The organism is Curtobacterium sp. MCPF17_051, from assembly GCF_003234595.1.
Taxonomy (GTDB): Bacteria; Actinomycetota; Actinomycetes; order Actinomycetales; family Microbacteriaceae; genus Curtobacterium; species Curtobacterium flaccumfaciens.
Genome location: NZ_QKSE01000002.1, coordinates 110,828 through 167,649, shown reverse-complemented (window position 1 = coordinate 167,649; position 56,822 = coordinate 110,828). Strand labels below are relative to the sequence as shown.

The 56,822-nt window shown below is 72.2% G+C and carries 51 protein-coding genes and 1 tRNA gene (2 of these 52 running past the window's edge); 31 read left to right on the top strand and 21 right to left on the bottom strand.

All coding sequences use genetic code 11. The annotated features are described in order from the left end of the window. The 11 genes from DEJ35_RS02225 to DEJ35_RS02175 form a co-directional block, all read left to right on the top strand. Positions 1-517, top strand: the final stretch of a protein-coding gene (locus tag DEJ35_RS02225) for a glutamate-5-semialdehyde dehydrogenase (RefSeq protein ID WP_111191960.1). The gene continues 749 nt to the left of window position 1, outside the view; only the last 517 of its 1,266 coding nucleotides appear in the window; the start codon falls outside the window, past its left edge; its stop codon occupies positions 515-517. 40 nt (positions 518-557) lie between these two features. Continuing rightward, positions 558-758, top strand: coding sequence for a hypothetical protein (locus DEJ35_RS02220; RefSeq protein ID WP_110859232.1), 201 nt, complete (start codon positions 558-560; stop codon positions 756-758). Positions 759-769: 11 nt separating this feature from the next. Next, the gene (gene nadD / locus DEJ35_RS02215) at positions 770-1,369 is read left to right on the top strand and encodes a nicotinate-nucleotide adenylyltransferase (protein WP_110859233.1); all 600 of its coding nucleotides are present in this window, start codon (positions 770-772) and stop codon (positions 1,367-1,369) included. Beyond that, positions 1,366-2,823 (top strand): hypothetical protein, encoded by a 1,458-nt coding sequence (locus DEJ35_RS02210; RefSeq protein WP_111191959.1) that lies wholly within the window; start codon positions 1,366-1,368, stop codon positions 2,821-2,823. The genes nadD and DEJ35_RS02210 overlap by 4 nt, the downstream gene beginning before the upstream one ends. 132 nt (positions 2,824-2,955) lie before the next feature. After that, on the top strand, positions 2,956-3,330 hold the full coding sequence (gene rsfS / locus DEJ35_RS02205; RefSeq protein WP_027464721.1) for a ribosome silencing factor: 375 nt from the start codon (positions 2,956-2,958) through the stop codon (positions 3,328-3,330). 108 nt (positions 3,331-3,438) lie between these two features. Next, positions 3,439-3,511 (top strand) — tRNA-Ala (locus DEJ35_RS02200). A 103-nt stretch (positions 3,512-3,614) separates the two neighbouring features. Next, positions 3,615-4,538: an aldose 1-epimerase family protein gene (locus DEJ35_RS02195; protein ID WP_111191958.1), complete on the top strand. Its 924-nt coding sequence runs from the start codon at positions 3,615-3,617 to the stop codon at positions 4,536-4,538. Beyond that, entirely contained in the window at positions 4,517-6,034 is a 1,518-nt protein-coding gene (locus tag DEJ35_RS02190) for an anthranilate synthase component I family protein (RefSeq protein WP_111191957.1), read from the top strand. Before DEJ35_RS02195 ends, DEJ35_RS02190 begins: the two co-directional genes overlap by 22 nt. 46 nt (positions 6,035-6,080) lie before the next feature. Further along, entirely contained in the window at positions 6,081-6,947 is an 867-nt protein-coding gene (locus tag DEJ35_RS02185) for a hypothetical protein (protein WP_181435473.1), read from the top strand. Beyond that, complete coding sequence (locus DEJ35_RS02180; protein WP_081827190.1) at positions 6,944-8,572, top strand: DNA polymerase Y family protein; 1,629 nt, start codon at positions 6,944-6,946, stop codon at positions 8,570-8,572. The genes DEJ35_RS02185 and DEJ35_RS02180 overlap by 4 nt, the downstream gene beginning before the upstream one ends. 34 nt (positions 8,573-8,606) lie before the next feature. Continuing rightward, positions 8,607-12,017 carry an error-prone DNA polymerase gene (locus DEJ35_RS02175; RefSeq protein WP_111123100.1) on the top strand — a complete coding sequence of 1,137 codons (3,411 nt, stop codon included), beginning with the start codon at positions 8,607-8,609 and terminating at the stop codon, positions 12,015-12,017. Positions 12,018-12,081: 64 nt separating this feature from the next. On the opposite strand, the gene DEJ35_RS02170 is transcribed toward DEJ35_RS02175, so the two are convergent. Next, complete coding sequence (locus DEJ35_RS02170; RefSeq protein WP_111123101.1) at positions 12,082-13,593, bottom strand: cell wall metabolism sensor histidine kinase WalK; 1,512 nt, start codon at positions 13,591-13,593, stop codon at positions 12,082-12,084. After that, complete coding sequence (locus DEJ35_RS02165) at positions 13,590-14,267, bottom strand: response regulator transcription factor (protein WP_017885962.1); 678 nt, start codon at positions 14,265-14,267, stop codon at positions 13,590-13,592. Before DEJ35_RS02165 ends, DEJ35_RS02170 begins: the two co-directional genes overlap by 4 nt. 195 nt (positions 14,268-14,462) lie before the next feature. On the opposite strand from DEJ35_RS02165, the gene DEJ35_RS02160 reads away from it, so the two are divergent. Beyond that, complete coding sequence (locus tag DEJ35_RS02160; RefSeq protein WP_111191956.1) at positions 14,463-14,777, top strand: hypothetical protein; 315 nt, start codon at positions 14,463-14,465, stop codon at positions 14,775-14,777. Positions 14,778-14,787: 10 nt separating this feature from the next. Here DEJ35_RS02160 and DEJ35_RS02155 read toward each other — a convergent pair whose 3' ends face one another. Then, entirely contained in the window at positions 14,788-15,882 is a 1,095-nt protein-coding gene (locus tag DEJ35_RS02155; RefSeq protein WP_111123166.1) for an aromatic acid exporter family protein, read from the bottom strand. Between the two features lie 80 nt (positions 15,883-15,962). On the opposite strand from DEJ35_RS02155, the gene DEJ35_RS02150 reads away from it, so the two are divergent. Then, positions 15,963-17,207 (top strand): phosphotransferase enzyme family protein, encoded by a 1,245-nt coding sequence (locus DEJ35_RS02150; RefSeq protein ID WP_111123102.1) that lies wholly within the window; start codon positions 15,963-15,965, stop codon positions 17,205-17,207. A 452-nt stretch (positions 17,208-17,659) separates the two neighbouring features. Then, a complete protein-coding gene (locus DEJ35_RS02145; protein WP_071245021.1) occupies positions 17,660-19,786 on the top strand; it encodes a DEAD/DEAH box helicase in 2,127 nt (708 codons plus the stop codon). A gap of 121 nt (positions 19,787-19,907) precedes the next feature. Here the strand turns inward: DEJ35_RS02145 and DEJ35_RS02140 are convergent, their stop codons facing one another. Next, positions 19,908-20,180: a mycoredoxin gene (locus tag DEJ35_RS02140; RefSeq protein ID WP_110859243.1), complete on the bottom strand. Its 273-nt coding sequence runs from the start codon at positions 20,178-20,180 to the stop codon at positions 19,908-19,910. Between the two features lie 58 nt (positions 20,181-20,238). On the opposite strand from DEJ35_RS02140, the gene DEJ35_RS02135 reads away from it, so the two are divergent. Next, on the top strand, positions 20,239-21,768 hold the full coding sequence (locus DEJ35_RS02135) for a CYTH domain-containing protein (RefSeq protein ID WP_071405572.1): 1,530 nt from the start codon (positions 20,239-20,241) through the stop codon (positions 21,766-21,768). 124 nt (positions 21,769-21,892) lie between these two features. Here DEJ35_RS02135 and DEJ35_RS02130 read toward each other — a convergent pair whose 3' ends face one another. Both DEJ35_RS02130 and DEJ35_RS02125 read right to left on the bottom strand, forming a co-directional pair. Continuing rightward, entirely contained in the window at positions 21,893-24,064 is a 2,172-nt protein-coding gene (locus DEJ35_RS02130; protein ID WP_111191955.1) for a S9 family peptidase, read from the bottom strand. A gap of 29 nt (positions 24,065-24,093) precedes the next feature. Continuing rightward, positions 24,094-25,203: a Fic family protein gene (locus DEJ35_RS02125; RefSeq protein WP_181435472.1), complete on the bottom strand. Its 1,110-nt coding sequence runs from the start codon at positions 25,201-25,203 to the stop codon at positions 24,094-24,096. A gap of 215 nt (positions 25,204-25,418) precedes the next feature. Between DEJ35_RS02125 and DEJ35_RS02120 the strand changes: the two genes are divergently transcribed. Further along, positions 25,419-26,618 (top strand): amidohydrolase, encoded by a 1,200-nt coding sequence (locus DEJ35_RS02120; protein ID WP_111123105.1) that lies wholly within the window; start codon positions 25,419-25,421, stop codon positions 26,616-26,618. Positions 26,619-26,786: 168 nt separating this feature from the next. Here DEJ35_RS02120 and DEJ35_RS02115 read toward each other — a convergent pair whose 3' ends face one another. Then, the gene (locus tag DEJ35_RS02115) at positions 26,787-27,677 is read right to left on the bottom strand and encodes an aminodeoxychorismate lyase (RefSeq protein ID WP_111123106.1); all 891 of its coding nucleotides are present in this window, start codon (positions 27,675-27,677) and stop codon (positions 26,787-26,789) included. A 76-nt stretch (positions 27,678-27,753) separates the two neighbouring features. Next, positions 27,754-28,104 (bottom strand): tryptophan synthase subunit alpha, encoded by a 351-nt coding sequence (locus tag DEJ35_RS02110; protein WP_027464736.1) that lies wholly within the window; start codon positions 28,102-28,104, stop codon positions 27,754-27,756. 64 nt (positions 28,105-28,168) lie between these two features. On the opposite strand from DEJ35_RS02110, the gene DEJ35_RS02105 reads away from it, so the two are divergent. Next, a complete protein-coding gene (locus DEJ35_RS02105) occupies positions 28,169-28,693 on the top strand; it encodes an 8-oxo-dGTP diphosphatase (RefSeq protein WP_181420004.1) in 525 nt (174 codons plus the stop codon). A gap of 38 nt (positions 28,694-28,731) precedes the next feature. On the opposite strand, the gene DEJ35_RS02100 is transcribed toward DEJ35_RS02105, so the two are convergent. The 3 genes from DEJ35_RS02100 to DEJ35_RS02090 all read right to left on the bottom strand — a co-directional run bounded on the left by DEJ35_RS02100 (position 28,732) and on the right by DEJ35_RS02090 (position 32,484). After that, positions 28,732-29,019, bottom strand: coding sequence for a hypothetical protein (locus DEJ35_RS02100; RefSeq protein ID WP_027464737.1), 288 nt, complete (start codon positions 29,017-29,019; stop codon positions 28,732-28,734). Positions 29,020-29,177: 158 nt separating this feature from the next. Then, complete coding sequence (locus DEJ35_RS02095; RefSeq protein WP_110859249.1) at positions 29,178-30,566, bottom strand: ABC transporter permease; 1,389 nt, start codon at positions 30,564-30,566, stop codon at positions 29,178-29,180. Between the two features lie 229 nt (positions 30,567-30,795). After that, positions 30,796-32,484 (bottom strand): sodium:proton antiporter, encoded by a 1,689-nt coding sequence (locus DEJ35_RS02090; RefSeq protein ID WP_111191954.1) that lies wholly within the window; start codon positions 32,482-32,484, stop codon positions 30,796-30,798. Between the two features lie 115 nt (positions 32,485-32,599). Here DEJ35_RS02090 and DEJ35_RS02085 point away from each other — a divergent pair, with 115 nt between their 5' ends. The 3 genes from DEJ35_RS02085 (at position 32,600) to DEJ35_RS02075 (ending at position 36,557) form a co-directional block, all read left to right on the top strand. Further along, complete coding sequence (locus DEJ35_RS02085) at positions 32,600-33,856, top strand: inorganic phosphate transporter (RefSeq protein ID WP_035807670.1); 1,257 nt, start codon at positions 32,600-32,602, stop codon at positions 33,854-33,856. Then, positions 33,856-34,152 carry a hypothetical protein gene (locus tag DEJ35_RS02080; RefSeq protein ID WP_110859251.1) on the top strand — a complete coding sequence of 99 codons (297 nt, stop codon included), beginning with the start codon at positions 33,856-33,858 and terminating at the stop codon, positions 34,150-34,152. The genes DEJ35_RS02085 and DEJ35_RS02080 overlap by 1 nt, the downstream gene beginning before the upstream one ends. A 944-nt stretch (positions 34,153-35,096) precedes the next feature. Then, on the top strand, positions 35,097-36,557 hold the full coding sequence (locus DEJ35_RS02075) for an aspartate ammonia-lyase (RefSeq protein ID WP_258378409.1): 1,461 nt from the start codon (positions 35,097-35,099) through the stop codon (positions 36,555-36,557). A 33-nt stretch (positions 36,558-36,590) separates the two neighbouring features. Here DEJ35_RS02075 and DEJ35_RS02070 read toward each other — a convergent pair whose 3' ends face one another. Continuing rightward, the gene (locus DEJ35_RS02070) at positions 36,591-37,676 is read right to left on the bottom strand and encodes a YihY/virulence factor BrkB family protein (RefSeq protein ID WP_110859253.1); all 1,086 of its coding nucleotides are present in this window, start codon (positions 37,674-37,676) and stop codon (positions 36,591-36,593) included. Between the two features lie 232 nt (positions 37,677-37,908). Further along, entirely contained in the window at positions 37,909-39,228 is a 1,320-nt protein-coding gene (locus DEJ35_RS02065; protein ID WP_111191952.1) for an MFS transporter, read from the bottom strand. Positions 39,229-39,297: 69 nt separating this feature from the next. On the opposite strand from DEJ35_RS02065, the gene DEJ35_RS02060 reads away from it, so the two are divergent. The 3 genes from DEJ35_RS02060 (at position 39,298) to DEJ35_RS02050 (ending at position 42,827) form a co-directional block, all read left to right on the top strand. Beyond that, a complete protein-coding gene (locus tag DEJ35_RS02060) occupies positions 39,298-39,669 on the top strand; it encodes an FKBP-type peptidyl-prolyl cis-trans isomerase (RefSeq protein ID WP_110859255.1) in 372 nt (123 codons plus the stop codon). Continuing rightward, positions 39,669-40,505, top strand: a complete 837-nt coding sequence (locus tag DEJ35_RS02055; RefSeq protein ID WP_110859256.1) for an aldo/keto reductase — start codon at positions 39,669-39,671, stop codon at positions 40,503-40,505. The genes DEJ35_RS02060 and DEJ35_RS02055 overlap by 1 nt, the downstream gene beginning before the upstream one ends. Before the next feature lie 78 nt (positions 40,506-40,583). Beyond that, on the top strand, positions 40,584-42,827 hold the full coding sequence (locus DEJ35_RS02050) for an ATP-binding domain-containing protein (RefSeq protein WP_258378408.1): 2,244 nt from the start codon (positions 40,584-40,586) through the stop codon (positions 42,825-42,827). A 149-nt stretch (positions 42,828-42,976) separates the two neighbouring features. Here DEJ35_RS02050 and DEJ35_RS02045 read toward each other — a convergent pair whose 3' ends face one another. From DEJ35_RS02045 to DEJ35_RS02035, 3 genes are read right to left on the bottom strand one after another with little or no spacing between them, the layout of a single operon-like run. Continuing rightward, positions 42,977-43,246 carry a protealysin inhibitor emfourin gene (locus DEJ35_RS02045; RefSeq protein WP_110859258.1) on the bottom strand — a complete coding sequence of 90 codons (270 nt, stop codon included), beginning with the start codon at positions 43,244-43,246 and terminating at the stop codon, positions 42,977-42,979. Between the two features lie 29 nt (positions 43,247-43,275). Further along, positions 43,276-44,325 carry a M4 family metallopeptidase gene (locus DEJ35_RS02040; RefSeq protein ID WP_111191950.1) on the bottom strand — a complete coding sequence of 350 codons (1,050 nt, stop codon included), beginning with the start codon at positions 44,323-44,325 and terminating at the stop codon, positions 43,276-43,278. Positions 44,326-44,384: 59 nt separating this feature from the next. After that, positions 44,385-45,461, bottom strand: a complete 1,077-nt coding sequence (locus tag DEJ35_RS02035; RefSeq protein ID WP_181435471.1) for a glycoside hydrolase family 6 protein — start codon at positions 45,459-45,461, stop codon at positions 44,385-44,387. 182 nt (positions 45,462-45,643) lie between these two features. Here DEJ35_RS02035 and DEJ35_RS02030 point away from each other — a divergent pair, with 182 nt between their 5' ends. The 3 genes from DEJ35_RS02030 to DEJ35_RS02020 all read left to right on the top strand — a co-directional run bounded on the left by DEJ35_RS02030 (position 45,644) and on the right by DEJ35_RS02020 (position 47,392). Next, complete coding sequence (locus DEJ35_RS02030; protein WP_110859261.1) at positions 45,644-46,093, top strand: VanZ family protein; 450 nt, start codon at positions 45,644-45,646, stop codon at positions 46,091-46,093. 100 nt (positions 46,094-46,193) lie between these two features. Further along, entirely contained in the window at positions 46,194-46,463 is a 270-nt protein-coding gene (gene rpsO, locus DEJ35_RS02025; protein WP_017885935.1) for a 30S ribosomal protein S15, read from the top strand. Between the two features lie 311 nt (positions 46,464-46,774). After that, positions 46,775-47,392 (top strand): CE1759 family FMN reductase, encoded by a 618-nt coding sequence (locus DEJ35_RS02020; RefSeq protein ID WP_111191948.1) that lies wholly within the window; start codon positions 46,775-46,777, stop codon positions 47,390-47,392. 20 nt (positions 47,393-47,412) lie between these two features. On the opposite strand, the gene DEJ35_RS02015 is transcribed toward DEJ35_RS02020, so the two are convergent. Further along, a complete protein-coding gene (locus tag DEJ35_RS02015) occupies positions 47,413-48,618 on the bottom strand; it encodes a hypothetical protein (RefSeq protein ID WP_111191947.1) in 1,206 nt (401 codons plus the stop codon). A 281-nt stretch (positions 48,619-48,899) separates the two neighbouring features. On the opposite strand from DEJ35_RS02015, the gene DEJ35_RS02010 reads away from it, so the two are divergent. Then, the gene (locus DEJ35_RS02010) at positions 48,900-51,179 is read left to right on the top strand and encodes a polyribonucleotide nucleotidyltransferase (RefSeq protein ID WP_110859264.1); all 2,280 of its coding nucleotides are present in this window, start codon (positions 48,900-48,902) and stop codon (positions 51,177-51,179) included. 199 nt (positions 51,180-51,378) lie between these two features. On the opposite strand, the gene DEJ35_RS02005 is transcribed toward DEJ35_RS02010, so the two are convergent. Together DEJ35_RS02005 and DEJ35_RS02000 are read right to left on the bottom strand one after the other, a co-directional pair. After that, the gene (locus DEJ35_RS02005) at positions 51,379-51,906 is read right to left on the bottom strand and encodes a YbhB/YbcL family Raf kinase inhibitor-like protein (RefSeq protein WP_110859265.1); all 528 of its coding nucleotides are present in this window, start codon (positions 51,904-51,906) and stop codon (positions 51,379-51,381) included. Positions 51,907-52,076: 170 nt separating this feature from the next. Next, complete coding sequence (locus DEJ35_RS02000; RefSeq protein WP_110859266.1) at positions 52,077-52,724, bottom strand: TetR/AcrR family transcriptional regulator; 648 nt, start codon at positions 52,722-52,724, stop codon at positions 52,077-52,079. A 251-nt stretch (positions 52,725-52,975) separates the two neighbouring features. Between DEJ35_RS02000 and DEJ35_RS01995 the strand changes: the two genes are divergently transcribed. Both DEJ35_RS01995 and DEJ35_RS01990 read left to right on the top strand, forming a co-directional pair. Continuing rightward, a complete protein-coding gene (locus DEJ35_RS01995; RefSeq protein ID WP_110859267.1) occupies positions 52,976-54,310 on the top strand; it encodes a pitrilysin family protein in 1,335 nt (444 codons plus the stop codon). An 8-nt stretch (positions 54,311-54,318) separates the two neighbouring features. Next, positions 54,319-54,921 carry a histidine phosphatase family protein gene (locus tag DEJ35_RS01990; RefSeq protein WP_027464756.1) on the top strand — a complete coding sequence of 201 codons (603 nt, stop codon included), beginning with the start codon at positions 54,319-54,321 and terminating at the stop codon, positions 54,919-54,921. Between the two features lie 49 nt (positions 54,922-54,970). Here DEJ35_RS01990 and DEJ35_RS01985 read toward each other — a convergent pair whose 3' ends face one another. Further along, a complete protein-coding gene (locus DEJ35_RS01985; RefSeq protein WP_110859268.1) occupies positions 54,971-55,492 on the bottom strand; it encodes a GNAT family N-acetyltransferase in 522 nt (173 codons plus the stop codon). A gap of 23 nt (positions 55,493-55,515) precedes the next feature. Between DEJ35_RS01985 and DEJ35_RS01980 the strand changes: the two genes are divergently transcribed. Next, the gene (locus DEJ35_RS01980; RefSeq protein WP_258369817.1) at positions 55,516-56,262 is read left to right on the top strand and encodes a 4-hydroxy-tetrahydrodipicolinate reductase; all 747 of its coding nucleotides are present in this window, start codon (positions 55,516-55,518) and stop codon (positions 56,260-56,262) included. Positions 56,263-56,277: 15 nt separating this feature from the next. After that, entirely contained in the window at positions 56,278-56,742 is a 465-nt protein-coding gene (locus DEJ35_RS01975; protein ID WP_110859270.1) for a tetratricopeptide repeat protein, read from the top strand. Between the two features lie 19 nt (positions 56,743-56,761). Here DEJ35_RS01975 and DEJ35_RS01970 read toward each other — a convergent pair whose 3' ends face one another. Beyond that, positions 56,762-56,822 carry the 3' portion of a TIGR01777 family oxidoreductase gene (locus DEJ35_RS01970; protein WP_111191946.1) on the bottom strand. Its footprint extends 854 nt past the window's final position, so the window shows 61 of its 915 coding nt (coding positions 855-915); its start codon lies off the right edge, out of view; it ends in the stop codon at positions 56,762-56,764.

Genomic DNA, 56,822 nt, shown 5'->3' with positions numbered 1-56,822 from the left:
CCTGAACAGCAAGGTGCAGCGGCCGAGCGTGTGCAACGCCCTCGAGACCCTCCTGGTGCACGAGGCCGCGGCCGAACGACTCCTGCCGGTGCTGGCCGACCGGCTGCGGGCGTCCGGTGTCACGCTGCGCGGCGACGACGCCGCGCGGGCGATCGTGCCCGGGGTGCTCCGAGCCACCGAGGACGACTGGGCGACCGAGTCGATGGACCTCGACCTGTCGATCCGCGTCGTGCCCGACGTCGACGCGGCGATGGCGCACATCGCCCGATGGTCGACGCACCACACGGAGTCGATCGTCACGAACGACGTCGACACCGCCGAGCGGTTCCTGGCGACCGTCGACTCGGCGGTCGTCATGGTGAACGCCTCGACCCGGTTCACCGACGGTGGCGAGTTCGGTTTCGGGGCCGAGGTCGGCATCTCGACGCAGAAGCTGCACGCGCGTGGTCCGATGGGCCTGCCGGAGCTCACGAGCACGAAGTGGATCGTGCGCGGCTCCGGGCAGATCCGCGGCTAGACTGAACGGCGTCTTTCCCCGACCGAACGGAGCACGAACGATGACCTTCCTCGCAGAAGCTGCTGAGCACGCCTCCGGGGCGCCCGCGTTCGTGTTCCCGATGGTCGGCGCCCTCTTCTTCATCTTCCTCGGCTTCGTGACCTGGAGCTTCCGCGACGTGGCCTACCGCCACTCCCAGAAGTTCGAGGCCACCCGCCACCACGAGACGGGTGTCGACGAGTTCGGCCACACCAAGATCTGACCGACCACTCGATGCTCGAGACCACCGGACGGCCACGCATCGGCGTGATGGGTGGCACGTTCGACCCCATCCACCACGGGCACCTGGTCGCGGCGTCCGAGGTGGCGCGGGCGTTCGACCTCGACGAGGTCGTCTTCGTCCCCACCGGACAGCCGTACATGAAGTCCGACGTCACCGACGCCGAGCACCGGTACCTGATGACCGTGATCGCCACCGCGTCGAACCCGATGTTCACCGTCAGCCGCGTGGACATCGACCGCCCCGGGCCGACGTACACCGTCGACACCCTGCGGGACCTGCACGAACAGCGACCGGATGCCCAGCTCGTCTTCATCTCGGGCGCAGACGCCGTTCAGCAGATCGTCGACTGGAAAGACCATGATGGTCTCTGGGACCTCGCGCACTTCGTGGCCGTGACGCGTCCGGGACACGCCTTGAGCATCACCGGATTGCCCGAGCGGGACGTAAGCTTGCTCGAAGTCCCTGCACTGGCCATATCCTCGACGGATTGCCGTGACCGGGTTCGACGGGGTTTCCCCGTCTGGTACTTGGTTCCCGACGGTGTCGTCCAGTACATCTCCAAGCACCATCTGTATCGGAGCGTTGCATGAGTTCGTCCGACGCGCAGCCGCCCCTGTCGCGGCGCCAGGCGCGCGAGCGGGAGCGTGCCGCCGCGGCCGGTTCGCAGCCCGCGACGCCGCCCCCGACCGTCGCCGCACCCGCCGCCGAGACCCCCGAGTCCCGCCGCCGTCCCGGGTCGCACGTCGCCCCGGCCCCCGGTGGCCCCGCCCAGTCGTCCGCGCCGGCATCGGCGCAGACCGCGCCCGGGTCCGCCCCGTCCGTCCCGGCGTCGGCGCCCGCCGCCGGTGTGCCGCCGTTCCCGCCGGCCTCCGCGACCGAGATCGTCCCCGGCAGTGGTGGGCTCACCCGTCGGCAGATCCGGCAGCTCCGTGCCGCCGAGCGCCAGGCGGTCCTGCCGGTCCCGCTGCAGAACCCCACGCCCCAGTCGTCCGACCGCACCGTCGAGGACGTCCTCGGGTCGGTGGACACGATCGACCCCGCCGCCGCGCCGCAGAGCGCTCCGGACGCCGAGGCCACGCACGACGAGCAGCCCGCTGCTCCGACGGTCCTCGACCAGGCCGCTGTTGCCCAGGCCACCGAGGCCGACGGGTCCCCGGACGCGCTCGAGCCCCTCGATGAAGCCGCCGCGCACGCCGAGGAGCCCCGCCGCCACCGGTCGACGTGGTCGCCGCCCGCCGACGCCACCGAGTCCGACGCGTCGGCGACCGACGCCCCTGCGGACGAGGCGACCGACGTCGCCCCGGCGGACGAGACGTCCGAGGACGCTCCGGCCCGCTCAGCCCACGACGCTCCGGCTCCCGCTGCCGGGTCGCAGCCCGCCGTCACGCCGGTGCCGATCCCGACGAACGCCGCCGCAGCGACCCCCGCGGTGTTCCCGCTCTCGCTCGACGCCGAGGACGACGACACCAACGAGGTGCCGCTGCCCGAGCCCGCGACCGAGGCCCCGAAGGTCCCCGCCGCGTTCCAGCGTCCGACCGAGCCGAAGCCGGTGACCACGGCCTTCGCGCCGCCCGCCGGCCACTGGTCCCAGCAGGCGCACGACTCGAACGACTCCGAGGTGCACGACGCCGAGACCGGCACCCGCCGCGTCGCGGTGACGAACACGAACGCGATCATCCTGCCGAACTCGGCCCTGGCCGACCCCACCGGCGCACTCAACGCGACGGGCGAGGTGATCCTGACCGGGTCGATCGACCTGCCGGCGTCGCTGTCGTCGACGGGGTCGCACCGGCCGATCGACGGCGCCGAGGTGGACCGCCTGCTCGAGCAGCAGGACGAGCAGCCCGACACCGATGCCAGCCCGGTCCGGGCCAGTCGCGCGGTGTCCAGCCACACCTCGACCCGCCAGGTCGTGCTCGCCGCCGCCAAGCCGAAGGAGTCGCGCACGCCGCTGATCCTCGGTGTGACGGTCGGCGCGGTCGGGCTGGCTGCGGCCGGTGTCATCATCACCGCACTGCTCACCACCCACGCGTTCGGCGGCTGACCGCTGCCGTCCCCGACGTCCGTTCTCCACCACCCCGCCGACCCTGGCCTGGCCGCTGTCGGCGGGGTGGCTTATGATCGTGACCCATCAAGCGAACCGGCTGTCCGTCGGTTCGACGACCGGAAGGAATCCGTGACCGCCTCCACTCGCGCACTGGAACTCGTGCAGGCCGCAGCACTCGCGGCCGACGCCAAGCAGGCCGAGGACCTCGTCGCTCTCGACGTGACCGGGCCGTTGCAGCTCACGGACGTGTTCCTGCTCGCAACCGGTCGGAACGAGCGCAACGTGCAGTCCATCGCCGATGCCGTCGAGGAACGCCTCCTCGAGCTCGGCGCCAAGACGCTCCGCCGCGAAGGCCGTACCGAGGGCCGCTGGGTCCTCATCGACTTCGGCGAGATCATCGTGCACGTCTTCCACGACGAAGACCGCCAGTACTACTCGCTCGAGCGTCTCTGGGCCGACTGCCCGACGATCCCGCTCGAGCTCCCGGTGGACCACACCGCCTGATCAGCGACGCGCCCGGGTGACGGCTTCGATTTCGTCGCCCGGCGTTCGCATGGTGTACGCTTCTATGGTGCCTCCGGGGAACCGGTTGGTGCAAAAGCAACACGATCTGGGTCTGTGGCGCAGCTGGTAGCGCACCTGCATGGCATGCAGGGGGTCAGGGGTTCGAGTCCCCTCAGATCCACCCAGAACCCCCATCGTTCCTAGGAACGGTGGGGGTTTTCTCGTGCGTCCGACAGTGCTTCTCGTGCGTCCGACAGTGCTCGGTGGCCCGATACGCTGAGCGCATGAGCAACGACGCGCCGCTGTCCGGGTCCCCGCTGACGATCGCCTCCGCCGGGTACGCGGCCGACATCGCCACCGTCGGAGCGACACTGCGGACCCTGCGGCACGAGGGCCGAGACCTGGTCGTCCCGTTCGACGCCGACGAGGTCCGCCCGGTCTTCCGCGGTGCCGTCCTGGCCCCGTGGCCGAACCGGATCGTCGACGGCGAGTACTCCTTCGGCGGCGTCGACCACGAGCTGGCCCTCACCGAGCCCGCACGGCACCACGCCCTGCACGGACTCGTCGCGTGGACGGACTTCCGCGTGCAGGAGCAGGCGGACGACCGCGTGGTGCTCGCCACGACCGTCCAGGCGCAGCAGGGCTACCCGTACCGCGTCGAGGTCACCGTGGAGTACCGGCTCGACGCCGAGGGGCTGCACACCACGATCACCGGGACGAACACCGGGGCCGAGGCCGCGCCGTGGGGGACCGGCCCGCACCCGTACCTCGTCGCGGGTGCCGGCACCGTCGACGACTGGACCCTGACGCTCCCCGCCGCCCAGGTGCTCGAGGTGACGCCGGACCGGCTCGTCCCGACCGACCTGGTCCCCGTGCACGACGAGTTCGACCTGCGCACGCCCACGCTGATCGGTGACCGGTTCATCGACCACGCCTTCACCGGCTTCGACCGCGACACCGCCGGCCTCGCCACCATCGCGGTCACGGCTGCGGACGGTCACGGGGTCCGTGCGACCTTCGGGCCGGAGTGCGGCTGGGCACAGGTGCACACCGCCGACCACGTCGTCCCCGAGTACCACCGCGCCGGTCTCGCCGTCGAGCCGATGACGTGCGCCCCCGACGCCTTCAACGACGGCGAGGACCGCGGCCTCGTGGTGCTCGCGCCCGGTGCCTCGCACGCCGCCGCATGGACGATCGCCGCGATCTGACCACCCCCGGCCCCGTCGTCCGCGTCGAGATCCGCCGACTCGACCCGGCCCCCGACCTCGCGGCCCTGGCGGCGCAGGTCGCCGGGGACCTGGTGTGGCTCGACTCCGGCCTGCCGGACGGTGCTCCCGCCACGGCTCGGCCCCGGGCGCGCTGGTCCGTGCTGGCGTGGACGGACGGGCCGTTCGCCGCCCGGTTCCGGCACCAGGACCGTCGTGCGCGCCTGACCGTCGCCGCGCCCGCCGAGGAGTGGTTCGGGTCTGCCCGATCCGAGGAGCGTCCAGCCTTCGCGGTGCTGGCGGACCTGCTCCGACGCACGCCCCGCCTGCCCGAACCGGTCGTCGGGTGCGGGTTCGCGCTGGGCTGGGTCGGGTTCCTCGGCTACGAGCTCGGCCGCGAGTCCGGCGGCCCGGACCGCACCGCCGACGGGCACGCCGACGCCGACCTGCGGTTCGTCGACCGAGCCGTCGTCGTCGACCACACCGGTGGCGCCTGGGCGCTCGCGCTCGTCGCCGAGGCGGAACCGGCGGCCAGTGCGCGCAACCGCGCGTGGCTCGAGGAGCTGAGCACCCCCACGACGTCGGCCGGCGTCGTGGACGCGGCCACGGGCCTCCCGGCCGGGGTGTCCGCGGCGACCGGACGCGTGACGCGCGCCGCCTACGAGCGGGCGGTCGACGTGTGCCGCGCGGAGATCCGCGAGGGGAACGCGTTCCAGGTCTGCCTCACCACCGCCTTCGCGGTCGGACAGGAGGCCCGTGGCGGCCCCGGTACGGACCCCCACCTGGGCGAGTACCTGCGGATGCGGGCGTCCGACCCCGTCCCGTTCGGCGCGTTCCTGCGGCTCGGCCCGCTGCGCGTGGCGAGCCGGTCACCGGAGCGGTTCCTGCGGATCGACGCGGCCGGAGCGGTGCTCGCGGAACCCATCAAGGGCACGCGGCGGCGGCTCGCCGACGCGGTGGCGGACGCGGCCGCGCGGGACGACCTGGCGGCGAGCCCGAAGGACCGCGCCGAGAACGTGATGATCGTCGACCTGCTGCGGAACGACCTGCTGCGGACCGCGGTGCCCGGGTCGGTGCACGTCGAGCGGCTGTGCGCCGTCGAGACGTACGCCAGCGTGCACCAGCTGGTCTCGACGATCGGGGCGGTGCTGCCGCCGGGGACGTCGCGGGCCGACGTGGTGCACGCGGCGTTCCCGCCGGGGTCGATGACCGGGGCACCGAAGAGCAGTGCCACGGCGATCGCGGACCGGCTCGAGGGGGCGCCGCGCGGGGTGTACTCGGGCGCGATCGGGTACTTCTCGGCCAGCGGGGCGGTCGACCTGTCGGTGGCGATCCGTAGCCTCGTGACCGTGCTCGACGAGTCGGGGGCGGTGCGTTCCCGGACCCTCGGAGCCGGGGGAGCGGTGACCTGGTCGTCGGTGCCCGCGGACGAGGCGGACGAGGTCGAGACCAAGACGCGGTCGGTGCTCGGCGGAGTCGGGGCGGTGGCCAGCTGGTGAGCTGATGCCCTGATCCGAACACGTGTTCGACCAGGACTGTCCACAGATGTCGGACGCGATTGACATCATCGAACGCATGTTCGAATATGAGGGCATGCAGACGGCGGCGGCACTCCGGTCGCCCACCCCGGACCGGGGCGGGCGGAGCGGTGCTGCACGCGGCAGCGGCGCGGGCGGTGGCGGTGCGCGCCGTGGGACGGACCACCTGAGCGATGCCCGGGCCGCGCTCGACCGCATCACGTCCCTGCGGTCCCGGGTGGCCGACATGGAGTCCACGCGGGTCGACACCGCCGGGCTCCCCACGGCCCCGGCGCTCGAACCCCTGCTGCCCGGCGGCGCGATCCGGGTCGGTGGCACCTACGCCGTCCCCGAGTCGGTGCTGCTCGCGATCACGATGCTGCAGGCGGCCTCGGCGGCCGGGGCGTGGTGTGCGGTCGTCGGGGTGCCGTCCTTCGGGATCGAAGCCGCCGCCGCCGCGGGGATCGACCTCGAACGGCTCGTGCTCGTCCCCGATCCCGGTGACCAGTGGCTCGCCGTGACGGCGGCGATGGCCGACGTCGCCCAGATCGTCCTCACCCGACCGCTCGGCCGGGTCGTGCCGGGCGACGTGGCACGGCTGTCGGCTCGGCTGCGACAGCGCGGTGGCGCACTCGTCGCGCTCGGCTCCTGGCCCGGGGCGGACGTCACGCTGCGGGTCACGTCCTCGACGTGGAGCGGCATCGGTCAGGGCCACGGCCACCTGACGGAGCGCCGGGCCACCGTGACCGCGACCGGGCGTGCCGGCGCGGTGCGTCCGGCGACCGCCGAGCTGCTCCTGCCCGCGGCCGACGGTGCGGTCCGGGCCGCCACAGCGGTGCCGACGGTGGGCTCCGGGGACACCCGCGTGCTGCGGCCCGTGGCGGTGGCGTCGTGATCGCCTCCGGGCGCGTCCGGACCGACGCGATCACGCGGGGAGCGGCACTGCCCGAACCACCCCCGACCCGGACGATCGTGCTCTGGTGCCCGGACTGGCCGGTCATCGCTGCGGCTCGGGCCGGTGGCACCCCGCCGGAGCAGCCACTCGCCCTGACCGCGAAGGGGCTCGTGTTCGCGAGTTCCGCGTCCGCGCGTGAGCAGGGTGTCGTGCGGGGGCTCCGCGTGCGTGAGGCGCAGGCGCGGTGCCCCGAGCTCCTCGTGCAGCCCTACGACGACGCCCTCGACCACCGCGCGTTCGAGCCCGTCATCCGGGCGGTCGAGGCAGCGGTCCCCGGGGTCGAGGTGCTGCGGCCGGGCACCCTCGCGCTCCGCGCCCGCGGGCCGGCCCGGTACTACGGCGGTGAGCGCGCGGCGGCGGCGACCCTTGCCGGCATCGCGGCCGACCACGGCGCCCCCGCGGTACGGGCCGGGGTGGCCGACACCCCGTTCGCGGCGGACCAGGCCGCCCGGGCCCGTCCGGTGCGTCCCGGTGAACGGGTGCGGCTCGTGCCCGTCGGGGGATCGGCCGACTTCCTCGCGCACCTGCCGCTCGGTGTGCTCGGCGACCCCGACCTCACGACGGTGCTCGACCGGCTCGGCATCACCACGCTCGGCGACTTCGCGGCACTCGGCGACGAACAGGTGCGGGACCGCTTCGGCGTGGCCGGGGCGTTCCTGCACCGGTTGGCCGGGGGCCGCGACCCCCGCGAGATCGCGGCGCGGGAGATCCCGCCGGAACTCCGGGTCGAGGCGTCGTTCGAACCCCCGCTGGACCGCGCCGACCAGATCGCGTTCGCGTTCCGGCGTTCCGCCGACGACTTCGCCGAGCGACTCCGGGCCGCGGGGCTCGTGGCGACGACCATCCGTGTGGGGATCGTCGACGAGCGCGACATCCTGCTCGAACGGACCTGGGCGCACCCGCGCTGGTTCGACGCCGCCGACGTGGTCGACCGGGTGCGGTGGCAGCTCGCCGGCGGGGTGGACCCCAGCGGGCTCGAGGCGCCGGTCACCTCGGTCGTGCTCGAGCCGGTCGCCGTCGACGACATGGCGAACCACGAGCGCGGGCTGTGGGGCTCCGGCCCGGACGAGCGCGTGCACCACGGCCTCGCCCGGATCCAGGGCATGGTCGGCCACGACGGTGTGGTGAGTCCGCGCATCGGTGGTGGCCGCACCCTGTCCGAGCGCGTGGTGCTCGTGCCGTGGGGCGACGCGCCAGCCGGTGGTGAGCGAGCCCTGGCGACCGTGCGCGACCGCCCGTGGCCCGGCAAGCTGCCCGGCCCGCCCCCCGCCACCGTGCTCGAGCGCCCCCGACCGGTCGACGTCGTCGCCGTCGGTGGTGCGAGCGTCGACGTCGACGAGCGCGGCGTGCTGTCCGGCGCACCCGAACGGTTCCGTGCCGAGGGCGACCGGGGCGGCGGCTTCTCGGCCGTGACGGCCTGGGCGGGTCCGTGGCCGCTCGTCGTGCGGTGGTGGGAGTCCGGCGGCCGACGCCTGCACCGGTTGCAGCTCGTCGACGCCGAGGGGCGTGCCTGGTACCTGGTGCTGGCGGACCACCGCTGGTGGGCCGAGGCGATCGCGACGTGACCCCGACCACCACCACCAACAGGAGCGTGACCTGATGGGCTACAGCAACCCACCCATCCCGTGGTCGCAGTTCGAGCGCGCGCTGTCCGACAAGCGGAGCCCGGGCACGGCGCACGACGGCGACGGCGGCGACAGCCCGGCGTGGTCGCGGAAGCGCGAGCCGTACGTCCCGTCACCGCTCGACACCGACGGCGGACCCGTGGTGCCGTACGCCGAACTGCACGCGCACTCGGCCTTCAGCTTCCTCGACGGCGCCAGTCAGCCCGAGCACCTGTTCGAAGAAGCTGCTCGGCTCCGACTGCACGCCCTCGCGCTCACCGACCACGACGGCTTCTACGGGGCCGCCCGGATGGCCGAGGTCGCCGAGTCGTACCCGCAGGTCGGCACCGTCTTCGGCACCGAGCTGTCCCTGGGGTTGACCGAACCGCAGAACGGTGTGCCCGACCCCGAGGGCTCGCACCTGCTCCTGCTCGCCGACGGCCAGGACGGCTACCACCGGCTCGCCGGCGCGGTGACGAGCGCACACCTGGCCGCCGGGTCCGAGAAGGGCAGCCCGCAGTACGACCTCGACGACCTCGCCGCGCGGGCGAACGGGCACTGGCGCGTCCTCACGGGGTGCCGGAAGGGCTCCGTGCGGCAGGCCCTCGAGCAGGGTGGCGAGTCCGCCGCCGAGACCGCGCTCCGGGTGCTGCTCGACCGGTTCGGCAGCCGCAACGTCGTCGTGGAGCTGCTCGACCACGGCGACCCGCTCGACAGCGCCCGCAACGACGCCCTGGCCGCCCTCGCCGCGAAGCACGCGCTGCCCCTGGTCGCCACCGGCAACGTGCACTACGCCACCCCCGACCGGTTCCCGGTGGCGACCGCACTCGCGGCGGTGCGCGCCCGCCGCAGCCTCGACGAGATCGACGGCTGGCTGCCGGCCGCCGACACCGCCCACCTGCGCTCCGGCGCCGAGATGGCCAGACGGTTCGGGCGCTACCCCGGCGCGATCGAGCGGACCGTGGAGCTCGCCGACGAGCTCGGGTTCCGGCTGAAGACCGTGCAGCCCGGACTGCCCGACCTCGACGTCCCGGACGGACACACCGCGATGTCGTGGCTCCGCGAGCTCACGTGGACGGGTGCCCGGCGGTTCTACCCCGGCAGCGCCGACGGCGTCGACCCCCGCAAGCGGGAGCGCATCGAGCGTGAGCTGTCCGTGATCGAGGAGAAGAACTTCCCGGGGTACTTCCTGATCGTGCGCGACATGGTGCAGTACGCCCGCGGTCGGGGCATCCTCTGCCAGGGGCGGGGCTCGGCGGCGAACTCGGCGGTCTGCTACCTGCTCGAGATCACCGCGGTGGACTCGATCCGGTACGGGCTGCCGTTCGAGCGGTTCCTGTCGGCGATGCGCGACGAGGAACCCGACATCGACGTCGACTTCGACTCGGATCGCCGCGAAGAGGTGATCCAGTACGTGTACGCCAAGTACGGCCGGCACAACGCCGCCCAGGTCGCGAACGTCATCACCTACCGGCCCAAGGGTGCGGTGCGTGACATGGCGAAGGCGCTCGGCCACAGCCCCGGGCAGCAGGACGCCTGGTCGAAGCAGGTCGAGCGGTGGGGCTCGGTGACCGAGAGCCAGGACCACGACATCCCGCCGGCGGTCGTCGGGCTCGCGAGCGACGTCCTCGGGTTCCCGCGGCACCTCGGCATCCACTCCGGCGGCATGGTGCTGACCGACCGTCCGGTGGGCGAGGTCGTGCCGATCGAGCACGCCCGGATGGACGGCCGCACCGTGCTGCAGTGGGACAAGGACGACTGCGCCTACATGGGGCTCGTGAAGTTCGACATGCTCGGGCTCGGCATGCTCGCGGCCCTGCAGTACTCGTTCGACCTGGCGGCAGAGCACTGCGGGGAGCGCTGGGAGATGCACTCCATCCCGAAGGAAGAACAGGGGGTCTACGACCAGCTCTGCCGCGCGGACACGATCGGGGTGTTCCAGGTGGAGTCCCGCGCGCAGATGGGCACCCTGCCCCGACTGCTCCCGCGGCGGTTCTACGACCTGGTGATCGAGGTCGCACTCGTCCGACCCGGGCCCATCCAGGGCGGCGCGGTGCACCCGTACATCCGCCGGCGCACGGGCGAGGAACCGATCACCTACATGCACCCTGCGCTCGAACCCGTGCTCGAACGCACCCTCGGGGTCCCGCTGTTCCAGGAACAGCTCATGCAGATGGCGATCGCGGTCGGCAACTGCTCCGGTGACGACGCCGACCTGCTGCGACGGGCGATGGGGTCGAAGCGCGGGCACGAGAAGATCGACCGGTTGCGGGACAAGCTCTACACGGGGATGGCGGACAACGGCATCCACGGTGCGGACGCCGACGCGATCTACGCGAAGATCCAGGCCTTCGCGAACTTCGGCTTCGCGGAGAGCCACTCGATCAGCTTCGCCCTCATCGTCTACGCGAGCGCGTGGATGCGGCTGCACTACCCGGGGGCGTTCCTGGCGGCGCTGCTCCGGGCGCAGCCGATGGGGTTCTACTCACCGCAGACCCTGGTGGCCGACGCCCGACGGCACGGCGTCCGCGTGCTGCGACCGGACATCCTGCGGTCCGGGGTCGACGCCACGCTCGAACCGCTGCCGGACGGGGACGCCCCGGTCGGTGACGACGCCTGCCTGGCCACCGAGCAGCCCCCGGTGCTGCCCTTCGACAAGGCGCTCCCCGACGACACCGCGAGCCACCGTCGCGACGGTGCCTTCGCCGTGCGGCTCGGGCTCGCCGAGGTCGCGTCGCTCAGCCGGAAGAGCGCCGAGAAGATCGTCGCGGAGCGGGACGCGAACGGTCCCTTCCGCGACATGTCGGACCTGGCTCGGCGGGTCGGGCTCACCACGCCGCAGCTCGAGGCCCTCGCCGCGGCCGACGCCTTCGCTCCGTTCGACATCGACCGCCGCGGTGCGATGTGGTCGGCTGCCCAGGCGGCCGCCGAGCGTCCGGACCAGTTGCCGGACACACAGGTGTTCGTGCAGCCGCCGCTGTTCGGTCAGATGACGAGCGGGGACGTGCTCATCGCCGACATGTGGTCGACGGGCATGACGACCGACGACCACCCCGTCCGGCACGTGCGCGACCGGCTCGTCGCCCGCCGGGTGCTCAGCGTGCAGGACACCGCGACCGCCGAGACCGGACGACGGGTCGAGGTCGGCGGGATCGTGACGCACCGGCAGCGTCCGGCGACGGCCTCCGGCATCACGTTCCTGAACGTGGAGGACGAGACCGGGCTGGTCAACGTCATCTGCAGCGTCGGGGTCTGGGGGCGCTTCCGCCGGGTGGCGCGGGAGTCCCCGGCGGTGATCGTCCGGGGCATCCTCGAGCGCTCACCCGACGGGGTGGTCAACCTGGTGGCGGACCGCATCGAGCACCTGTCGCTGTCCGTCCGCACCCGCTCGCGGGACTTCCAGTGAGCGGTCGTGCGCAGGTGAGCGGTCGCACTCGAGTGAGCGGTCGTGCCCGAGTGAACGGTCGTGCTCAGCGCACCTCGGGCAGGCGGACCGTGACCTCGAGCCCACCGGCGGGCACGTTGCGGAGGGACGCCGTGCCTCCCGCTCGTTCCGCCACCGCACGCACGATCGCGAGTCCCAGCCCGGAGCCGCCGGGCAGGGCTCCGACACCGGTCGACGGGTCCGGGTTCGGGCGGGACGTCCGGGCTTCGTCCGGACGGGTGAAGCGGTCGAACGCCACCGGGATGAAGGACTCGGGCACGCCGGGGCCGTCGTCGGTGATCTGCAGCACGCCCTCGCCGCCGGTGCTCCGCCAGGACACGAAGATGCCGCCGCCGCGGGGGAGTGCGGACACGGCGTTGCCCGCGATGTTCGTCACGAGCTGGGCCATCCCGCCGGTGTCGATCCGGTACCGCGGTTCGACGGTGCCGCCGCCGATGCCCGGGCCGGAACCGCCGACGGCGACGGGCGGCTCGAGGTCGAAGTCGACGGTGACGTCCTTCGCCGAGGCGATGAGCCGGACGCGGTCGACCGCGGCCATCACCTCGTCGCCGAGGTCCGACCACGCGGTCTCGGGGCGCCGGTCGCCGTCCTGTTCACGGCGCTCCGACTCCTCGATCCGCGACAGCGCGAGCAGGTCGTTCGCCAGCCGCGACAACCGCGCGACGCTGTGCTTGGCGCGTTCGATGTGGGCGGCGAGGGCGGCGGCGTCGTTCCCGTCGAGCGAGGCGAGGTCGAGCTGGGTCGTCAGGATCGCCAGGGGTGTCCGGAGCTCGTGGCTGGCGTCCGACACCATCTGGCGTTCGCGCTCGGTCGCCTGCCGGGTCCGGGCGAGGAAGGCGTTGAGCGTGGTCGCCAGGGATGCCAGCTCGTCCTGGGCAGGGCCCACCGGCAGTTCGGCACGCTCCGGGGCGACGGAGAGCCGTTCGGCCTCGCGGCGCATCCGGTTCACCGGGCGCAGCGCGGTGGTCGCGAGCACCCAGGACGCCACGCCGAAGGCGAGCAGGATGGCCAGACCGGTCAACGACAGGGTGGTCGTGAGGTCGTCGACGACGATGGCCTCGGCCTGCGAGTTGCGGGCGGCTACAACCGTCCAGCGGCCGGCCTCGTTGACGGGGTGCTCCACCACGACGCGGTACTCCGAGCCGGAGACGGTGATGATCGAGGTGCCGGCAGGGGTGGACCGCAGGCTGCCGAGCGCCTGCTCGACACGATCGGGCATCGTCGACAGCACGATCTCGCCGGACGGGGACACGACGGCGACGAGCTGCGCGTTGCCCGGCGGCGACAGGTCGGGGTCGCTGTCGACCTCGAGAGTCGCGACGTACGGGTCGGCGTCGGCGTCGAGCAGCGTGCGCGTCGCACTCGCGACGACGCTCACCACCTGGAACCGCATCACCAGGACGAGCAGCAGGATGACGATCGCGGCGATCGCCGTCGAGCCGATCGTGATCCGGGCACGCAGCGACAGCCGACGCAGCGGCCGGATCGGACCGCCGCGTCGGCGGTCCGATCGTGGGGCGTCGTCGGCCCCGCTCACGCCCCGAGCAGATCCAGGCGGTACCCGCGACCGCGGACCGTGGCGATGGCGACGGTGGCCTCGTGCGCGGTGAGCTTCTTGCGGAGGTACGAGATGTACTGCTCGACCACGTTCGGGTCGACGTGCTGCGAACCGTCCCAGACCTCTTCGAGGATCTTCGGGCGGTCGACGACACTGCCTGCGGAGCGGGCGAGCAGTCGGAGCAGGGCGAACTCGGTGGGGCTCACGGCGACGCGCTGCCCCTTGATCGAGATGCGGCGCGCCTCGGAGTCGATCGACACGTCCCCGACCTCGATCGTGCGGGGCGCCCCGGCGGACTCGCGACGGCCGAGGGCACGCAGCCGGGCGGTGAGCTCGGCGAAGGCGAAGGGCTTGGTGAGGTAGTCGTCCGCACCGGCGTCGAGCCCGAACACGCGGTCGTCGACGGCGTCGCGCGCGGTCACGAGCAGGATCCGCACGGGGTCCTCGCGCTCACGGATCCGTCGGGCGAGCTCGAAGCCGGACATGCCGGGCATCATCACGTCCACGACCGCCAGGTCGAACGCCTGCTCGCCGAGGGCGATGAGCGCCTCGACACCGTTCTCGACGGCCGTGACCCGGTACCCCTCGGCCGCGAGTCCGCGTTCCATCAGGGCACGCATCTCGTCGTCGTCCTCGACCACCAACAGCCGCATAGTGGACCTCCTCGGACCCATCGTGGCATCGAACCGGCGCGGAGGGCCGTTCTCCGGGGCCGACTCGCTGAATCTCGTCACAGGACGGAGCAGAACGGTCTGTCCCACGTCCTGGGGACGTGAGCGCGGCTTGCTTCGTTGCTAGGCTCCGGCAGCGGACAGCGCGACCCGATGCGCCGCCCGCACTGGGGGATCATGAACGACTCGATCGACCACCCGGCCATCGTGCGCCTGCGCGTCGAACTGGACGCCGCGTGGAAGGGCATCGGCGCGCTCGCGCAGCTGGAGGACGCTCCGCGCGACCGCGTGGTCGCGGAGCTGCGGACGGCGGTGCCGGACGTGGCGAGCCGTGCTGCACGCGAGGTCGGCACCGAGGCCGTCGTCGCCGAGATCAGCCGGTACGCCGACGCCGGCATCCCGGGTGCGACCGCGACCGACGTCGTGCCGACCGCGGTGATCTGGTCGGACGTCGTCCGGACAGCGTCGGAAGCGGCCTGCGCAGCGCGCTGAAGCGGACCGACTAGTCGTCCTCGCCGAGCAGCTCGCCACGCACCCGTCGGATGTCCTCGAGCAGCGCCCCGATGAGCACCCAGTGCCGGGAGTTCGGGCGCACCACCTCGAGCGGCGCGGTGAGCGCCGGCTCCGAGGCCTCGGCCCACGGCTCGGCGTCCGGTCCGAAGGCGCTGGCGTCCGTCCGGCCGAGCCCGTCCACCGGGTCGAGCCGTGTCGATTCGACCCGCGCACTGAGTGCTCGGACGTCCGCACCGATCCGTGCCACCTCGGTGGCGATGCCGTGCACCACCGGGTCGTCGCGCAGGTCCGGTGCGGTGTTGTCGCGGATCGCCCGGGTCATCCCGGTGACCCGGGTCACCAGGACGCGCAGGTGGTCGGTGATCGCCACGTCGCGGTCGAGGATCGTCCGGTGCCGGCCGCCGCGCGGGTTCATCGTCAGGGACTCGCGCGCCGACCCCAGGGACGCCTCGGCCTTGGCGTGCTGCTGCCGCAGTGCACGGGCGGCGACGAGCGCCTCGTCCCAGCGCTCGCGGTCCCACCCTTCGGTCAGGCCGATCGCGATCCGCTCGAACGCCACCGCGGTGTCGCGGGCGAGCCGGGCGACGGCGAGGTGCGCCGGTTCGAGCAGCACGGGCGGCACGATGAGCGCGTTCACGACGAGGGCGACGATCGCACCGATCACGGTCTCGAGGACCCGGTCGGCGGAGTAGTTCGGCGTCACGACCCCGGCGGTGAGCACGAGCATCCCGCTGATCCCCACCTGGGTGGCCGAGGTCGGGGTGAGCCGGAGCGCCCACGCGATGAGGATCGCGAGCACGATGACGAGCAGCACGACGAAGACGCCGTCGCCGAGCAGCAGGTGGAACCCGGTGGCCAGCACGACGCCGATCACCACGCCGGCGCTCCGCTCGAGCCCCTTCACGAACGACTGGTTGATGCTCGGCTGGACCACGAGCAGGGCAGCGATCGCCGCGAAGGTGGGGAACGGCCCCTGGATGACCAGGCGGCAGAGGAGCACGGCGGCGACCACCGCGACGGCGGTCTTCACGACCTGCAGGAACGGCGTGCGACTGGAGCTGCGGAGGCGCGCGACCGGGTTCACACCGACCACGGTAGCCACCGGCCCCGCGCCGAGCCGTGCACGAACGCGACGAAACCCGCGCGACACTGTTGACTGATCTCGTGTGGCCCAACCATGAGCGCGTCATCCCGCAGGCCTTCGCCGGCTCCGGGACCTCTGTCGTGGCCGCGCGGGCGCACTCCGTCGAGCCCTCGGGCAACGGTTACCTGTACGGCTACGAGGTCGACACGGTGGACCGCAACGGCCAGCGCGCCACGGTCCTGACCTACGTCGACACCGGCGGCACCCACGACCAGAACAGCGCGATCGTCACCGACCCGGCGACGGGCGACCCGGTGTCGGTGTGGGCGTACCCGAACGATCCCGGCCTGCCGGTGCTGCCGCAGGTCACTTACCGCGACGCCGTCGCCGAGCTGCTGACCACGCTCGGCATGCCCGTCACGGAGCCGGTGCTCACCGTGGCGGCCTACCGGCCCGGCAAGCGCGCGGTCGTGCGCGTCGACGCCCCCGAGCGCACCCTGTTCCTGAAGATCGTCCGTCCGCACCGGGTCGCGCCGATCGTGCAGTCGCACGAGCAGTTCGTCGCGGCCGGTCTGCCGGTGCCGCGCGTGCTGTCCAGCCGCGGCGACGGCCTGCTCGTGCTCGAGCGCATCCGCGGCGTGCCCGCGGGCAGCCGCATCCTCGACATCGCCGACGACCCGCGTTTCGTGGCGTCGCTCGCCGCGCTGAGCGGTCGGGTCGCCACCGTCCCGATGACCCAGCAGGCGCGCGCCGACGCGATGGACCACGCCGACTGGCACCGTCGCACGCTCATCGCCGCGCTTCCGCGCGACGCCGAGGAGATCGACCGCCTGTACGACGCCATCGGCCGCCGCTCCATCGGCTGGTCGAGTTCGACCAAGCAGGTCGTGCACGGCGACCTGCACCTGGAGCAGGTGTTCGTCGACGAGGACGAGCCGTGGCGCATCTCCGGCCTCCTCGACATCGACACCGCGGGCTGGGGCTTCCCCGTCCGTGACGTCGGCGCCGTCGTCGCCCACCTCGTGGTCACCGGGCTCTGGCACCGGTCCCGCGGGGACGCCGAGCGCGGTGCCGCCGCCGAGCGCCTCGCCGACGCGATCGCCCGCGACTGGGTCACGCGCAACCCGCGCGAGGCCGACCGCATCGGACCCGCCATCGGCGCCCAGCTGCTCGCCCACGCCGGCGGCCAGGCGACCACCGGCTCCGCCAACGGGATCCAGACCGCCCAGCAGCTCCTCGCCGCGACGCAGGCCGCCCTGGCGGACGCGGCCCCGAGCCTCCCGACCGGTGGCTCGACCCGCCCGCGGTCCGCACCGCAGGTCTGAGAGACGACCGGAGGACGGACCGGAGGCGCGGGTCGGGCCCGCATCGCGCCTCCCGTCCGCCGTCGCGACGCGCGCGGGCAACGCGCCGGTCGCCTCTGTCGGTCGTCCCGGAGTAAACTGAGCGCGCACGCACCGCGTTCCCGCGTGCCGCGTCGATTCCGGACGCAGCCGTCGATCGCTTGATCGACGCGGGGACCGGGCCGTGACCGCCCCGAGGGGGCATCACGTGCGTGTGACGACGCCGGATCCCGGCGCGGACCGTCCGAACCTGCTCCCGGCAGGTGCTCGTGTGGAACGGCTCGCGGGAGTCCACCGGACGTCCCGATGCGGGGACCGGCGATGCGGTGGGCCACGGTGGCCCGCAGCCGAACCGGAGCCGCGCCAGGCCCCGGTGCAGGACTTCCCGCCCCACGGGCGGATCGCCCCGACGTGTGGGCGGAACAGGAGGAGCGTTGGCTCGATCAGGCACCCGGCGAGCTGCCGGCGGGACGCGGACCGCGTCACGTCGCACCAGGCCGCTGGACAACGACGGCGTCATCCCCGTCCTCGCCCGCGCTGTGCGCGAGGTCGAGGCCGCGGCGCAGCGCGGACCGCTCAAGGCATCGAACCGGACGAAGTTCCAGGCGGTCGCCCTGCTCATGCGCGAAGAGCGTGCGCGGGTGAAGGCCGACACGGAGCTCACCGACGCGCAGCGCGCCGAGCAGCTCAAGCGGCTCGACGGCGTGGCCACGATCCTGGCGAAGACGGCGGCGCGCGACACCAGCGTCATCCAGCTCCTCGCCGAAGAGGTGCAGGTGTCCGAGGCGACGCGTGCGGTCAAGCGCGACATGATGATCGCCGGCGGCATGGAACTGCAGCCGGAGGACCTCGTCATCGCGTCCGAGCCCGCCGCGGTGGTCGAGACCCCGGTGCGGGCCGTCGTGCCGCAGGCGGTCGTGCAGCGCCAGCTCGCGAACCCGTTCATGCCGCCGGACTTCGCCCTCGCCGACCAGCCCGTCGCGCACCCGCGTCGCCTGGCGAACTGGGAACTGTTCGGACCGCTGTTCAAGTCGTTCGAGTACGGCGCGGGCGGGGGAGCGGCGTCGATGCCGCTGCCGGAACCCACGACGCTGCACTCGCGCTCGGGCACCACGCTCATGAAGCACCAGGCGGAACTCGTCGCCGCCGCGGCGCAGGGGCACCGCACGTTCCTGCTCGCCGACGAGCCCGGCCTCGGCAAGACCGCACAGTCGCTGCTCGCCGCCGATGCCGCGAACGCGTTCCCGCTGCTCGTCGTCGTGCCGAACGTCGTGAAGACGAACTGGGCGCGTGAAGCCGAGCGCTGGGTGCCGAACCACCGCGCCACGGTGATCCACGGGGACGGCAACGACCTCGACGGGTTCGCCGACATCGTCATCGTGAACTACGAGATCCTCGACCGGCACGCCGGGTGGCTCGGCAACTTCGGGTTCAAGGGGATGGTCGTCGACGAGGCGCACTTCATCAAGAACAAGGACTCCCAGCGCGCCCGGTTCGTGCTGCAGATCGCCGAGCGCATCCGGCAGCGCACCGCCGCGCCGCTGCTCATGGCGCTGACCGGTACCCCGCTGATCAACTCGGTCGAGGACTTCCGCACCATCTGGGAGTACCTCGGCTGGATCGACGACAAGAAGCCGCGCGCGAAGCTCATGAACGAGCTCGAGGAGATCGGCCTGACGCCGGCCGACCCCGGCTTCTTCGTCGAGGCTCGCCGCGCCGTCATCGACCAGGGCATCGTCCGACGCCGCAAGGTCGACGTCGCCGCGGACATCCCGGCCCGCCGGATCGCCGACATCCCCGTCGAGCTCGACGGTGACGAGGGCCGCTCCATCCGCGACGCCGAGCGCGAGCTCACCGCGAAGCTCGTCCGGCGCTACCACCAGGCGCTCGACGCCCGCACCGGGCAGGACCCGGTCGTCGGCATCGACCACAAGCTGGTCCGCCAGGTCGCGCGCTGGGAGCTCGAGGACCAGGACGCCTCGTCGACCGGCGAGAACGTGTTCTCGATGGTCCGCCGCATCGGCCGGGCCAAGGCCCAGCTCGCGGCCGACTACGCGGCACAGCTCGCCTCGAACGTCGGCAAGGTCGTGTTCTTCGCGAAGCACCTCGACGTGATGGACCAGGCGGAAGAGGTGTTCGCCCGTCGCGGGCTGCGCACCGCCACGATCCGCGGCGACCAGACCCCGACGCAGCGCACGGCCGAGATCGACTCGTTCGTGAACGACCCCGACGTCGCCGTCATCGTCTGCTCGCTGACCGCGGCCGGGGTGGGCCTGAACCTGCAGGTGTCGTCGAACGTCGTGCTCGCCGAGCTGTCGTGGACGAGCGCCGAACAGACCCAGGCGATCGACCGTGTGCACCGCATCGGGCAGGAAGAGCCCGTCACCGCGTGGCGCATCATCGCCGCGCAGACGATCGACACCAAGATCGCCGAGCTCATCGACTCGAAGGCGTCCCTGGCCGCCCGCGCGCTCGACGGTTCGGACGAAGAGGTCGTCGACTCCGGCGACATCCAGCTCGACGCGATGGCCGCGCTGCTGACCGAGGCGCTCGGCGGCTAGGGCCGGCGCGCGGCGCTGTTCCGGACAGCAAAACACCGGTGTTCGTGCACTGAACCGCGTCATGCGCGTGTTCGGAGCGTGAACACCGGTGTTCTGCGAAGGGGTGCCGCGGCGCGACCGCTCAGATGCGGGACTGCACCTCGGCCAGGGACGGGTTGGTCGCCGTCGAGCCGTCGGGGAACACCAGCGTCGGCACGGTCTGGTTGCCGCCGTTGACCTCGGCGACGAGCTCGGCCGTGCCCGGGGTCTGCTCGATGTCGACCTCGGTGAAGGGCACCCCGGCCTTCGACATCTGGTTCTTCAGCCGGGCGCAGTAGCCGCACCACGTGGTGGTGAACATCGTGACGCCGCCGGCTCCGGGCGTGAACTGCTCGCGGGTGATCGTGTCGCTCATCCCTGCAGGCTAACCCCGGGTGCGGGGAAACCCCGCAGTGCCTGGTAGACAAGAGCGTGTGAGCCACACGCACCTCGAGATCGAGCGCACCTACGACCTGCCCGAGGGCGGCGCCCTCCCCGACCTCGTCGGCGCGGGCGGCATCCTCCGCACCGAGCACCAGGAGCCGTTCGAACTGGACGCGACCTACTGGGACACCGAGCGGTACGACCTGGTGGCCGCGCGGGTGACCGTCCGCCGCCGCACCGGTGGCCCCGACGCCGGCTGGCACATCAAGCGCTCCGAGTCGGACACGGTCCGCCACGAGCAGCAGTTCCCCCTGACCGACGACGCCGACACGGTGCCCGACGAGGTCCTCGCCGCGCTCTTCACGGAGCGTCGTGGCCGCGGGCTGCGTCCCGTCGTCCGGATCACCACCACCCGCACCGTCACACGACTGCTCGACGAGGACGGCGACCAGATCGCCGAGCTCGCCGACGACCAGGTCACCGCCCAGCGCCTCGACGACGACGCTCCGGAGACCCCGCGCACCTGGCGCGAGGTCGAGGTCGAGACCGTCGACGGCGTCGACCCGCAGATCGCCCACGAGCTGTTCGCGGCCCTCGACGGGCGCTTCGCGGCCGTCGGCGCCGGCCCCGCCGCCGTCGCGTCCAAGCTGGCACGTGGGCTGGCAGGAGCACCGGCACCGCGCCTCCAGACCGAGGAGAAGCCGGCCAAGGGCACGACCGCACGCATCCTGGCGAAGCGGGTGCGCAAGCTGCGTGTCGCGCTGCTCGGTCAGGAGGCCCGGCTCCGCTCCGGCGACACGGCCGACCTCCGGCAGGCGGCCGACACCACCCTCGAGATCGCCGCGATCCTGGGCGCCTACCGCCCGGCGTTCCCCGACGGCGAGGCCGTCGACCGCGCCGCCGAGGCGGCGGACGGCCTGGCGGGCGTCACCGCGCGTGCGGCGCTGGCCGAGTACCTGATCGACCGGCTGCCGCGGGCGTCGTCGCCGGCGCAGGACGACCTGGTCGACGCGATGACCCGTGAGCGCATCCTCGCCTCGACCCGGGAACGTCGCGACCAGGCGGTGCGGGACGTCGTCGCGTTCCTGCACGGCGAGCCGTTCCTCGAACTGCTCGACGCCCTCGACGACGCTGCCGAGCGCCCGGCGCCGACGGCGTGGTCGCTCCGCGCACCGAAGCAGGTCGCGCAGGACGTCGGCGCCGACGTGAAGCCGCGCGTGCGCGAGCTCGTCCGGGCCGCCGTCGCCGACGACACCTCGGACACCGCCGCCGAGCGCGAGGCCGCTGACCGGACCACCACCGAGGCCGCGTGGCAGGAGACGATGCGCGCCCGGATGGCGATGGACGTGCTCGGCGACGACGCGTTCCCGCACGCGCTGTGGAAGCGGATCGGCACCGCGGCCGACGTGCTGACCGAACGGGTGCGGTCCCTGCACGCCCTCGACATCCTGCGGGCGAACGCGGCGATCGCGGAGCGCGGGGGTGAGGGCACGTTCGGGTACGGGGTGCTCGCGGGGGACCGGGTGCGCCTGGCCGAGGAGTCCTACGACGAGGCGGTGCACGCGCTCAACCGCGTGTGAGCGCGGTGCGGGCGCTGCGTGCGCCGCCTGCGCCGCTGTTCGCCGCTGTTTGCTTCGTGAGCAGAAGAGGTCGGGTCCCGCGTTCGGACCCGACCTCTTCTGCTCACGGAGTGCGCGGAGCGGCTCAGCCCGCGGCGATCGGGTTGGCGGTCGCGGCGGCGGGCGTCTCGTCGGCGAGCCCGAGCACGTCGAGCAGCCAGGCGAGTTCGAACGCCCGCTCCTTCCACGATGCGTAGCGACCGCTGACACCACCGTGGCCGGCGGACATCTCGGTCTTCAGCAGCACGGGCGCGCCGACCTCGCGGAGCTTCGCGGTCCACTTCGCGGGCTCGACGTAGAGCACGCGGGTGTCGTTGATCGAGGTCACGGCGAGGATCCGCGGGTACTGCACGTCGTCGCGAACGTTCTCGTACGGGGTGTACTCGCTCATGTAGCGGTAGACCTCGGCGTCGTGCAGCGGGTCGCCCCACTCGTCCCACTCGATGACGGTGAGGGGCAGGTCCGGGTCGAGGATGCTCGTCAGCGCGTCGACGAACGGCACGGCGGCCAGGATGCCGGCGAACCGCTCGGGTGCGAGGTTGGCGACCGCACCCATCAGGAGCCCGCCCGCGCTGCCGCCCTCGGCCACGAGCCGGTCGGCGCTCGTCCGGCCGGACTCGATCAGGTGCTCGGCGACCGCGACGAAGTCGGTGAACGTGTTCTTCTTCGTCAGGGTCTTGCCGTTCTCGTACCAGTGCCGGCCGAGCTCACCGCCACCACGGACGTGCGCGACGGCGAAGACGACACCGCGGTCGAGCATCGACAGGCGCATGACGCTGAAACCGGGGTCGATCGAGTGCTCGTACGAGCCGTAGCCGTACAGGTGCAGCGGTGCCGGGGTGCCGTCCTCGACGGCGTCACGACGCCAGACGAGCGAGATCGGCACCCGGATGCCGTCCGACGCGGTCGCCCAGTCACGTTCCTGCACGTAGTCGGCCGGGTCGTAGCCGCCGAGCACGGGCTGGCGCTTCAGGACGGTGACCTCGCCGGTGGCCAGGTCGAGGTCGCTGACCTCGGAGGGGGTCACGAACGACGTGTACCCGATGCGGAGGGTCGGCTGCTCCCACTCCGGGTTGCCGCCGAGACCCGCCGAGAACAGTGCTTCGTCGAAGGGGACCTCGTGCGCGTCGCCGTAGCCGTCGCCCTCGATCGGGATGATCGCGACGCGGGGGAGCGCCTCGGACCGGTATTCCAGGGCGAGGTGTCCGGCGAAGGCGTCGACCGACTCGATGCGGCGCTCGGTGTGGTGTGCCACGACGACGCGGCGGTCACGCTCGGACGTCGGATCGTCGGCGGGGACGTCGACGAGCTCGAAGTTCTCGGCGCCGTCGTTGTGCAGCACCAGGAACCGGTCGCTGCCGCCGACGATGGCGTGCTCGATCTCGTACTCGACGCCCTCGCGACGGGGCCAGACGACCTGGAACTCACCCGTCGGGTCCGCGGCGTCGAGGACGTGCGCCTCGGACGTGATCTTCGAGCCGAGCTCGATGACGATGTACTGCGAGGAGCGGGTGACACCGACACCGACCCAGTAGCGGTCGTCGGGCTCCTCGAACACCAGGACGTCCTCGGACGCCGCGGTGCCGACCGTGTGCCGCCAGATCTTGTCCGGACGCCAGGACTCGTCGACCGTGGGGTAGAACACGTAGCGTCCGGCCGGGTCGAAGGTGGCGCCGGCCCCGGTGTTCGGGATGGCGTCGCCGAGGTCGGTCCCCGAGGCCAGGTCCCGCACGTGCAGGGTGTACCGCTCGTCACCCTCGACGTCGATGCCGTAGACCAGGCGGGTGCCGTCGTCGCTGATGTCGTAGGTGCCGAGGGAGAAGAACTCGTGGCCGTCGGCCAGCGCGTTGCCGTCGAGGACCACCTGCTCGCCGGGGAGCGTCGACTCGCCCTCGACGACGGCGGGCGGTGTCCAGTCGTCGCGGCCGGCGATGGGTGTGCGGCAGTGCACGCCGTACTGGCTGCCCTCGGCGGTGCGGGTGAAGTACCACCAGTCGCCCATGCGGACCGGCACCGAGAGGTCGGTCTCCTGCACGCGGCTCTTCACCTCGGCGAAGATGCGGTCCCGCAGCGGCGCGAGGTGCGCGGTCGCGGCGTCGGTGTGGGCGTTCTCGGCTTCGAGGTACGCCAGGGTGTCGGGGGATTCCTTGTCCCGCAGCCACTCGTAGTCGTCGACGAAGTCGATGCCGTGGTGGGTCCGTGTCACGGGCCGCTTGGCGGCGCTGGGCGGGGTGGATGCGGTGTGCTCGTTGCTCACCGTCCCACCCTATTCGCCCGCACCCCCGGTCAGGCCGCCGTGCGCTCGCGCCCGCCCACAGCGGCGTGCACCCGCTGCTCGAACGCCTCGAGCTCGGCGACCACGGCGGGTGCGACCCACGCGCGGTCGCGGCGTCGACCGGTGACCGGACGGAGCACTCCCGCCAGCACCAGGTCGTGCGTGACGCGCTCGACCTCGTCGGCGGTGAGCAGGGTGTCCAGGTGCGCTTCGGTCAGGACGGGGTCGTCGGCGAGTGCCCGGCCGACCACGGCGTGCGGGCCCGAGGCACAGGGGCCGGCGGACCGGTCGGCGTCGTGCTCGGCGAGCAGCAGGGCGCTCAGCGTCGCCTCGTCGCACACCGTCCCGATCGCGAGGGCCAGGTCGACCACGAACCCGGTGACCCGGCCGTCGCGGAACTGCTCCAGGTGCCGGAAGTACCGCAGCCGGTCCGCCGCGAGCGCGGTGGCGACCGGTGCCGTGAGCGTCGTCGTCACCCCGCGTCGCCGCAGGACGGCCCCGATCAGTGCCCTCCCGATCCGACCGTTGCCGTCGGTGAACGGGTGGATCGACTCGAACTGCGCATGGGCGATCGCCGCCTGGGCGATCGGGTGCAGGTCCACGCGGTGCACGAACGCGAACAGGTCGGCCATCAGCGGTGCCACGAGCTCGGGCGGCGGTGGCACGTGGACGGCGTCGCGGGGTGTGGCGCCGCCGCCGATCCAGTTCTGCACCTCGCGGTACCGGCCGGCGTACCGTCCGTCGACCGGATCGTCGCGCATCAGCAGGCGGTGTGCCTCGAGCAGGGAGGCCTCGGTGACGGTGCCCGAGTCCGCTCCGGACACCAGGTGCTCGACGGCGCCGCCGGCCCGGACGACCGCGGTGGCACCAGCGTTCGCCCGGATGCCGACGAGGGCCCGTGCCAGGTCGTCGATCGTCGCGGACTCGTCCTCGATCCGCGACGACGCGACGGCTTCGGTCCGGCCGAGCACGGACCCGAGCGGTGCGAGCCGCGAGCCGTGGCGGACGTCGAGGGTGCGCAGGGCCGTGGCGCTCCGGTCGAGCAGCGCGACGGTCTCGTCGTCGGGTGTCCACCGAGCCCTCGCGATGGACGGGGGCAGCGACACCCGCACGGTGGTCACCAAACGGTCGTCGCGGCACCCGCGGACTGCGCTCCGCCACGGGCGCTCCGCATGCTGGTGGACGGGCCACTCGTGCGGAGGCCGGGTCTCGCTGTGGTGTGCCATCCCGCGACGGTAGGGCCGCCCGGACGCTCGACGCCAGGAATCGGTGTTTCGCCCGCTCGCCCTCAGGCCCGCCCGGAGCCCGACCGCGCCCTCCGCGTACCGTTGGTGCCATGAGCAACTCCTTCGCGATCACCGGTGCCCACGTCGTCCCCGTCTCCGCCCCCGCCTTCGACGGCGGCGCGGTCGTCGTCGAGGACGGCCGGATCACCGCGATCGGTCCGGACGTGACCCCGCCCGAGGGGATGCCCGTGGTCGACGCAGCCGGTTCGTGGTTGGTGCCCGGGTTCGTCGAGGCGCACGGCCACGTCGGCATCCACGAGGAGGCCAACGGTGAGGCGGGCAACGACACGAACGAGATGACCGCCCCGAACACGGCCGGCGTCCGCGCGATCGACGCGATCGACATCGACGACGAGGGCTTCCGGGACGCGCTCGCCGGCGGGATCACGAGCATCGTCGTCAAGCCCGGCTCCGGCAACCCGATCGGTGGTCAGAGCGTCGCCATCAAGACCTGGGGCGGCCGCACGATCGACGAGCAGCTCATCTCCGACTCGGTGAGCGTGAAGAGCGCCCTCGGCGAGAACCCGAAGCGCGTCTACGGCGGCAAGGGCCAGACGCCCTCGACCCGGCTCGGCGTCGCGAAGGTCATCCGCGACGCCTTCGTCGAGGCGCAGAACTACCGGGCCGCCCGTGACGCCGCCGCCGCGAAGGACGAGCCGTTCGCCCGCGACCTGACGAAGGAGACGCTCGTCCGGGTGCTCGACGGCGAGCTCGTCTGGGACCAGCACACCCACCGCCACGACGACATCGCCACCGCGATCCGCCTGTCCGAGGAGTTCGGCTACCGGCTCGTCGTGAACCACGGCACCGAGGCGCACAAGATCGCCGACGTGCTGGCCGCCAAGGACATCCCGGTCATCTACGGCCCGCTCTTCACCAGCCGCTCGAAGGTCGAGCTCCGCGACCGCGGCATCCCGAACCTCGCCACGATCGCGGCGGCCGGTGTCCGGGTCGCCATCACGACGGACGCGCCGGTCGTGCCGATCAACATGCTCGTCGACCAGGCGACCGCCGCCGTGAAGGAGGGCCTGCCCGCCCAGACCGCACTCGAGGCGCTCACGGTCAACCCGGCCGAGTTCCTCGGGTTCGGGGACCGCGTCGGTCGCCTGGCCGAGGGCTACGACGCCGACCTCGTGCTCTGGGACGGCGACCCGCTCGACGCGACCAGCCGCGCGACGCGCGTCTGGATCGACGGCGAGCCCGTCTTCACGTGGGCCGACGGAGCCGGCGTCACCACGCCGCGCTGGTAGCGAGCACGACACGCAACTGGAGGCGCGGTGCCAGCTGGCACCGCGCCTCCAGTCCGTCGTGGACCCACGCCGCATTTCGCGGTGCGCGACACCTCACGCGCACGCCGCCCCGTGACGTGTCGCTCAGCACGAAACGCGCGCGGAGCACGCGCCGGGGGCGCCGCGTGCTCAGACCTCGCGTGCCAGCAGGAAGTCGTTGATGCGCGTCGTGAGCTCGGCGTCGATCGGACGTGCGTCGCCGTTCACCGAACGGATCGGCGCAGCCTGCCGCACACTCGACACGAGCCAGAGCGCGTCCGCCGCCGCCAGGTCGGCGAGCGTGACGAGTTCGTAGGCGGTCTCGATGCCGGCTTCCTCGGCGAAACGGAACACGTCGGCCTGCGTCGTGCCGGCCAGGATCCCGATGTCGGTGCGGGGCGTGACGAGCCGGTCGCCGACCTTCATGATCAGGTTGGCGCGCGTGCCCTCGAGCACGTAGCCGTCGCTCGAGACGAACAGGGCGTCGTCGGCGCCGCGGCGGACGGCCTCGCGCAGGGCGGCCATGTTGACGCCGTACGACAGCGTCTTCGCGCCCTGCAGCAGCCACGGCGAGGTGCGCTCGACGTCGTGCCGGTACCCGCGGTCCAGGACGACGACGGAGATGCCCTCGGTGCGTGCGGCCGTGGAGTCGCCCGACGGCGCGGCGTAGACCCACCCGGTCGGGCGGTCGGTGCCCTCGACGCCGCGGGTCAGGACGGTCTTGGCGAAGGCCTCGCGCACCGGGTCGAGGCGGGCGCAGACGGCCTCGATGGCCTGGCGCCAGGCCTCCGGGTCGGGGGCGGGCAGGTCGAGCATCGCGGCGGAGCGGCCGAAGCGGGCGAGGTGCGCCTCGAGGGCCTGGGGCCGGCCGTCGATCACCGTGATCGTCTCGAACACGCCGTCGCCGCGCGTGACGCCGAGGTCCTGCACCTGCACGTGCTCCTCGAGCGGCTTCGCCCAGGTGAAGGCATCGGCCGCGGGGTCGTGCGGCGCGGCGTCGCGGGAGGGCTGGTTGAGGACGGCGAGCACGGTTTCGGTCATGCGTCCATCCAACCCCACGCGGGTGCGTGCGTGCGCGGTGCCGCGGTGTGCGCGCGTGCGTGCGCCGGCGCGCGCGTCAGCCCGCTTCGGGCAGGGCGCCGAGCAGCTTCCACACGGCGGGCGTCAGCTCGGGGTGCTGCAGCGCGATCCGGCGCAGCCGGTGGTACTCCTCGCCGAGCCTGGTGCCCTGCCCGGACGCCGGGTGGCTCGACCACTGCGCGTGCCGCTTGCCGATCGCCTCGTCCAGGTCGACGGCGTCCGCGCGCAGGATCAGCACGACCTGCTCGTCGACGGTGGGGAGCGTCGGCATGAACTCCCACGGGTCCTCGCCCTGACGGCTCCGGTGCTCGACGAGCATCGAGATCTCCTCGGCGGCCTCGGCGCGCAGCACTTCGAGGCTGCGCCCGGTCCTGCGGGGCTCAGCCATGGTGCCCCCGCAGCACGCCTGCCATGGGGAAAGCGTACGACACTCCATCGGTCACACTGGACGCGTGACCCTTCGCGACGAGAGCAAGTCCCAGCATCCCCGGGTGGTGGTCGTGTACCTGCTGCGCGACGGCGAGTCAGGCCCCGAGGTGCTGCTGGGGGAGAAGCGCCGCGGCCTCGGCACGGGCCGTCTGGTCGGCCCCGGCGGCAAGCGCGAGCCCGGTGAGTCGGCGGTCGAGACCGCCGTGCGCGAGGTGCGAGAAGAGGTCGGCCTGCGGCTCGACGCGGTCGACCTGGAGGCCCGTGGCACGTTGGACTACCGGTTCCCGTACCGACCGTCCTGGTCCCAGGTCTCGGACGTCTTCGTCTGCCGCCGCTGGCAGGGCGACCCGTCGGGCTCGGACGAACTGGAGCCGCGGTGGATCCCCGTCGACACCGTGCCCTACGACGCGATGTGGGACGACGCCCGCTACTGGCTGCCGGGGGTGCTCGCCGGCGGCAGCGTCCGCGCGCGGTTCACGTTCGCCGAGGACGACGCGACGGTCGCCGGGTTCACCGGGACGGGCGTCGGCGTCGACGCGGGAGACTAGCGGCCAGCGGCCAGCGGCCAGCGGCCAGCGGCCAGCGGCTAGCGCGGCTGCTGGGTGCGGGTGCTGCCGGTGCGCGCTTCCTCGGCGGCGGCCATGACGTCGGCGTCGCCGCTCCGGCCACCCAGGGGTCGCACGAAGAAGTCGATGATGCCGACGACGATCGCGCCGATCATCGAGAACATCGCCCACCCGACGAACAGCCCGGCGGTGCCGCGGCCGTCGGCGGGCGCGAGCAGGACGCTCGCGGCGTAGAAGCCGACCGTCAGCACGAGGAACACGACGACGACGGTGATGAGGACGCGGTGCCAGGTGATGCGCGGGTTCATCCGATCAGGATACGCGTCAGCGGCACCTCACCGATCCGCGTGCCGGCACGGATGATGCACGCGCATCATGCGACAGAACTCGCGTCGTTCGACTGGTGCACTGTCGGAACATGCGCAAGCAGTCGGTCTGCGCGAGCGGTGCGACCGTCAGGAACGAGCTACCGGTCCGCGTGCCGGCCGTGCGGCGGCTCGTCCGACGTGTCGGACCGAGCCGACGCCCTGGAGCCCTCGGTGCGTGGGACGGGACGCGTGCGCGGTCCGGTCCCCGCGCCTCCTGGCCGTTGCACCGGGCCGGTGCGGTCCCCGGGGCGCTGCACGGCGATGCGACCGGTCGGTGTCGCGTCCGGCTCCAGGCCGTCGCGACCGCCGGTGAAGACGTCGCCGCCGGTGCGGTCGTCCTCCCAGTCGTCGTCGCGCAGCACGCTCAGGGTGCCGGTCTCGGTGGAGGTCAGGCCGTGGCGCTCGAGCTCGGCGTCGCGCTGCCCACCGAGGAACTCGCGGTTGGCGGTGTTGGCGTCCTGGAACATCGTGGTCCTGCCGGTGACGATCGCCCGGATCCGTCGGCGCTCCCACCACTTCTTGCCGAAGTACATCAGCACCAGGCCGGCCGTGGCGTAGCAGGCCATCGTGATCAGGCCGCGGGCCGGGCCGGGGCCGACGCCGTAGACCTGGTGCTTGATCATGTCGACCATGCTCGAGCCGACGACGACGTTGTTCAGCCAGGCGAAGGGCTCGGGCATGAACCACTTCGGGTAGGCGCCGCCGGACGAGGGCATGGACAGGAAGACGAAACAGATCATCGCGGGCGCGGCGATGAACCGGCCGACGAAGTAGCTCAGGCCGTTCACCGCCAGGCCGATCGCCACGATCCAGCCCCACGCGATGAGCACGAGCTGGATCCAGTGCCCGTGGATGGCACCGAGCACCGGCCCGGCGAGCGTGTTCGTGATGAGCGAGATGACGAGGCCGCCGACCACGATGACCGTCATCCGTGTGCGGTGCCGGAGCGGGCCGCCCATGATGCCGATGAACATCGCGACCATGTAGCCGCCGATGCACCACGCGAGCATGACGTACATCGCGACGGTGCCGTACTCGTCCCACGCCGGCAGGGGCGCGAGCTCGGTGACCTTCGGGGTCGCGACGCCCAGGCCGGTCAGCACCGCGGTGAGGGTGGCCGGTACGAGGCTCGCGACCTGGAACTGGTGCGCGCTCGCCTTGAAGAACTCGTTCGCAGCGGGGTCGTACGCGACCGCCATCGAGCCGCCCACCACGTCGCGCTTCGCCTGCGCGAGCGAGTCGTACGAGTGGAACACGAACTCGCCGGGCAACGCCTGCTGCACCGCCTGGACGAACGCCGGGTCGCTGCCGATCAGGGCGATCGGGACGTCGTGCGGATGCGGGGCGTGGAACGCGAAGACGTAGCACAGGCAGAACCCGACGATGAAGAACAGCGGCATCCAGAGCTGCAGGCCGATCAACTGCAGCGACGGGTGCAGGGTCGAGTACCACCGGCGGTAGGCGCCGTGCTGCTGGGGCGCGGGCACCGGAGCCTGTCGTCGGGGTACCGAACGCGCGTGCCCGGCGACCTTGCCACCACGACGCGGCTTGGTCCCACGTGCCGAGGGGCGGGTCCCGCGCGGCTTCGGCGGCGTGGGTCGGGAACCGCCGGGGCGCTCCGGTCCGTCGTCGTTCCTGGGGACGTCGTTCCGCGGCGTGCTCACTCGGCGCTCTGCTCCTGCTCTCGATCGGAGCGCCAGGATACGCCCGGGGTGCTCAGGAGCGACTGCGCGACGCCTGCGCCGAGTCCATCGCGAGTTCCTCGGCGTCGAGGGTCACGAGCACGCGGCGCATGACCTCCTCGTCGAGGTTCCCCTTCTCCCGCTCCTCGAGCACGATCTCGCGGCGGCGGTCGAGGAGCTCGCGCCGGATGTCCTGGATCTGCGAGCCACGCAGGCGCAGTGCGACGTTCCGCCCCTCGTCCTCTTCTTCCTCGGCGTCCTGACGGAACGTCTCGGCCTGACGCTCGAGTCGCGCCTTCAGCCGGTTCACCACCGAGTCGACGGCTTCCGAGCCGTACTGCTTCGCCCACGCCGGACGCCGCTTCTCGAGCAGCTCGATCGCGGCCTCGGTGGTGCGCTGGTTGAGCCGCATCTCGCTGCGCACGTCCTCCTCGCCCTCGGCCGGGTCCTGCACCTTGAGCGCGCGGATGACGAACGGCAGGGTGAGTCCCTGCAGCAGCAGGGTGCCGACGGTGACGAAGAAGGCGATGATGAAGATCGTGTCCTGCGCCGGGATCTGCGTGGGGCTCGCGACGACGGACACCGCAGCCGCCAGGGTCACCACACCGCGCATGCCCGTCCACGAGATGACGGTGAGCTCCCGCCAGTTGAGCTTCGGCTCGGCGGAACCGCGCATCCACCGCAGCGACGGGTGTCCGCGGGACAGCTTGATCCGCAGCGGCCGGAGCCACTTCCCGTTGATGCGGTTGCGCGCGTAGGACTCGAACACGAACAGCGGCCGCACCAGGATCACGACGACGAGCACGACGGCCGCAGCGGTGAGCGTCTGCCCGAGACTCCGCTCGCTCTCGACCAGGTCCTGCACGACGGTGTTGAGCTGCAGGCCGATGAGCGCGAACACGAAGCCCTCGAGGATGACGTCGATGCTCGTCCAGAGCGGACGCTCCTGTAGGCGGGTGGCGTAGCCCTCCTTGGGCGAGTTGTAGCCGATGTACAGGCCGGCCGTGACGACCGAGATGACCCCGGAGCCGGACAGGTCCTCGGCGAGGATGTAGGCGACGAAGGGCAGCAGGATGCTCATGATCGTCTCGACCACGGGGTCGTTGATGCGCATCCGGATCCAGTGCACGACGACGCCGAGCGCGATGCCGACGACCAGACCGACGCCGATCGCCAGGCCGAAGATGCCGAGGTCCTGCCAGATCGTCAGTGACGTGCCCGCGATGATGAGCGTGAACACCCGCACCAGGGTCAGCGAGGCCGCATCGTTGATCAGGCTCTCGCCGGACAGCACGGTCATGACGCGCCGGGGCAGTCCGAGCTTCCGACCGATCGCGGCGGCGGACACGGCGTCCGGCGGCGCGACGATCGCGCCGAGCAGGATCGCCGCAGGCAGGGTCATGTCCGGGATGAGCAGGTACGCCACCCCGCCGACGACCAGGGCGGTGACGATCACCAGGAAGATGCCGAGCCGTCGGATCTGCTTGATCGAGCCGCGGAAGCTCTGCCACGACACGTCGAGGGCGGCCGAGTAGAGCAGCGGCGGCAGGATCACCGTGAGGATGACCTCGGAGTCGATCTCCATCGGCGGCAGCCCGGGCAGGAACGAGGCGGCCAGGGCGACCGCCGTGACGAGCAGTGGAGCGGGGAGTCCCTTGGCCCGGGCGAACCCCGTCACCGCGAGCGATCCGATCAGCAGGATGAGGAGCTCAGCGGTGTCCATGGACGCATTCTCCCATCGGCATGGTTCCGAAGCTGAACGAGTGTGAAGCTGCGGTGAACGACAGGTTGCCGATCAGGTTTGCTCGAAGGGCCGACGCCTGGGACACTTGCCCGCGGTGGACATCACACTCATAGTCGTCCTGGTCATCGCGTTGGCCCTCTTCTTCGACTTCACAAACGGTTTTCACGACACCGCCAACGCGATGGCGACCCCGATCGCGACCGGCGCCATGAAGCCCAAGGTGGCGGTCACCGTCGCTGCGGTGCTCAACCTGGTCGGTGCGTTCCTCAGCACCGCCGTGGCGACGTCGATCTCGCACGGGTTGATCAACGAGGGGCCCGGTGGCGTCGCCATCAGCCCGGAGATGATCTTCGCGGGCCTGATCGGGGCAGTCGTCTGGAACATGATCACGTGGCTCCGCGGGCTGCCGTCGTCGTCGTCGCACGCACTGTTCGGCGGGCTGATCGGTGCCGCGATCGTCGGCGCCGGGTTCCAGTCGGTCAACTACGTCGCGCTGCTGACGGTCGTGATCATCCCGGCGTTCGCCTCGCCCGTGATCGCCGCGCTCGTGTCGTTCCTGTCGACGCGCATCGCGTACCGGATCACGAAGCGTCCGGTGTTCCCGAACGAGCGCGGCGGGTTCCGCATCGGACAGGTCTTCACCAGCTCGATGGTGTCCCTGGCACACGGCACCAACGACGCGCAGAAGACGATGGGTGTCATCACGCTGACCCTCATCGCCTCGGGCGCGCAGTCGTCGAACCAGGGCGTGCAGTTCTGGGTCGTCGTCGCCTGTGCCCTCGCGATCGCCCTCGGTACCTACACCGGCGGTTGGCGCATCATCCGCACCCTCGGCTCGGGCATCACCGAGATCCGTGCGACGCAGGGCTTCGCCGCCGAGGCCTCGACCGCCGCGACGATCCTCGCCTCCAGCCACCTCGGCTTCGCGCTGTCGACCACGCAGGTGTCCTCGGGGTCCATCATCGGTGCCGGGCTCGGCCGTCGTGGCTCGAAGATCCAGTGGTCGACCGCCGGCAAGATCGTCATCGCCTGGTTCATCACCCTGCCCGCGGCCGCCGCGGTCGGTGCGGTCGCCTCGGGCATCGCCCGCCTCGGCGTCATCGGGCTCGTGCTCGACGCCGTGATCGGAGCCGTCGTCATCCTCGGCCTGTACCTGTGGTCGCTCCGCAAGCCGCACGAGCAGGCCTCCGCGATCGAGGTCGACGTCGCCGCGAACGCGGTCCTGACCCGCAAGGAGCTGCGTGACATGCAGCGCAAGAAGCGTGCCGACGCGGTCGCCCAGCGTCGCGCCGAACTGAGCCGCGAGCGCACGCTCCGTCGCATGGCGGCCCGCAAGGGAGGCCGTCGCTGATGGGCATCGACTGGTTCGCATTCCTCACCGTGGCGCTCGTCGCCGTGGTCTCGTCGTGCTTCGTCGTCGCCGTGTACTCGGTCGGCCTCCGTTTCTGGAGCGCCGCCGACACCCGCGAAGGCAAGTTCACCGTGAAGGACGACGGCACGATCGGCCCGGCCACCGCCGGCTTCCCGAACCCGGCCGGAGCCTCGGCGGCCGCACGTGCGCTCCGTGCCGCGGCCATCGCGTGCTTCGTCGTGTGCGGCGCCGTCGTGCTCTACGGCATCTACCTCATCGTCCCGCAGTTCCACTGACGGGCACGCTCACCGGGTGAGCAGAAGACGCCGGGTCGCCCCTCGCGACCCGGCGTCTTCTGCGTCCGCTGCTCGAACTGCGCACTTCGGGAGCAGAAGCGGCCGGGTCGCGGTCTGCGAGCCGACCCGTTCTGCTCACGACGTGTGCGCGAGGGCGCCCAGGCGTGAGCACGGTGCGAGCGGGCGAAATGCCCGCGCCTTCGCGCGCGGGCACCCCGGTCTTTCGCCCGCTCGCGGCCGGGCGTGACCGCGGGTCGGACGGGAGGCCGGTGGCGGCTTGGCACCGGGCCTCCAGGCCGTCGCGTGGCGAGCGGGCGAAATGCCGCGGTGCGCCGCGGAGGCGACCCCGGTATCCCGCCCGCTCGCGCGGGCGGCGCGTTCTTGGTGAGCAGGAGATGTCGGGTCGCGGTCGGCGAGCCGACCCGTTCCGCTCACGAAGTGTGAGGGCGCCCACCTCGGGCGTGCGCCCCTGGCGCGAGCGGGCGAAATGCCCGCGTCTTCGCGCGCGGGCACCCCGGTCTTTCGCCCGCTCGCGGCCGGGCGTGACCGCGGGTCGGACGGGAGGCCCGTGGCGGCCTGGCACCGGGCCTCCAGGCCGTCGCGTGGCGAGCGGGCGAAATGCCCGCGTGCGTCGCGGAGGCGACCCCGGTGTTCCGCCCGCTCGCGCAGGCGGCGCGTGCGGTGAGCAGAAGATGTCGGGTCGCCGTCTGGGACCCGACATCTTCTGCTCACGAAGCGACGGGAGGCCCGTGGCGGGCTGGCACCGGGCCTCCAGGCCGTCGCGTGGCGAGCGGGCGAAACGCCCGCGTGCGGTGCCGAGGCGACCCCGGTATTCCGCCCGCTCGCGCAGGAACGCCGCCGGTCCCACCAGCCCCGGCGCGTTCCCGGACCGGCCGGACGGACGGGACTAGCCTCGACGTGTGACCGGCAACGAGGAGGCACCTGTGACGACGACGACGCGGACCGAGAGCGACTCGCTGGGATCACGGGAGGTCCCGAACGACGCGTACTGGGGCATCAACACGTTGCGGGCACTGGAGAACTTCCCGATCACCTCCGTTCCGATCGCCGTGTACCCGGACCTCATCGAGGCGCTCGTCACGGTGAAGCAGGCTGCGGCGCGGGCGAACCGGGCGATCGGTGTCCTCGACGAGGAGCGCGCCGATGCGATCGACCGCGCGGCGCAGGAGGTCCGCGACGGGGCTTTCCGCGAGCAGTTCGTCGTCGACGTCGTGCAGGGCGGCGCGGGGACGAGCACGAACATGAACACGAACGAGGTGCTCGCGAACCGGGCGCTCGAACTCCTCGGACGGGAGCGGGGCGACTACGCGTACCTGCACCCGATCGACCACGTGAACCGCAGCCAGTCGACGAACGACACGTACCCGACGAGCATCAAGATCGCGATGATCTTCGGCGTCCGCCGTCTGATCGTGCAGCTCGAAGAGCTCTCCGCGGCGTTCGCCGAGCGGGGCCGCGCCTTCGCCGACGTGCTGAAGGTGGGCCGGACGCAGTTGCAGGACGCGGTGCCGATGACCCTCGGGCAGGAGTTCACCGGCTTCTCGCACACGATCCAGGAGGACGCGGACCTGCTCCGCAAGGTGATGCCGCTGCTCGCCGAGATGAACCTGGGCGCGACGGCGATCGGCACCGGGATCACCGCGGACCCGCTCTACCGCGACGAGGTCCGTCGGCAGCTGCAGGAGGCGAGCGGCATCGACGTCGTCACCGCCCCCGACCTCATCGAGGCGACGAGCGACGCCGGCTCGTTCATGACCCTGTCCGGCACCGTGAAGCGCAGCGCCGCGAAGCTCTCGAAGATCTGCAACGACCTGCGGCTGCTGTCGTCCGGTCCGCAGGCGGGTCTCGGCGAGATCACCCTGCCGGCTCGCCAGGCCGGCTCGTCGATCATGCCGGGCAAGGTCAACCCGGTGATCCCCGAGGTCGTGAACCAGATCGCCTACGCGGTCGCCGGGGCCGACACCACCGTGACGATGGCGGCGGAGAGCGGGCAGCTGCAGCTCAACGCCTTCGAGCCGATCATCGCCCACTCGATCCTGCAGTCGCTGCAGTGGATGTCCCGCGGCTGCGCGACCCTGCGTGAGCACTGCGTCGTCGGCATCGAGGCGAACGAGGCGAAGCTCGCGGCCCAGGTCGACACGAACGTCGGCGTCGTCACCGCGCTCACGCCGTACATCGGGTACGCCGCGGCGGCGTCGATCGCGCACACGGCGCTGACCACCTCGACGCCGATCTCGACGCTCGTCGTGGCCGCGGGGCTGATGGAGGAGGACCAGGTCATGCGGGTGCTCAGCCCGGCGCGGCTGTCGGGCATCGAGCTGGCGACGGGCGCGATCCCGATCATCACGGAGGAGATGCTGGACGCCGAGGCACGCAAGCGCTGACGCGGGGCGTCCGCGCGCCCACGCACCCACCCGTCAGGGCAGCGGCCGCTCGCCCACCCGCACCTGCTGCGCCAGCGCCCGCAGGTGCTCCTCGCCCGGGGTCGGCTCGGCGTCCTCTTCCTCGGCCACCCGCGCGGCCTCGGCCCGGACGTGCTGCGCGGCCGCGATGTCCTGGTCCCGCCAGCGCGCGAGCGTGAAGTTCCGCGTGACGTCCCGCAGCGGCAGCCGGATCGACTCGTCCGCCTCGATGCCTGCGAGCAGTTGCCGCATCCGGATCACCTCGGAGTCGAGCTCCCCGCCGACCACGAGCACGAAGTTCGAGATGTACAGGTACACGAGCAGCAGGATCGCGCCACCGAGCCACCCGTAGGCGCGGTTCCCGCCACCGAGGGTCTCCACGTAGAGCGCGAACCCCACCGTGGCGACGGCCCAGGTCACGATCGCGAACGCGGCACCGGCCGACACCCACCGCAGCTGCGGGGTCTTCACGTTCGGCGTCGCGTAGTAGAGCACCGCCACCATGACGACGAGGTCGGCCGCGAGCACCGGCCACTTCACCACGTTCCACACGTCGTCGATCCAGGGCGCCCACCCGAGCTGTCGGATGACGGCCTCGGAGATCGTCGGCGTGCCGAGCAGGATGACGATGGCGACGGCGCCGCCGACCATGACGAGCAGCGTGACGAGGAGCATCATGCTGCGGAACTTCCAGATCCGCCGGCCCTCCTCGACCTCGTAGGCCGTGTTCATCGCCCGTCCGAACGCCGTCGCGTAGCCGGACAGTGACCAGAGCGTCAGCACGACGCCGATCGTGAACCCGAGCCACGGGTTGTCCAGGGTCAGCAGCTGGCGGAGCGGCCCCTCGAGGTGCTCGGCGGTCTCCGGCCGGACGATGAACCCGAGGACCTGGACGATGTCCGTCAGGCTGTCGCCCTTGCGGTCGACGATCGACAGCGCCGACACGACCGCCAACGCGGTCGGGAAGACCGTGAGCAGGGCGAAGAACGTCAGCGACGCGGCCGCGTCGACGACGCGGTGCCGGATGACCGAGTGGTAGGTGCGCCGGACGACGGCACGGACTCCGGTCCGCTGGAGGTCGCGCGATGCGCTGTCCGGCATGTGTCGTACGGTACCCGACACGTGCGGTCCTGGAGGCGCGGTGCGGGCCCGCCTCGCGCCTCCGGTCCTGACGTGGTCGCGTCCCACCCGCAGCCCGCGCAGCCGAGTCTCGCCCCGGCGGACAGTCTCCCGCGCGTTCGGCCGCGGAACTGTCCGCGCAGCCGAGTCTGGGCGAGGCGAGGCGAGGCGAGGCGAGGCGAGGCGACCCGACCGCACCGCACCGCACCGCCCGTCAGTTGGCGTGGGGGTGCAGCGCGTCGTAGCGGCGGAACGACGGGACCATCCGGAGGAGCAGCGCGACGAGGCCGATGATGAGCACGCCGCCGATGACCGGCGGGTACGCGATGCCGGCCGCGACGACCAGGCCGGCGTACAGGTCGCCGAGCCGCGGGCCGCCCGTGACCACCACGATGAAGATGCCCTGCAGCCGACCGCGCATGCCGTCCGGCGACGCCGCCTGCAGGATCGTGTTCCGGAACACCGAGCTGACGTTGTCCGCGCCGCCGGCCATCGCCAGGAACAGCGCCGCGAGCCCGAGTGCCGGCAGGATCTCGACGCCGAACGCCTCGCCCGAGCGGCCGCCGAGCACGTGCGCCAGCGCGATGACCACACCGAACGCCGCGATCGCGCCGCCGTACGCGGTGATGGCCCAGCCGACGGCCTCACCCTGGCGTCGGACGTGCCCGAGCGGCCCGGAGAACACGCTCGACAGCAGCGCCCCGATCGCGTACGCGGCGGTCAGGGTCCCGACGGTGATCGACCCACCGCCGATGACGAGCGCGCCGATCGCGGGGAACAGCACACGCGGCTGCCCGAAGGTCATCGCGACGATGTCGAGCACGAACGTCATCGTGATGTTGCGTGACCGCCGCAGGAACTTCGCGCCCTCGATGAGCGAGCCGAGCCCGGGCCGCAGTGCGTCGTGGTCGGCGGCCATCCGGGGCAGCGTGAACACCCCGAGGAACGCGAACGTGAAGAGCACGACGTCGATCGTGTAGGTCGGCGCGAACCCGACGCTCGCGATGAGCACGCCCGCGATCGCCGGACCGACGGTGACCTGGAACCCCGACGCGATCCCGCCCAGGGCGCTCGCCGCGGGCAGCAGGTCGGTGCCGACGAGCCGCGGGACGATGGCGGAGCGGGAGGCGTTGCTGACGGTGGCGGCCACGGCGTTGAGCGTCGCGAGCACGTAGAGCAGTGCGACGCTGTGCAGGTCGAGCCAGGCGTGCGTGGCGATCAGGGCGACGGCGACCCACGCGATCATCGACGACACGAGCGCGACGAGGCGTCGGTCGAAGGCGTCCGCGAGCATGCCGCCGTACAGGCCGGCGACGATCATCGGCACGAGCGCGATGACACCCACCAGGGCCACGGCGAAGGTCGAGCGGGTGATCTCGTAGACCTCGAGCCCGACGGCGACGGTGGTCATCTGGGTACCGATGCCGGCGATCGCGGTGCCGGCCCAGAGCCGGGCGAAGGCGGGGGAGCGGCGGAGCGGGGTGAGGTCGGCGAGCAGGCGGCGGCGCGGCGGTGCGGGAGTCGATGGTGTCACGGTGGAACCATTCTGCGGGCTGGACGCTCGTTGCGCGTGCCCGGTGCGCGCTCTGGTTGACTGATCGGCATGACTGACCTGAACAGCAAGCCCGAGTTCGACGCCCCCGAGGGCCCCGCCCCCACCGAGCTCGTCATCACCGACATCGTCGAGGGCTCCGGCGAGGAAGCGTCGTCCGGCTCGACCGTCAAGGTCCACTACGCCGGCGTCGAGTACGAGACCGGCGAGGAGTTCGACAGCTCCTGGAACCGCGGCGAGCCCATCGACTTCCCGCTCGCGGCCCTGGTGCGCGGCTGGCAGGAGGGCATCCCCGGCATGAAGGTCGGCGGCCGACGCAAGCTCGTCGTCCCGCCGGAGCTCGCCTACGGACCCGCCGGCGGTGGCCACTTCCTGTCCGGCAAGACCCTCATCTTCGTGATCGACCTGCTCGGGGTCCGCTGATGCAGGTCGGCGCCCCGACGATCGAGCTGAACGACGGCCACCGGTTCCCGGAGCTCGGCCTCGGCACCTACGGCCTGAACGGCGACGAGGGCGCGGCGGCCGTCGGCACCGCGATCACGAGCGGCTACCGGCTGCTCGACACGGCGCTGAACTACGGCAACGAGGACGCCGTCGGCCGCGCCGTCCGCGAGTCCGAGGTGGCACGCGAGGACCTCGTCGTCACGTCGAAGCTGCCCGGCCGGCACCACGGCTACGACGAGGCACACCGCTCGATCGACGAGACCCTCGGCAACCTGGGGCTCGACCACGTCGACCTGTACCTGATCCACTGGCCGAACCCGTCGGTGGACAAGTTCGTCGACACCTGGAAGGCGTTCGTCGACCTCCGTGACAGCGGCAAGGTCCGCTCGATCGGCGTCTCGAACTTCACGCCGGAGCACCTCCGCCGGATCGTCGACGCCACCGGGGTCGCCCCGGCCGTCAACCAGGTGGAGCTGCACCCGTACTTCCCCCAGGCGGAACTGCGGAAGGTGCACCAGGAGCTCGGCATCGTGACCGAGAGCTGGAGCCCGCTCGCGAAGCGGTCGGAACTGCTCACCGAGCAGCCGATCGTCGACGCCGCCGCCGCGCACGGTGTGGCCCCCGGCCAGGTCGTGCTGCGCTGGCACGTCCAGCTCGGTGCCGTGCCGGTGCCGAAGTCGGGCGACGCCGCCCGCCAGAAGGAGAACCTCGACGTCTTCGGCTTCGAGCTGACCGACGACGAGGTGCAGGCGATCTCCGCGCTCGAGCGCGGTCGCCTGTGGGACGGCGACCCGGACACACACGAAGAGATGTGACTCCGACGCGACCCTTCGGGGACAGCGGGGCTCCCGGTGGGCAGTACACTGGTTCCCCCTCTTCCCGAAGGGTTGCGTGTGTCCGAACCGACCGAGATCGACCGTGAACGCGGCTACGTCGACGGCCTCTTCCGTCGTCTCGACGAGCTGACCGCCGAGGCCGAGCAGCGCCTCGCCGAGACCCGCCGACAGGCGGTCGGCGGGAACCACCAGAGCCGCAGCGAACGCGACGCGTACGCGCGGCTCTACGAGGACACCGTCGCGACGCTCGAGCGGGTGGGCGACCGCCTGGTCTTCGGCCGGCTCGAGGTCGCCGAGCCCGACAACTCCGACGACACCTTCCGGTACATCGGCCGCGTGGGACTGCGCGACGCCGAGCACCGGCCGCTGCTGCTCGACTGGCGCGTCCCCGGCGCCAGTGCCTTCTACCAGGCCACCGCCGCGCACCCGATGGGCATGCGGTCCCGCCGGCACCTGTCCCTGCAGGGTCGACGGGTGGTCGGCGTCGAGGACGAGGTGTTCGACGCCTCGCTCTACGACGACGAGCGCACCCACCTGCAGGGCGAGGGAGCGCTGCTCGCCGCGGTCACCGCCGAGCGCACCGGCCGGATGACCGACATCGTCGCGACGATCCAGGGCGAGCAGGACCGCATCATCCGCTCCCCGCTCGAGGGCGTGCTCATCGTGCAGGGTGGCCCCGGCACCGGCAAGACCGCCGTGGCGCTGCACCGGGCCGCCTACCTGCTCTACTCGTACCGCGAGCGGCTGCGGGGATCCGGCGTGCTCATGGTCGGTCCGTCTCCGGCGTTCCTGACGTACATCGAGCAGGTGCTCCCGTCGCTCGGCGAGACCGGTGTCGTGATGGCGTCGCTCGGCTCGCTCTACCCGGGCGTGCACGCGACGACGCACGACACCCGCGACGTCGCCGCCGTGAAGGGCGCCGCGCAGACGGCGTCGCTCCTGCGCCGCGCGGTGCGCTCGCGCCAGGTCGTGCCGACCGAGTCGGTCACGCTCGACATCGAGGGCGAGCGGCTCGTCGTCCCGCCGCAGCTCGTCGCCGACGCGATGAAGCGTGCGCAGGACCGCGGCAAGCCGCACAACGCCGCCCGCGTCACGTTCAACAAGATCGCCCTCGACGCGATGACCCGCCTGCTCGCCGAGCAGCTGCGGGAGCGCGGTACCACGGTGGACGAGGCCGACGCGAAGGTCCTGCGCGAGGACATCCGGAGTTCGTACGACGCCCGGGTGCTGCTCAACACCGCGTGGTTGCCGTTGCCGCCGGAGAAGTTCCTCGAGGACCTCTACGCCCGGCCGAACTGGCTCGCCTCGCTCACCCCCGACTGGACCCCGGAACGCCGTGCCCTGCTGCAGCGCGCCCGCGGCACGGCCTGGACCGTCGAGGACGTCCCCCTGCTCGACGAGGCCGCCGAACTGCTCGGCCCGTTCGACCCGACCGGCGGCGCCGCCAAGCGCGCGGCGAAGGCCAGCCGGAACCGCGACATCGAGAACGCCCGCCAGGCCATCGAGAACATGGGTGTCGAGGGCATCGTCAGCGCCGAGCAGGTCGCCGGCTCGTTCGCCGAGGGCGGCGACCCCCGCTCCACGGCCGAGCGCGCCGCCGACGACCGCGAGTGGACCTACGGGCACATCGTCGTCGACGAGGCGCAGGAGCTCTCGCCGATGCAGTGGCGCGTGCTCGCCCGCCGCAACCCGCTGCGGTCGTTCACGATCGTCGGCGACATGGCGCAGGGTTCCTCGCCGGGTGCCGCACGCACCTGGGACGACGTCATCGGAGCGCTCGCGCGTCGCCGACGCGGCCGTGCGCCGCAGGTTCCGCTCGACCACCGCATCGAGCAGCTCACCGTCAACTACCGCACCCCGCGCTCCATCGTCGAGGCCGCCGGGGCCTTCGCCGACAGCGCCGGCCTCACGGTCACCCGCAACGAGGCCGTGCGCGACGGCGACCCCGTCGAGCGCGTCCGCGTCGCCCGGGCCGACCTGCTCGACACCGTCGTGGCGGTCGCCGACGCCGAGCGCGCCCGGATCGGCTCCGGCACCATCGGCGTCATCGTCCCCGAGTCCCAGGTCGACACGATCCGGCAGCGGCTCGCCCGCACCGAGGCGGACGTCCGGGGGCTCGCCTCGCCGAACGCCGGCTCGCTCACGGTGCTGACGGGTGCGGACGCCAAGGGCCTGGAGTTCGACGGCGTGCTGCTCGTCGATCCGGACGGCGTGGGGGCCGATGCCGCCCGTGCCGCCGCCGCGGTGTACGTCGCGATGACGCGTCCGACCCGTCGCCTGACGGTCATCGACGTCGACTGACGGTCGTGTGCGCGTCCCCGCGCGCTTCGTGAGCAGGAACGGTCGGGCCCGCCGGTCCCACGCGACCGTTCCTGCGCACGATCGCTGGGTGGTGGCGTCACCGCGGGGCGGACAGGAGGCCCGGTGCGGCCCGCCACGGGCCTCCCGGCTCAGGTCGGGTCGCCCTCGGAGCGCACACGCGCGACCAGGTCGGCCCACGGACCGTCGAGGCGGCGACCCGGGATCGTCACGGTGGTGCGCTCGACGGTGATCGTCCAGTTGAAGTCGTCGGGGACGGGCGGTGCCGTCGGCGCCGGGGTGCGCTGCAGCGCATCGACGACGTCGGACCACGCCGTGGGGTCGCCGCTCGTGTCGGTGTCGACCCGCCAACGCCGTGTGGTGCCGGCGAAGCCACCGGAGCGGCGGACCTCGATGCGCATGCCCCCGACGCTACGCCCGGGTGGCGCGATCAGTCGAGCACGCCCACCCGCTGCCAGGCCTGACGCACCGCGGTCTGCTCGGCGGAGCCGTCCCCGAACCGCCGCCCGGCCGCGTCGACGGTGACGGTGGCGAAGCCCGCGAAGTCGACCGAGGCGGTCACCTCGGGCGACGTCAGGGCGTCCCACCAGACGGCACCGGCGCCGAGCCAGGCGGGGCCGCCGATGGCCGTGGCCGCCAGGAAGAACGCGTGGTTCGGGATGCCGGAGTTCGTGTGGACGCCGCCGGCGTCGTCGGTGGTGACGACGAACCCGTCCATGGTCGCCGGTTGCGGGTCCTTCCCGAGCACCGGGTCGTCGTACGCGGTACCGGGGGCGCGCATCGACCGTAGCGCGTCGCCCTGCACGGCGTCGGTGAACAGCCCCTCGCCGATGAGCCAGCTCGCCTGCTCCGCCGTCTGCCCCGCCGCGTACTGGGCGACCAGGGAGCCGAAGACGTCGCTGATCGACTCGTTGAGGGCGCCCGACTGGCCCTGGTAGGTCAGGTCGGCGGTGTACTGCGTGACGCCGTGCGCGAGCTCGTGGCCGATGACGTCGAGCGCGATGGTGAAGCGGCGGAACACCTCGTCGTCGCCGTCGCCGAACACCATCCGGCTGCCGTCCCAGTAGGCGTTGTCGTAGTCCTGGCCGTAGTGCACGGTCGCGTCGAGGGGGAGTCCTGCACCGTCGATCGACACCCGCTCGAAGACCTCGAGCCAGAAGGCGTGCGTGGCGCCCAGGCCCGCGTAGGCCTCGTCGACCGCGGCGTCACCGGAGTCGGCGTCGCCCTCGCGCCGGACGACGGTGCCGGGCAGCGTCGTGGTGCCGTGCGCGTCGGTGATCGTCCGCTGCGGGGAGCGGTCGACGGCACCGCTGACGCCGCGCGGTGCGACCAGGTGCTCGTGCTTCGGCGCCTGCACGGCGTCGAGCGAGGCCAGTGCGGTGCGTGCCGCCGAGGCCGCCCGGGGGAATGCCTGGGCGTCGGCGACGGCGCGGAGCAGGTAGGGCGGGACGACGGAGCGGATGCGGTCGGTCGCGGTCATGCGCACATGCAACCACCGGGCACCGACACGGTCCTGCGCGGGCCGTCTCCGTGACGTGGTCAGTCGCGCTTGCGGTGCTCGACCAGGGCCAGCGCGTACGACTCCCACCACTGGCCGGCAGCGGGGCCGCCGTTGCAGGTGCCGTCGCTGAGCCCCGGCGTCTTCACCCAGAGCAGGGCGTCGAGCCGGGTGCTGCCGCCGGTGACGTGCGGCTCCTGGCCGAGGCCGGCGCCCTCGGGGTTGCACCAGGTTCCCCGCCACCCCTGCCCGTTGCGGGAGACGTCGACGACGAAGTGCGGGTCGCCACCGATCGCGTCGGCGAGCTCGTCCGCGTACGCGCGCTCCTGGTCGACGCGGTAGAAGTTCGACACGTTCGTGAAGAAGCCCTGCACCTCGTCGACGCCGGCCTGCCGCAGCCAGTCCGCCATGGTGGCGGTCGGCACACGGTTCTCGTTGCCGCCGTCCAGGTACACGGTGAGCCCGTGGCCGGTCAGCGCGTCGACGGCCTTCCGCAGCAGGGGCAGGCGTGCGTCGCGCAGTCGCTCGCAGTTCTGGATCTGGGCGATCGAGTCGGGTTCGACGAGCACGACGGCGTGCGAGCCGGCCATCGCCCGGACGGCGGACCGGACCCACGGCAGGTAGGCGTCGTCCTCGGTGCCGCCCTTGGAGTAGCTGCCGCAGTCGCGGTCCGGGATGTTGTAGAGGACGAACACGGGGGTGCCGCCACGTTCCTCCGCCGTGCTGACCACCGACCGGATCGTCGAGCGGGTCTCGGCCCGCGAGGTGTTCGTCAGCCAGGTCGCGATCGGCTGGTCGGCGATCACGGCGATCTGCTCGGCGGTCGCGGCGTCGCCCTCGGCCCGTGCCTGTCGCTCGCGGATGCCGGCCTGGTTCACGGCGGTCGGCTGGCGCGCGAGCCCGCCCGGGAACGCCTCGGCCGCGGTCTTCCGCTCGGCGACGGTGCGCCCGCTCGGGGTGGCGTCGCCGTCCGGCTGGCCGCCGTTCCACGGGCCGACGACCACGAGCGTCGTGACGACCGCGGCGACGACGACGGCGGCGACGGTGATCCACCCCCACTGCCGCAGGCCGCCGGTGCGGTTGCGGCGTGGGGTGTCGGGTGCCTCGTGCTCCGGCATGCTGCGGTGCTCCTGATCTGCCCGTGCGGTGTCGGTGGTGTGGGCACCGATCGCGCCCCGACCCATGCTGACAGGTGCGGGGGAGTCCTGACCAGCGCCGATGCGCGATCCCCCAGGAGTCGTACCGCCCGCTGACAGGAGCGCTCCAGCGACCGGCCAGGACCGTGCAGCACACTGTCCGGATGTTCCGTCGACTCCTCCTCCTCGCCCTGACCGCGGGCTACGCCTGGGTGATCTGGCGGATGACGCTGACCCCGCAGGTCTTCACCTCGGCCCAGAACTCGCTCGTGCTGCATGCGATCGCCTGGGTGCAGCAGCTGCCGCACGGTGCGTGGTTCACGTACGAGCGCACCGAGTTCCTCGCCAACATCGCGATGTTCGTGCCGGTGGGGGTGCTCGCGGCGCTGTGGCTGCCCCGGCGCTGGTGGATCCTCGGCGCGCTCGTCGCGGTCGCGCTGTCCACGGGCATCGAGTTCGCGCAGGCCACCTACCTGCCGTACCGCGTCGCGGACCCGCGCGACGTGCTGTCGAACGGCCTCGGCGGACTGCTCGGCGCGACGCTGGTCGGACTCGTCCGCAGTCTGCTGCCGGAGCGTCGCCGACGACGCCGTCTGCGCCCCAGGACCGCCTAGGACTCTGGTAGTCTTGTGCGGTTGCCGTCGAACGGCCGCGGACAAAGAGCGCTCGTGCATCAGGCACGGGCACCGCGCAACGGACAGGAAGGGGATCACCATGGCACTTGACGCACAGGTCAAGCAGGAGATCATCGAAGAGTACGCGACCCACCCGGGCGACACCGGATCCCCCGAGGTCCAGGTCGCCGTTCTGACGCGTCGCATCAACGACCTGAACGAGCACCTCAAGGAGCACAAGCACGACCACCACTCGCGTCGTGGCCTGCTCCTCATGGTCGGTCAGCGTCGCCGTCTCCTCGGTTACCTCTCCGACGTCGACATCGCCCGCTACCGCACGCTCATCGAGCGCCTCGGCCTGCGTCGCTAGTCGACCGACACACGCTTGACCGAACGCCCCGGACCTCTTCGTGAGGACCGGGGCGTTCTTCGTTCCCGGGGTGTTCGACGCTCGGCGGGGGCCGCGCTCCGTCCTCGGTCGGTCACGACACGTCGCCCGTGCTCGTACGGCGGTCACGATTCGTCGATTACCGCGGTCTCACGCGACACTTCGCGACCGCTCCGCAGTCAGCACGCGGGGAGTCGTGACCGATCGGCACGCCGCTCGGCGCGGGAATGGTTGCGACGACGACCCGGTTGAATGCTATGTTCATGCAAACGCATCGAAAGTCGGGAAGCATCATGACCACCATCGCCGTCGTCTCCGCCGGACTCTCCGAGCCCAGCTCCACCCGCCTGCTCGCCGACCGTCTCGGGGAGGCCGCCTTCGCGTCGCTCGTCGCCGAGGGCACCCCGGCACACGTCGTGCACGTCGAGCTCCGGCCGCTCGCGCACGAGATCACCGACGCGATGCTCACCGGCTTCGCGGCCCCGGCGCTCTCCGCAGCGATGGCCGCCGTGGTCGAGGCCGACGCCGTCGTGTTCGTCACGCCGATCTTCACCGCGGGCGTCAGCGGACTGGCGAAGTCGTTCCTGGACGTGCTCGACAAGGACTCGATGGCCGACATGCCCGTCCTGCTCGGCGCCACCGGCGGGACCTCGCGCCACTCCCTCGCGATCGACCACGCCCTCCGGCCCGTCTTCGCGTACCTGCGCGCGGCGATCGTCCCCACCGGGGTCTTCGCCGCGACCGACGACTGGGGGACCGACGGTGACGCGGCCGCCCTGGACGGTCGCATCCGCCGGGCCGGAGCCGACCTGGCCTGGGCGATCCGGGCCTCCAGGCGGGCCCCGCAGGAAGCCGACGCGCTCCCCGCGACCGCGGACTTCGCGAGCCTGCTCGGCGGTCTCGGCCACTGACCGTCGGTCCCGCCGCTGGCTCAGTACCAGTGCGGGTCGACGCTCATCTCGTGGCCCCACGCCCCGCAGGGTGAGCCGTAGGCGCTCTTGATGTACGCGAGCCCCCAGTCGATCTGCGTGTTCGCGTTGGTGCGCCAGTCGGCTCCGGCGACCGCCATCTTCTCGGCCGGCAGCGACTGCGGGATCCCGTAGGCGCCGCTCGAGGCGTTCAGGGCGTTCGCCCGCCACCCGGACTCCTGCGTCCAGAGCGACACCAGGCACGAGAACTGGTCGGAGCCCCACCCGTACGACCCGAGCGCGCTCCGTGCGTAGGCCTGTGCGGCCGCGGGGTCCACGGCGACGCCCCCGGTGCTCGGGTGGGACGAGCCGGTGCCGCCGCTCGTCGCGCCGCCGCTGCCGGCGTTCGCCGCGGCAGTGTTCGCCGCAGCCTCGGCCGCCGCCGCTGCGGCCCGCTTGCGCTGCTGCTCCGCCTTCTGCGCGGCGACCCGCTGGCCGAGCTCGTACCCGGCCTCCTGCTTCGCGGTGCTGTCCTTGAGCGACGCGAGCTGCGCGTACAGCTCGTCGCTGTGCTGCTCCGTCGACTCGACGGCGGCATCCGCCGCCTGTTCCGCCGCCTTCGCCGCGGCCGAGCGTTCCTCGGCCGCCTGCGCGCGCGTCGCGCGTTCCGTCTCGGCCCGCTCGGCCTGCTCGTGCAGCGACGACGCCGTGCCGGCCGCGACGGACGCCTCGTCCATGACGCCGGACCAGGTCTCCGACAGCTGGTCGAGCGCGCCGAGCTGGTAGAGCAGCTGGTCGGGGTTCTCCGCGGTAGCGATGCGGGTGGTCATCTGGTTCGTGCTGCCGTCGCGGTACAGGTTCGCGGCCAGTTGGCCGGCCCGCTGCTGGGCCCGGTCCGCCGTCTCGCTCGCGTGCTGCGCCTGGGCCTGGAGGCTCGTGGCGGCCTGGGCGGCCGCCGCCGACTCCGCCTCGGCCGCGTCCGCCTTCGACGAGGCCACCAGGGCGGCCTGCGACTTCGCGGCTGCTTCGTCCTGCGCCGACTGCAGTGCAGCCTGCACCTTCTGCACCTCGGCGCGCTTCGCGGTCTCGTTGCCCTTGGCGCGCTGGACGTCCTGCCACGTGGGGTACTCGGTGGCGTTCGCGGGGGCAGCGGTCAGGGCCGGGGCGACGAGCGCGCCGACGACCACGGCGGCCGCGACGAGCACGCCCCGCGAGGGGGTGAGGCGCATGTCGGCAGGCTACCGATGTTCACCAGCAGTCCAGCGAGCCGCGCCGCCCACAGCCTGAGGACTGGTAAAGTCCATCGTGTCCGAGGACTCATTCCCCGGACGTCACACACAACACTGCGCAGGCCGGGCACGGAGCTGGTCATCGGTGGTGGCTCGCGGGCCGGAACGGTTTCCCGAGTGCTTCTACTGCTGGCCAGACATGCGTCCGGAACGATCGGCGCGCACGCACCATCGAGTGCCGTCGCCATGGCCTGCCGGAAACACATCAAGGAGGCGCCCTTTTGGAGGGTCCCGAGATCAAGTTCGCCGAAGCCGTCATCGACAACGGCAAGTACGGCAAGCGCACCGTCCGGTTCGAGACCGGTCGGCTCGCACAGCAGGCCCAGGGCGCGGTCGCCGCGTACCTGGACGAGGAAACGATGCTCCTCTCGGCCACCAGCGCCGGCAAGCACCCGCGTGAGGGCTTCGACTTCTTCCCGCTGACCGTCGACGTCGAGGAGCGCTCCTACGCCGCCGGCAAGATCCCCGGTTCGTTCTTCCGCCGCGAAGGCCGTCCGTCGACCGAGGCCATCCTCGTGTGCCGTCTCATCGACCGGCCGCTGCGTCCGTCGTTCGTCGACGGCCTGCGCAACGAGGTGCAGATCGTCATCACCGTCCTGAGCATCGCTCCGGACGAGTTCTACGACGCGCTGGCGATCAACGCCGCGTCCGCGTCGACGCAGATCTCCGGTCTGCCGTTCTCCGGCCCGATCGCCGGTGTGCGCCTCGCGCTCATCGGTGACCAGTGGGTCGCGTTCCCGAAGGCCTCGCAGCTCGCCGACGCCGTGTTCGACCTGACCGTCGCCGGTCGTGTCGTCACGGACGAGGCCGGCAACGAGGACGTCGCGATCATGATGGTCGAGGCCGAAGCCACCGAGCACGCCTGGGACCTCATCCAGGGCGGCGCCACCAAGCCCGACGAGGCCATCGTCGCCCAGGGCCTCGAGGCGGCGAAGCCGTTCCTCAAGTCCCTCGTCGACGCCCAGGCCAAGCTCGCCGCGCAGTCGGCCAAGGAGATCCAGGACTACCCGGTCTTCCCGCCCTACGCGCCCGAGGTCTACTCGGCCGTCGAGGCCCTCGCGCTCTCCGAGCTCGGTGACGTCTACAAGATCGCCGCCAAGACCGAGCGTCAGGACGCCGACGACGCGCTCAAGTCGCGCGTCAAGGAGGCCATCGCCGCCAAGGTCGAGGCCGGTGAGCTGCCGACCGAGGCCAACGGCCAGGTCAGCGCCGCGTACAAGTCGGTCACGAAGAAGGTCGTCCGCGGCCGCATCCTGACCGAGCAGGTCCGCATGGACGGTCGCGGCCTCGCCGACATCCGTCCGCTCGACGCCGAGGTCGCCGTGATCCCGCGCGTCCACGGTTCGGCGATCTTCCAGCGCGGCGAGACGCAGATCCTCGGCGTCACCACGCTGAACATGCTCAAGATGGAGCAGCAGATCGACTCGCTGTCGCCCGTCACGAAGAAGCGCTACCTGCACCACTACAACTTCCCGCCCTACTCGACCGGTGAGACCGGCCGTGTCGGTTCGCCGAAGCGTCGCGAGATCGGGCACGGCTTCCTCGCCGAGCGCGCCCTCGTGCCGGTGCTGCCGTCGCGCGACGAGTTCCCCTACGCCATCCGTCAGGTCTCCGAGGCGCTCAGCTCCAACGGCTCGACCTCGATGGGTTCCGTCTGCGCCTCGACCCTGTCGCTGCTCAACGCCGGTGTGCCCCTCAAGGCCCCGGTCGCCGGCATCGCGATGGGCCTGGTCTCCGACACCGTCGACGGCCAGACCCGCTACGCGGCCCTGACCGACATCCTCGGCGCGGAAGACGCCCTCGGCGACATGGACTTCAAGGTCGCCGGTACGTCGGAGTTCGTGACCGCGATCCAGCTCGACACCAAGCTCGACGGCATCCCGTCGACGGTGCTCGACGCGGCGCTCAAGCAGGCCAAGGAGGCCCGCTCGGCCATCCTCGGTGTGCTGAACGAGGCCATCGACGCCCCCGACGAGATGGCGGACACCGCTCCTCGCGTCATCTCGGTGCAGATCCCCGTCGACAAGATCGGCGAGCTGATCGGCCCGAAGGGCAAGACGATCAACGGCATCCAGGACACCACCGGTGCCGACATCTCGATCGAGGACAACGGCACCGTCTACATCGGCGCCGTCGACGGTCCGTCGGCCGAGGCTGCTCGTGCCCAGGTCAACGCGATCGCCAACCCGACCAACCCGGAGATCGGGGACCAGTTCCTCGGCACCGTCGTGAAGATCGCCACCTTCGGCGCCTTCGTGTCGCTGCTCCCGGGCCGTGACGGTCTGCTCCACGTCTCCGAGGTGCGCAAGCTCGCCGGTGGCAAGCGTGTGGAGAACGTCGAGGACGTGCTCGGCGTCGGCCAGAAGGTCCTCGTCGAGGTCACCAAGGTGGACGACCGCGGCAAGCTGTCGCTCGCGCCGGTCGTGGCCGACGAGACCGAGGGTGACTCCACCTCGGCCGAGACGGTCCGCGCCCACGCCGAGGACCCGGCCGAGGGCTGATCCGCTCTCGCGTCCTGTCGCACGAACGGCCGCCGTCCCTTCCGGGGCGGCGGCCGTTCGCCGTTGCGGGGGCGTGCGTGCGTTGGCCACGTGCGTGCGTTGGCCGCGTGCGTGCTTTCGCGGCCAGCGACAGCTCACGGGCACGGCGCCACGTGCGTGCGTTGGCCGCGAAGGATCGCGGCGCGGTGCCGCGTGCCGGTCAGGCCGCGGGGGTCTCCTGCGTGCCCATGAGCTGCGCGCGCCCGAGCAGGTGCCCGCGGAGCATGAAGCCCACGACCGCGGGGGTCGCGTCGGCGGGGACCTCGAGCACGGGGACGTCGAGGGCGCTCAGCGTGAAGAAGTAGCGGTGCACACCGTGGCCCGCGGGCGGTGCTGCCCCGAGGAACGTGTCCGTGCCGAACTCGTTGCGGCGGCGAAGTGCCTCGGCGGGCAGCAGGGCGTCGTCGGTGCCGGCGCCTGCGGGGAGCGAGGTCGCCGAGCCCGGGATGTCGCTCAGGCTCCAGTGCCAGAAGCCGGAGCCGGTCGGGGCATCGGGATCGTAGACGGTCAGGACGAAGCTCTTCGTGCCCTCGGGCGCGTCCGACCACTCGAGTGCGGGGGAACGGTCCTCACCGCCGACGTCGGAGCCGCGTGCCGAGGTGGGGAGCTCGCCGCCGTCGGTGAAGTCGGGGCTCGTCAGGGTGAAGGACGGGACGTCGGGCAGGTTCCAGTTGGGGTCGTTGGCCATGACCCAAGCCAACACCCGCCGGCTCGGGCTGCGCTCGGTGCGCGCGCTGGGCTGTGGGAGTTCGCACGCGCCGGCCTGGAGGCGCGGTGCGGGCCCGCCACGGGCCTCCCGTCCGCCCGCGGTCGCCTCGACCGCCCCGCCAGAGCGACAGATCTGGCGGCAGCCGGGCGTCAGCCCGCGAGCACCCGGTCGACCACTCGGTTGAGCGCAGCGGTGGCGGCGATCGCGTCACCGGCGTACGCCCCGGCCATCGCACCGTCACGCGCGAGCATGAGCTCGTCGGCACCGTCGCCGGGCAGGGGGTGTCCGGCCTCCTGCAGCAGGGTCGCGAGTCGCTCGGTGTACCAGTCGCGGTGCACGGCGACGACCTGGCGGACCGGGTCGCGCGGGTCGTGGTACTCGGCGGCGGCGTGCAGGAACGCACAGCCGCGGAACGCCGGGTCGTTGACGTCGTCGGCCAGTGCGGCGACCCACGCACGGACGGCCCGGTCGGGGGAGCCGGCGTCCGCGATCAGCTGCTCCATCCGCTCCTGCACGCGCTCGTGCTGGGTGCGGATGTAAGCGAGGATCAGGTTGTCCTTCGACCCGTAGTGCTTGTAGAACGTCGCCTTCGTGACGCTCGCCTCGGAGATGAGGCGGTCGACGCCGACGCTGTGGATGCCCTCTTCGTAGAAGAGTCGCGTGGCGGTCTCGAGGACACGGACCTTCGCGCCGCCGGAGCGGGGAGTCGGGGGGACGCTCGACCCGTCCGGCGACGCGAGGTTCGTGCTCGGGCCGGGGAGACGCTGGACGGCCGGTTGGGGGGAATCGACCGTCACAGCGTGTACTCCTCGGACTCATCGGCTCCGCGACCGGAGTGGGGGGACTCGGTGGTCGCGCAGGACTGATGTCCCGAGCCGCCGGATCGGAACTTAGGGGGGCTTTCGATCCGGCGTGGCCAACAGTAGCACAAGGAGGACAGACAGACGAGTCGGTCTGTCCACACTTTCTGTACCCCACTTCGAGTGGCACGCGACCGAGACCGGGAAACTGGGCGGGAGGCATCGACGGATCAGTAGGCTCGTCTGCGATGAACCAGCCAGTGCCACTGCCGCTCGGGGCCCCGGACACGTCGTTCCTGACGTCCGGCGGGGCCTTCGTCCGTCGCACCGTGCTGCCCTCGGGTGTCCGTGTGCTGACCGAGGCGGTGCCGGGTGCCGCGTCGACGAGCATCGGGTTCTGGGTCGGCGTCGGTTCGCGTGACGAGCGCGACGGGCAGTTCGGGTCGACCCACTTCCTCGAACACCTGCTCTTCAAGGGCACCGAGACCCGATCGGCGCTCGACATCGCCATCGCGTTCGACTCGGTCGGCGGTGAGCACAACGCCGCGACCGCCAAGGAGTACACCTGCTACTACGCACGGGTCCGGGACACCGACGTCCCGATGGCCGTGAACGTCATCGGTGACATGGTCACCGGTTCGGTGCTCGAACCGGACGCCTTCGCCGTCGAGCGTGGGGTCATCCTCGAGGAACTCGCGATGGCCGCCGACGACCCGGCCGACGTCGCGGGCGAGGCCTTCTTCGCCGCGGCCTTCGGCGGACACCCCCTCGGCCGTCCGATCGGGGGGACCCCGGACAGCATCCGGGCGGTCCAGCGCGACGACGTGCTGGCCCACTACCGCGAGCACTACGCACCGAACGGCATCGTCGTGACCGCCGCCGGTGCCGTCGACCACGACCGGTTCTGCGAACTCGTCGCCGGCGTCTTCCACGACGCCCCCGACGCCGAGCCGCTGCCGCGCCGGACGCCCGAGACCGTGGCCGACCCGGTCGAGGCGAAGCTGTCCGTGGTGCACCGCCCCACCGAACAGGTGAGCATGCTCCGCGGCTCGCAGGGCCTCGACCTGCGCGACGACCGCCGTCCCTCCCTCAGCGTCCTGAACGCCGTGCTCGGTGGGGGCATGAGCTCGCGCCTGTTCCAGGAAGTGCGCGAGCGCCGCGGTCTGGCCTACGCGGTGTCGTCGTTCGCCCCGGCCTACCTGGACAACGGCGCCTTCGGTGTCTACGCGGGCTGCGCGCCGGACAACGTGGCCGGTGTCATCGACATCGTCGACGCCGAGTTCCGCCGGATGGTCGACCACGGCATCACCGACGACGAGCTCCGACGTGCCAAGGGCCAGATCGAGGGCGCGCTGACGCTCTCGCTCGAGGACTCCGACGCCCGCATGACCCGCCTCGGCCGCTCCGAGCTCGGCACCGGCGAGTACACCGACCTGTCGACGGCGCTCGAGCGTGTCGACCGCGTCACGACCGACGGCGTGCTCGAACTCGCGCGGGACCTGCTCACCCGGCCGACGATCACGTCGGTCGTCGGTGCCGTGCAGCAGGACGAACTCGCCGCGGCCATCGGGATCGGCAGCTGAGCACGGACATGTCGCACTACCTGTACCTCGTCCGACACGGCGAACACCAGGACGCCGAACACGGCCTGCGGGACGGCAAGCTCTCCGAACGCGGCAAGCGTCAGGCGACCCTGATCGCTGACCGTCTCGGCGGTGTGCCCTTCGACGGCGTGTACCACTCGCCGCTCGAGGCCCCGAGCGAGACCGCCGCGTTCCTGTCGCAGCGCCTGCCGTCGATCCAGCCCGAGCCCTCGACGCTGCTGTTCGACTGCATCCCCTCCGGCCCGACCCCGGACATGCCGCACGCCTACCAGGGCTGGTACGGCGGCATCACCGAAGAGGAGATCGTCGCCGGGCAGGCCCAGATGGGCGACGCCGTGTCGGAGTGGTTCACCCCGGCGCGCGAGGACCGGCACGACCTGCTGATCACCCACAACGCCGTGATCGGCTGGTTCGTGCGCGAGGCGTTCCAGGCCCCCGAGTGGCGCTGGATGGGCACGAACGTCGCCCACACCGCGCTCACGATCATCCGGATCCGGTCGGCGAAGCCCGCCGAGGTCGTCACGCTGAACGACCTGGCCCACCTGCCCGTGGAGCTGCGCACCGGTCTGCCGGTCGACCAGCCCGTCTAGCGGCTGCCCGTCCGGTACGCGGCGACGCGGCCGGGAGGCCCGTGGCGGCTCAGGCGATCGGCTCGCGGCCCGTCTCCGTGCGGTCCACCGCCCTGCGGTACCAAGCGGTGGCGTTCGGGTTGTCGTTGAACGGCTCGACCCGCTGGTACCCGCGACCGCGGTACATCGCGCCGGCCGCCACGAGCGAGTCGTTCGTGTCGAGGACGATGCTCGTCGCACCGAGGTCGGCCCCGGCCCGCTCGAGCAGGTCCATCACGGCCGTCGCCACGCCCGTGCCGCGCCCGGCCGGCACCACGAAGACGTGCTTGACCTCGAACCGGACGTCGACGGCACCGGTCGCGTCGACCCCGTCCGCGATCCGACGGAGGCCGCCGCATCCGACCGCGACGCCGTCGTCGTACGCCACCGCGAACACCCCGTTCGGCGGCGTGAACTCGGCCGCGGGGGTGCGCTTCCGCGAGTACGTGCCCTGCGCGCTCGGGAACGTCGCCTCCCGTTCGTCCAGGTACGCATCGAGCAGCGCGTCGACCTCGGGCAGATCGGCCGGCACGGTCCTGACCTCGACTGACATGCGTCGATCCTAGGATGGACCGCATGGTCACTCCCGTCGCCGTCGTCGGCGCCACCGGTCGTCTCGGGGGCCTCGTGGCGTCCGTCGTCGAGGAACTCCCGGAGTTCGAGCTCGTCGCCCGCCTGTCGTCGAAGGACGGCGCGCACGAGGCGCCGCCGTCGGTCTTCGGCGGCGCGGCCCTCGTGGTCGACGTGACGGTGCCGTCGCTCAGCCCGGCGATCGTGGAGAACGCGCTCTCGAGCGGCGCGAACGTGCTCGTCGGCACCTCCGGCTGGTCGCTCGACCGGCTCGCGAAGCTCCGCACCGGGCTGCAGGAACGCCCGGACCAGGGGGTGCTCGTGGTCCCGAACTTCTCGATCGGTTCCGTGCTCGGCACGCACCTGGCGACGATCGCGGCCCCGTGGTTCCCCGCCGCCGAGATCGTCGAGACCCACCACGCCGGCAAGATCGACTCGCCCTCGGGCACCGCGGTGCGCACCGCCGAGCTGATGGCCGACGCCCGGCGCGAGGTCGGTCCCGTGGACGCCCCGCACGTCGACCAGCGCGCCCGCGGCCAGCAGGTCGCCAGCGTGCCCGTCCACTCGCTCCGGCTCCCCGGGGTGAAGGCCGTGCAGGACGTCGTGCTGAGCGGCCCCGGCGAGACGCTGACGATCCGGCACGACACCAACGACGACGTCGCCTACGTCGCGGGCATCCGTGCGGCGCTGGCGAACGTCGTCGCGGCGCGGGGCCTCACCGTGGGCCTCGGCAGCGTCCTCGGCATCGGCTGAGGCGTCATGGGTCGGATGGAGCGGGCCGGACGCACGATCCGCTCGCCGTTCTGGGGTGCGGCGCTGATGGCGGTGCTGCTCGCCCTGTACATCGTGCTGGTCGGGCAGCGCGCCGTCGCCTTCATCGCGACCGGGATCCCGATCGGCATCGGCATCGGCGTCGCGCTGTTCGTCGTGGCCGCGATCGGGGCGCTCCTGCTCGTGCTCGAGTTCCGCTTCGGCATCCGCATCACCCGGCTCGGCGGACGGCTCGAGGCCGAGGGCGGCACCCCGGACGACGTCGTCCCGGTGCGGCCGTCGGGCCGACCGATCCGCGACGCCGCCGACGAGCTGTTCCCGCGGTACCGCGACGCGGTCGAGCAGGACCCGGCGGACTGGCGTGCCTGGTACCGGCTCGGTGTGGTCTACGACGCCGCCGGTGACCGCAAGCGTGCGCGATCGGCGATGCGCACCGCCCTGGCGCGCGCCGCCGACCGCTGACCGACCGCCCGGCGTCGGATCAGAAGACGGCGTCGATCGCGTCCGCAGCCTGCGTGTGCCGGAACGTGTAGCCGGACTCG

Excerpts from the sequence above, each read along its gene's own strand:
- DEJ35_RS02220 (WP_110859232.1), top strand. The coding sequence starts at position 558 with ATGACCTTCCTCGCAGAAGCTGCTGAGCACGCCTCCGGGGCGCCCGCG.
- nadD (WP_110859233.1), top strand. The coding sequence starts at position 770 with ATGCTCGAGACCACCGGACGGCCACGCATCGGCGTGATGGGTGGCACG.
- DEJ35_RS02210 (WP_111191959.1), top strand. The coding sequence starts at position 1,366 with ATGAGTTCGTCCGACGCGCAGCCGCCCCTGTCGCGGCGCCAGGCGCGC.
- DEJ35_RS02195 (WP_111191958.1), top strand. The coding sequence starts at position 3,615 with ATGAGCAACGACGCGCCGCTGTCCGGGTCCCCGCTGACGATCGCCTCC.
- DEJ35_RS02190 (WP_111191957.1), top strand. The coding sequence starts at position 4,517 with ATGGACGATCGCCGCGATCTGACCACCCCCGGCCCCGTCGTCCGCGTC.
- DEJ35_RS02185 (WP_181435473.1), top strand. The coding sequence starts at position 6,081 with ATGTCGGACGCGATTGACATCATCGAACGCATGTTCGAATATGAGGGC.
- DEJ35_RS02175 (WP_111123100.1), top strand. The coding sequence starts at position 8,607 with ATGGGCTACAGCAACCCACCCATCCCGTGGTCGCAGTTCGAGCGCGCG.
- DEJ35_RS02165 (WP_017885962.1), bottom strand. The coding sequence starts at position 14,267 with ATGCGGCTGTTGGTGGTCGAGGACGACGACGAGATGCGTGCCCTGATG.
- DEJ35_RS02160 (WP_111191956.1), top strand. The coding sequence starts at position 14,463 with ATGAACGACTCGATCGACCACCCGGCCATCGTGCGCCTGCGCGTCGAA.
- DEJ35_RS02140 (WP_110859243.1), bottom strand. The coding sequence starts at position 20,180 with ATGAGCGACACGATCACCCGCGAGCAGTTCACGCCCGGAGCCGGCGGC.
- DEJ35_RS02120 (WP_111123105.1), top strand. The coding sequence starts at position 25,419 with ATGAGCAACTCCTTCGCGATCACCGGTGCCCACGTCGTCCCCGTCTCC.
- DEJ35_RS02115 (WP_111123106.1), bottom strand. The coding sequence starts at position 27,677 with ATGACCGAAACCGTGCTCGCCGTCCTCAACCAGCCCTCCCGCGACGCC.
- DEJ35_RS02110 (WP_027464736.1), bottom strand. The coding sequence starts at position 28,104 with ATGGCTGAGCCCCGCAGGACCGGGCGCAGCCTCGAAGTGCTGCGCGCC.
- DEJ35_RS02100 (WP_027464737.1), bottom strand. The coding sequence starts at position 29,019 with ATGAACCCGCGCATCACCTGGCACCGCGTCCTCATCACCGTCGTCGTC.
- DEJ35_RS02090 (WP_111191954.1), bottom strand. The coding sequence starts at position 32,484 with ATGGACACCGCTGAGCTCCTCATCCTGCTGATCGGATCGCTCGCGGTG.
- DEJ35_RS02080 (WP_110859251.1), top strand. The coding sequence starts at position 33,856 with ATGGGCATCGACTGGTTCGCATTCCTCACCGTGGCGCTCGTCGCCGTG.
- DEJ35_RS02070 (WP_110859253.1), bottom strand. The coding sequence starts at position 37,676 with ATGCCGGACAGCGCATCGCGCGACCTCCAGCGGACCGGAGTCCGTGCC.
- DEJ35_RS02060 (WP_110859255.1), top strand. The coding sequence starts at position 39,298 with ATGACTGACCTGAACAGCAAGCCCGAGTTCGACGCCCCCGAGGGCCCC.
- DEJ35_RS02055 (WP_110859256.1), top strand. The coding sequence starts at position 39,669 with ATGCAGGTCGGCGCCCCGACGATCGAGCTGAACGACGGCCACCGGTTC.
- DEJ35_RS02045 (WP_110859258.1), bottom strand. The coding sequence starts at position 43,246 with ATGCGCATCGAGGTCCGCCGCTCCGGTGGCTTCGCCGGCACCACACGG.
- DEJ35_RS02040 (WP_111191950.1), bottom strand. The coding sequence starts at position 44,325 with ATGACCGCGACCGACCGCATCCGCTCCGTCGTCCCGCCCTACCTGCTC.
- DEJ35_RS02035 (WP_181435471.1), bottom strand. The coding sequence starts at position 45,461 with ATGCCGGAGCACGAGGCACCCGACACCCCACGCCGCAACCGCACCGGC.
- DEJ35_RS02030 (WP_110859261.1), top strand. The coding sequence starts at position 45,644 with ATGTTCCGTCGACTCCTCCTCCTCGCCCTGACCGCGGGCTACGCCTGG.
- rpsO (WP_017885935.1), top strand. The coding sequence starts at position 46,194 with ATGGCACTTGACGCACAGGTCAAGCAGGAGATCATCGAAGAGTACGCG.
- DEJ35_RS02020 (WP_111191948.1), top strand. The coding sequence starts at position 46,775 with ATGACCACCATCGCCGTCGTCTCCGCCGGACTCTCCGAGCCCAGCTCC.
- DEJ35_RS02015 (WP_111191947.1), bottom strand. The coding sequence starts at position 48,618 with ATGCGCCTCACCCCCTCGCGGGGCGTGCTCGTCGCGGCCGCCGTGGTC.
- DEJ35_RS02005 (WP_110859265.1), bottom strand. The coding sequence starts at position 51,906 with ATGGCCAACGACCCCAACTGGAACCTGCCCGACGTCCCGTCCTTCACC.
- DEJ35_RS01995 (WP_110859267.1), top strand. The coding sequence starts at position 52,976 with ATGAACCAGCCAGTGCCACTGCCGCTCGGGGCCCCGGACACGTCGTTC.
- DEJ35_RS01990 (WP_027464756.1), top strand. The coding sequence starts at position 54,319 with ATGTCGCACTACCTGTACCTCGTCCGACACGGCGAACACCAGGACGCC.
- DEJ35_RS01985 (WP_110859268.1), bottom strand. The coding sequence starts at position 55,492 with ATGTCAGTCGAGGTCAGGACCGTGCCGGCCGATCTGCCCGAGGTCGAC.
- DEJ35_RS01980 (WP_258369817.1), top strand. The coding sequence starts at position 55,516 with ATGGTCACTCCCGTCGCCGTCGTCGGCGCCACCGGTCGTCTCGGGGGC.
- DEJ35_RS01975 (WP_110859270.1), top strand. The coding sequence starts at position 56,278 with ATGGAGCGGGCCGGACGCACGATCCGCTCGCCGTTCTGGGGTGCGGCG.